The 57,154-nt window shown below is 73.8% G+C and carries 47 protein-coding genes and 3 pseudogenes (2 of these 50 cut by a window edge); 31 read left to right on the top strand and 19 right to left on the bottom strand.

From position 1 onward, the window contains the following. The 3 genes from O7633_RS14475 to O7633_RS14465 all read right to left on the bottom strand — a co-directional run. Positions 1–110, bottom strand: partial view of a substrate-binding domain-containing protein gene (locus O7633_RS14475; protein ID WP_282328564.1) — the start only. The gene continues 991 nt to the left of window position 1, outside the view; only the first 110 of its 1,101 coding nucleotides appear in the window; the start codon lies at positions 108–110; its stop codon lies beyond the left edge, outside the window. Between the two features lie 221 nt (positions 111–331). Beyond that, entirely contained in the window at positions 332–811 is a 480-nt protein-coding gene (gene ybaK, locus O7633_RS14470) for a Cys-tRNA(Pro) deacylase (protein WP_282328182.1), read from the bottom strand. A gap of 9 nt (positions 812–820) precedes the next feature. Continuing rightward, on the bottom strand, positions 821–2,092 hold the full coding sequence (locus O7633_RS14465; protein ID WP_282328181.1) for a methyltransferase domain-containing protein: 1,272 nt from the start codon (positions 2,090–2,092) through the stop codon (positions 821–823). A 343-nt stretch (positions 2,093–2,435) separates the two neighbouring features. Here O7633_RS14465 and groES point away from each other — a divergent pair, with 343 nt between their 5' ends. The 3 genes from groES (at position 2,436) to O7633_RS14450 (ending at position 6,278) form a co-directional block, all read left to right on the top strand. Further along, positions 2,436–2,750: a co-chaperone GroES gene (gene groES, locus O7633_RS14460; protein ID WP_018222648.1), complete on the top strand. Its 315-nt coding sequence runs from the start codon at positions 2,436–2,438 to the stop codon at positions 2,748–2,750. A 70-nt stretch (positions 2,751–2,820) separates the two neighbouring features. Next, the gene (gene groL / locus O7633_RS14455) at positions 2,821–4,467 is read left to right on the top strand and encodes a chaperonin GroEL (RefSeq protein WP_278129369.1); all 1,647 of its coding nucleotides are present in this window, start codon (positions 2,821–2,823) and stop codon (positions 4,465–4,467) included. A gap of 179 nt (positions 4,468–4,646) precedes the next feature. Continuing rightward, positions 4,647–6,278, top strand: a complete 1,632-nt coding sequence (locus O7633_RS14450) for a molybdopterin-dependent oxidoreductase (RefSeq protein ID WP_282328180.1) — start codon at positions 4,647–4,649, stop codon at positions 6,276–6,278. A 108-nt stretch (positions 6,279–6,386) separates the two neighbouring features. On the opposite strand, the gene O7633_RS14445 is transcribed toward O7633_RS14450, so the two are convergent. Both O7633_RS14445 and O7633_RS14440 read right to left on the bottom strand, forming a co-directional pair. Beyond that, complete coding sequence (locus O7633_RS14445) at positions 6,387–7,625, bottom strand: hypothetical protein (RefSeq protein WP_282328179.1); 1,239 nt, start codon at positions 7,623–7,625, stop codon at positions 6,387–6,389. Positions 7,626–7,711: 86 nt separating this feature from the next. Then, entirely contained in the window at positions 7,712–8,095 is a 384-nt protein-coding gene (locus O7633_RS14440; protein WP_074472848.1) for a WhiB family transcriptional regulator, read from the bottom strand. A gap of 254 nt (positions 8,096–8,349) precedes the next feature. Between O7633_RS14440 and O7633_RS14435 the strand changes: the two genes are divergently transcribed. Beyond that, positions 8,350–9,171 carry a response regulator transcription factor gene (locus O7633_RS14435; RefSeq protein ID WP_282328178.1) on the top strand — a complete coding sequence of 274 codons (822 nt, stop codon included), beginning with the start codon at positions 8,350–8,352 and terminating at the stop codon, positions 9,169–9,171. Between the two features lie 293 nt (positions 9,172–9,464). Here O7633_RS14435 and O7633_RS14430 read toward each other — a convergent pair whose 3' ends face one another. Further along, complete coding sequence (locus O7633_RS14430) at positions 9,465–9,869, bottom strand: DUF5319 domain-containing protein (RefSeq protein WP_043965658.1); 405 nt, start codon at positions 9,867–9,869, stop codon at positions 9,465–9,467. 233 nt (positions 9,870–10,102) lie between these two features. On the opposite strand from O7633_RS14430, the gene guaB reads away from it, so the two are divergent. The 4 genes from guaB (at position 10,103) to O7633_RS14410 (ending at position 16,029) form a co-directional block, all read left to right on the top strand. Further along, the gene (gene guaB / locus O7633_RS14425; protein WP_178066402.1) at positions 10,103–11,665 is read left to right on the top strand and encodes an IMP dehydrogenase; all 1,563 of its coding nucleotides are present in this window, start codon (positions 10,103–10,105) and stop codon (positions 11,663–11,665) included. Positions 11,666–11,699: 34 nt separating this feature from the next. Further along, complete coding sequence (locus O7633_RS14420; protein ID WP_074472577.1) at positions 11,700–12,818, top strand: GuaB3 family IMP dehydrogenase-related protein; 1,119 nt, start codon at positions 11,700–11,702, stop codon at positions 12,816–12,818. A gap of 165 nt (positions 12,819–12,983) precedes the next feature. Further along, on the top strand, positions 12,984–14,399 hold the full coding sequence (locus tag O7633_RS14415) for a M1 family metallopeptidase (protein ID WP_282328177.1): 1,416 nt from the start codon (positions 12,984–12,986) through the stop codon (positions 14,397–14,399). Between the two features lie 184 nt (positions 14,400–14,583). Beyond that, positions 14,584–16,029, top strand: coding sequence for a M1 family metallopeptidase (locus tag O7633_RS14410; RefSeq protein WP_178067822.1), 1,446 nt, complete (start codon positions 14,584–14,586; stop codon positions 16,027–16,029). Between the two features lie 42 nt (positions 16,030–16,071). Here O7633_RS14410 and O7633_RS14405 read toward each other — a convergent pair whose 3' ends face one another. Further along, a complete protein-coding gene (locus O7633_RS14405; RefSeq protein WP_282328176.1) occupies positions 16,072–17,196 on the bottom strand; it encodes an LCP family protein in 1,125 nt (374 codons plus the stop codon). Between the two features lie 138 nt (positions 17,197–17,334). On the opposite strand from O7633_RS14405, the gene O7633_RS14400 reads away from it, so the two are divergent. Together O7633_RS14400 and guaA are read left to right on the top strand one after the other, a co-directional pair. After that, the gene (locus O7633_RS14400) at positions 17,335–19,032 is read left to right on the top strand and encodes a GMC family oxidoreductase (protein ID WP_282328175.1); all 1,698 of its coding nucleotides are present in this window, start codon (positions 17,335–17,337) and stop codon (positions 19,030–19,032) included. Positions 19,033–19,168: 136 nt separating this feature from the next. Next, a complete protein-coding gene (guaA, locus tag O7633_RS14395) occupies positions 19,169–20,725 on the top strand; it encodes a glutamine-hydrolyzing GMP synthase (protein ID WP_282328174.1) in 1,557 nt (518 codons plus the stop codon). Between the two features lie 15 nt (positions 20,726–20,740). Here the strand turns inward: guaA and O7633_RS14390 are convergent, their stop codons facing one another. Further along, positions 20,741–21,007, bottom strand: a complete 267-nt coding sequence (locus O7633_RS14390; RefSeq protein WP_074472850.1) for a PspC domain-containing protein — start codon at positions 21,005–21,007, stop codon at positions 20,741–20,743. Between the two features lie 144 nt (positions 21,008–21,151). Here O7633_RS14390 and O7633_RS14385 point away from each other — a divergent pair, with 144 nt between their 5' ends. From O7633_RS14385 to O7633_RS14375, 3 genes are all read left to right on the top strand, one after another. Further along, positions 21,152–22,099, top strand: a complete 948-nt coding sequence (locus O7633_RS14385; RefSeq protein WP_278129360.1) for an NUDIX hydrolase — start codon at positions 21,152–21,154, stop codon at positions 22,097–22,099. A 185-nt stretch (positions 22,100–22,284) separates the two neighbouring features. After that, positions 22,285–23,190: an NUDIX domain-containing protein gene (locus tag O7633_RS14380; protein WP_282328562.1), complete on the top strand. Its 906-nt coding sequence runs from the start codon at positions 22,285–22,287 to the stop codon at positions 23,188–23,190. Positions 23,191–23,535: 345 nt separating this feature from the next. Next, entirely contained in the window at positions 23,536–24,456 is a 921-nt protein-coding gene (locus tag O7633_RS14375; RefSeq protein WP_278129359.1) for a CDP-alcohol phosphatidyltransferase family protein, read from the top strand. 60 nt (positions 24,457–24,516) lie between these two features. Here O7633_RS14375 and O7633_RS14370 read toward each other — a convergent pair whose 3' ends face one another. The 3 genes and pseudogenes from O7633_RS14370 to O7633_RS14360 all read right to left on the bottom strand — a co-directional run bounded on the left by O7633_RS14370 (position 24,517) and on the right by O7633_RS14360 (position 28,197). After that, entirely contained in the window at positions 24,517–25,770 is a 1,254-nt protein-coding gene (locus O7633_RS14370; protein ID WP_282328173.1) for a phosphatidylserine decarboxylase, read from the bottom strand. A 412-nt stretch (positions 25,771–26,182) separates the two neighbouring features. Beyond that, positions 26,183–26,395 (bottom strand): annotated as a pseudogene (locus O7633_RS14365) (hypothetical protein); the annotation flags it as partial. Further along, positions 26,392–28,197 carry a PspC domain-containing protein gene (locus O7633_RS14360; protein ID WP_282328172.1) on the bottom strand — a complete coding sequence of 602 codons (1,806 nt, stop codon included), beginning with the start codon at positions 28,195–28,197 and terminating at the stop codon, positions 26,392–26,394. The pseudogene O7633_RS14365 and the gene O7633_RS14360, both read right to left, overlap by 4 nt. A 216-nt stretch (positions 28,198–28,413) precedes the next feature. On the opposite strand from O7633_RS14360, the gene O7633_RS14355 reads away from it, so the two are divergent. The 7 genes from O7633_RS14355 (at position 28,414) to O7633_RS14325 (ending at position 36,818) form a co-directional block, all read left to right on the top strand. Next, positions 28,414–29,652: an ATP-binding protein gene (locus tag O7633_RS14355; RefSeq protein WP_074472589.1), complete on the top strand. Its 1,239-nt coding sequence runs from the start codon at positions 28,414–28,416 to the stop codon at positions 29,650–29,652. Between the two features lie 2 nt (positions 29,653–29,654). After that, on the top strand, positions 29,655–30,341 hold the full coding sequence (locus O7633_RS14350) for a response regulator transcription factor (RefSeq protein WP_178066390.1): 687 nt from the start codon (positions 29,655–29,657) through the stop codon (positions 30,339–30,341). Between the two features lie 641 nt (positions 30,342–30,982). Beyond that, positions 30,983–32,623, top strand: a complete 1,641-nt coding sequence (locus O7633_RS14345) for an ABC transporter substrate-binding protein (RefSeq protein WP_282328171.1) — start codon at positions 30,983–30,985, stop codon at positions 32,621–32,623. A 148-nt stretch (positions 32,624–32,771) separates the two neighbouring features. Further along, positions 32,772–33,698, top strand: a complete 927-nt coding sequence (locus tag O7633_RS14340; protein ID WP_282328170.1) for an ABC transporter permease — start codon at positions 32,772–32,774, stop codon at positions 33,696–33,698. A gap of 75 nt (positions 33,699–33,773) precedes the next feature. Further along, positions 33,774–34,757, top strand: a complete 984-nt coding sequence (locus O7633_RS14335; protein ID WP_282328169.1) for an ABC transporter permease — start codon at positions 33,774–33,776, stop codon at positions 34,755–34,757. Positions 34,758–34,783: 26 nt separating this feature from the next. Beyond that, positions 34,784–35,812: an ABC transporter ATP-binding protein gene (locus O7633_RS14330; protein WP_282328561.1), complete on the top strand. Its 1,029-nt coding sequence runs from the start codon at positions 34,784–34,786 to the stop codon at positions 35,810–35,812. Then, positions 35,805–36,818 (top strand): dipeptide ABC transporter ATP-binding protein, encoded by a 1,014-nt coding sequence (locus O7633_RS14325; protein WP_178066387.1) that lies wholly within the window; start codon positions 35,805–35,807, stop codon positions 36,816–36,818. Before O7633_RS14330 ends, O7633_RS14325 begins: the two co-directional genes overlap by 8 nt. A gap of 287 nt (positions 36,819–37,105) precedes the next feature. Here O7633_RS14325 and O7633_RS14320 read toward each other — a convergent pair. Both O7633_RS14320 and O7633_RS14315 read right to left on the bottom strand, forming a co-directional pair. After that, positions 37,106–37,372 (bottom strand): annotated as a pseudogene (locus O7633_RS14320) (chorismate mutase); the annotation flags it as partial. A 601-nt stretch (positions 37,373–37,973) separates the two neighbouring features. Beyond that, on the bottom strand, positions 37,974–39,824 hold the full coding sequence (locus tag O7633_RS14315; protein ID WP_282328168.1) for a bifunctional metallophosphatase/5'-nucleotidase: 1,851 nt from the start codon (positions 39,822–39,824) through the stop codon (positions 37,974–37,976). Between the two features lie 203 nt (positions 39,825–40,027). Here O7633_RS14315 and pcrA point away from each other — a divergent pair, with 203 nt between their 5' ends. Further along, positions 40,028–42,427, top strand: a complete 2,400-nt coding sequence (pcrA, locus tag O7633_RS14310; protein WP_282328167.1) for a DNA helicase PcrA — start codon at positions 40,028–40,030, stop codon at positions 42,425–42,427. A gap of 14 nt (positions 42,428–42,441) precedes the next feature. Then, positions 42,442–42,891 carry a tetratricopeptide repeat protein gene (locus O7633_RS14305; protein ID WP_282328166.1) on the top strand — a complete coding sequence of 150 codons (450 nt, stop codon included), beginning with the start codon at positions 42,442–42,444 and terminating at the stop codon, positions 42,889–42,891. Between the two features lie 55 nt (positions 42,892–42,946). Here the strand turns inward: O7633_RS14305 and O7633_RS14300 are convergent, their stop codons facing one another. Both O7633_RS14300 and O7633_RS14295 read right to left on the bottom strand, forming a co-directional pair. Next, positions 42,947–43,681, bottom strand: coding sequence for a M23 family metallopeptidase (locus O7633_RS14300; RefSeq protein WP_282328560.1), 735 nt, complete (start codon positions 43,679–43,681; stop codon positions 42,947–42,949). Positions 43,682–44,011: 330 nt separating this feature from the next. Further along, positions 44,012–44,725: a M23 family metallopeptidase gene (locus tag O7633_RS14295; RefSeq protein WP_074472855.1), complete on the bottom strand. Its 714-nt coding sequence runs from the start codon at positions 44,723–44,725 to the stop codon at positions 44,012–44,014. A 392-nt stretch (positions 44,726–45,117) separates the two neighbouring features. On the opposite strand from O7633_RS14295, the gene O7633_RS14290 reads away from it, so the two are divergent. The 3 genes from O7633_RS14290 (at position 45,118) to sucD (ending at position 48,014) form a co-directional block, all read left to right on the top strand. Continuing rightward, entirely contained in the window at positions 45,118–45,522 is a 405-nt protein-coding gene (locus O7633_RS14290; RefSeq protein WP_043965699.1) for a cobalamin B12-binding domain-containing protein, read from the top strand. Positions 45,523–45,945: 423 nt separating this feature from the next. Continuing rightward, a complete protein-coding gene (gene sucC / locus O7633_RS14285) occupies positions 45,946–47,124 on the top strand; it encodes an ADP-forming succinate--CoA ligase subunit beta (RefSeq protein ID WP_282328165.1) in 1,179 nt (392 codons plus the stop codon). Positions 47,125–47,126: 2 nt separating this feature from the next. Next, positions 47,127–48,014 carry a succinate--CoA ligase subunit alpha gene (sucD, locus tag O7633_RS14280; RefSeq protein ID WP_178066383.1) on the top strand — a complete coding sequence of 296 codons (888 nt, stop codon included), beginning with the start codon at positions 47,127–47,129 and terminating at the stop codon, positions 48,012–48,014. Positions 48,015–48,090: 76 nt separating this feature from the next. On the opposite strand, the gene O7633_RS14275 is transcribed toward sucD, so the two are convergent. Continuing rightward, positions 48,091–48,354: a DUF4190 domain-containing protein gene (locus O7633_RS14275; RefSeq protein WP_282328164.1), complete on the bottom strand. Its 264-nt coding sequence runs from the start codon at positions 48,352–48,354 to the stop codon at positions 48,091–48,093. Positions 48,355–48,513: 159 nt separating this feature from the next. Between O7633_RS14275 and O7633_RS14270 the strand changes: the two genes are divergently transcribed. Then, positions 48,514–49,794: a DUF6350 family protein gene (locus O7633_RS14270; RefSeq protein WP_282328163.1), complete on the top strand. Its 1,281-nt coding sequence runs from the start codon at positions 48,514–48,516 to the stop codon at positions 49,792–49,794. Positions 49,795–49,920: 126 nt separating this feature from the next. Here the strand turns inward: O7633_RS14270 and O7633_RS14265 are convergent, their stop codons facing one another. After that, a complete protein-coding gene (locus tag O7633_RS14265) occupies positions 49,921–50,520 on the bottom strand; it encodes a DUF4190 domain-containing protein (RefSeq protein WP_282328162.1) in 600 nt (199 codons plus the stop codon). 28 nt (positions 50,521–50,548) lie between these two features. Next, on the bottom strand, positions 50,549–50,803 hold the full coding sequence (locus O7633_RS14260) for a CD225/dispanin family protein (RefSeq protein WP_228986539.1): 255 nt from the start codon (positions 50,801–50,803) through the stop codon (positions 50,549–50,551). A gap of 304 nt (positions 50,804–51,107) precedes the next feature. On the opposite strand from O7633_RS14260, the pseudogene purN reads away from it, so the two are divergent. From purN to mdh, 4 genes and pseudogenes are all read left to right on the top strand, one after another. Continuing rightward, positions 51,108–51,722, top strand: a pseudogene (gene purN, locus O7633_RS14255) (phosphoribosylglycinamide formyltransferase); the annotation flags it as partial. Between the two features lie 3 nt (positions 51,723–51,725). Continuing rightward, complete coding sequence (gene purH, locus O7633_RS14250; RefSeq protein WP_282328559.1) at positions 51,726–53,297, top strand: bifunctional phosphoribosylaminoimidazolecarboxamide formyltransferase/IMP cyclohydrolase; 1,572 nt, start codon at positions 51,726–51,728, stop codon at positions 53,295–53,297. Positions 53,298–53,397: 100 nt separating this feature from the next. After that, entirely contained in the window at positions 53,398–54,258 is an 861-nt protein-coding gene (locus O7633_RS14245) for a bifunctional methylenetetrahydrofolate dehydrogenase/methenyltetrahydrofolate cyclohydrolase (RefSeq protein ID WP_043965711.1), read from the top strand. 172 nt (positions 54,259–54,430) lie between these two features. Next, positions 54,431–55,381 carry a malate dehydrogenase gene (gene mdh / locus O7633_RS14240; RefSeq protein WP_282328161.1) on the top strand — a complete coding sequence of 317 codons (951 nt, stop codon included), beginning with the start codon at positions 54,431–54,433 and terminating at the stop codon, positions 55,379–55,381. Positions 55,382–55,496: 115 nt separating this feature from the next. On the opposite strand, the gene O7633_RS14235 is transcribed toward mdh, so the two are convergent. Beyond that, positions 55,497–56,294: an MBL fold metallo-hydrolase gene (locus O7633_RS14235; RefSeq protein ID WP_282328160.1), complete on the bottom strand. Its 798-nt coding sequence runs from the start codon at positions 56,292–56,294 to the stop codon at positions 55,497–55,499. A gap of 136 nt (positions 56,295–56,430) precedes the next feature. Between O7633_RS14235 and O7633_RS14230 the strand changes: the two genes are divergently transcribed. Beyond that, positions 56,431–57,154, top strand: partial view of an NADP-dependent isocitrate dehydrogenase gene (locus O7633_RS14230; RefSeq protein ID WP_043965715.1) — the 5' portion only. It continues 494 nt past the right edge of the window; 724 of the gene's 1,218 nt are visible here — the first part of the coding sequence; it begins with the start codon at positions 56,431–56,433; the stop codon falls past the right edge of the window.

Raw genomic sequence — 57,154 nt, 5'->3', positions numbered from 1 at the left:
TTGGCGGAGGAGCCGGCCTGGTCGCCGTTGTCGGAGTTCTCGCCGCAGGCGGCCATGCTGCCGGCGGCCAGCAGGCCCACGGCGGCGAAGGTGAGGAAGCCCTTGCGCATCTGCACGGGTCCTTTCGGGGTGGGGGAGCGGGAGTGGTGCGGTGTTTTGTTGTGTCCGGCAACGTATTGCGCACCGCGCCGCCGCCACAAGACCACCGAGGTCAGAAGTTTGTTGGCGGCGGTAACAATTCAGCAACGTGAACGACACTCCGCCCTAACCGCCCCGAAAGCGGGCAGACCGAGGAGCCGCGCGCGGGCGCGGCGATCGCAGGGTGCCCGGGTCAGCCGGCGGCGATGGGTGCGGCGGTGGCGTCGGTGAGGGCGACCAGGTCGGCCGGGGCGAGCTGGAGCTGGAGGCCGCGCCGGCCCGCCGAGACGTACACGGTGTCGTGGTCCAGCGCGGAGGCGTCCAGCACCGTGGGCAGCCGCTTGCGCTGGCCGAGCGGGCTGATCCCGCCGCGCACGTATCCCGTGGCCCGCTCCGCGACCGCCCGGTCGGCCATCGTCGCCCGCTTGCCGCCGAGCGCGGCGGCGAGCGCCTTGAGGTCCAGCTCGCCGGTCACCGGCACCACCGCCACCGCGAGCGCGCCGTCGACCTCGGCGACGAGGGACTTGAACACCCGGTCCGGCGGCACGCCCAGGGCCGCCGCGACGAGCGCGCCGTAGTTCGGCGCGTCCGGCGACACGTCGTACGGGTGGGTGCTGTGCCGGATCTTCCGCTTCGTCAGCAGCGCCGTCGCCGGAGTCCCCCGTCCCGCCATGCCGACAAGCTAGCCGGCCGCCGCCCCGTGATCCAGCGGATCCGGCACCGGGCGGCAGACCAGCACGGTGGGGGCGCCGGCCACCCGGGTCAGCACCAGGCTCGCCGCCTGCGGGCCGGCCAGCCGCAGGTCGCGCCGCAGCCGCTCCGGCTCCAGCGCCGAGCCGCGCTTGAGGATCTCGACCCGGCCCACCCCGCGCCCGCGCAGCAGGGCGCGCAGCCGCTTCAGCGAGAACGGCAGCACGTCGGTGACCTCCAGGCAGCGGGCGAAGGGCGTCGCGCCGGGCGCGTCGGCGTACAGGTAGGCGATGCTCGGGTCGGCGAGCGTGGCGTCCAGCTCGCCGGCCAGCTCCGCCACGAGGTGCGCGCGGACGACGGCCGGGTCGGGGTCGTGGACGTAGCGCCGGACCGGGCCGACGGCGGCCTCTTCCGTGCCGGAGCCGGTGAGCTGGTGATGGCAGGCGGGTTGGGGGTGACTGCAGGGGGCCCTTCCTATACAGAAAGCGTTAACAGGGGGCCCCTCCTTCAGCACGGTGGCGCGGCGGGGGACCTCGGCGAGGCGGCCGCACCACAGGGCGGCCTCGACCAGGTCGCCGCCGACGCTCACCCACTCCGCCTCCGCGCCCGCCGGGATCAGCGCGTGGTCGAGCCCCGGGGCCACCTTCACCACCGTGTGCGGCACCCGCTCGGCCAGCGCGGTGACGAAGTCCCACGGCGGCGAGTAGGCGTTCGGGTCGAAGATCCGCCGGCCGGTGCCGGCCCTGCGCCGCGCCGGGTCGCAGAACGCCGCGTCGACGGCGGACACGTCGAACGCCGTGGCGTCGCCGCACTCCACCGTGAAGCGGTCGGCCAGCCCGGCGGCCTCGGCGTTCGCGGCGGCCATCGCGGCGGTGACCGGGTCGGCCTCCACCCCGTACACCCGGATGCCGGCGCGGGCGGCGGCGAGCGCGTCGGCACCGAGGCCGCAGCCCAGGTCGGCCAGGGTGCGCACCCCGGCGGCGCGCAGCCGGTCGGCCCGCCGGGCCGCGACGACCCCCCGGGTCGCCTGCTCCAGGCCGGCGCGGGTGAGGAACATGCCGGCCGCCGCCGGCCCGAACTTGCCGACCGCCCGGCGGCGCAGCTCGGCCTGGGTGAGCGCGGCGGCGGCCAGCCCGGCGGGCACCCCGGCCGAGCGGAGCGCGGCCGCCGCGGCCAGCGGGTCGCCGCCGGCCACCTCGGTCGCCGCGGCGAGCGCGGCCGACCCCTCGGGGGTACGCAGGGCGGCGAGCTGATCGAGATCCACGCGCCCATTGTCGGGCCCGGGCGGCGGCCGGCCGGCGGCGGTGGCGGCGGTGCCGGAGGTTGGCGGGGTCCGGGGCCCGTGCCGGCGGCGTGTCGAGGTGACGGGTGGCGGAACTGTGGCGACACGACGGGCGACGCGTTGGCACTCTCCTTGACGGAGTGCTAGCCACGGCCTAACCTGCGATTAGCACTCTCCCATCGAGGGTGCCAGCTTCCGGGCCCCGCGCCCGGGGGTGACGCCAGGCGGACCGGCACCCGCGACGACGGCCCCGCCCGGTGGCATGTGGCAGATTGACGCTGGTCGGCCCCGCCGTCCGGCAACGAAACCAGTACCCCAGGAGGGTATGCCCGTGACTACCGCGACCAAGGTTGCGATCAAGCCGCTCGAGGACCGCATCGTGGTCCAGGCGAACGAGGCTGAGACCACCACGGCGTCGGGCATCGTGATCCCCGACACCGCCAAGGAGAAGCCGCAGGAGGGCACCGTCCTCGCTGTCGGCCCGGGCCGGATCGACGACAAGGGCAACCGCGTGCCGATCGACGTCAAGGTCGGCGACACCGTCCTCTACTCGAAGTACGGCGGCACCGAGGTCAAGTACGCCGGCGAGGAGTACCTGGTGCTCTCCGCCCGCGACGTCCTCGCGGTCATCGAGAAGTAAGCAACCGATCCGCGTCACTGCCCCGGTCCGGCTCGCCGGGCCGGGGCAGTGACGCTTCGAAGGGATACAGATGGCGAAGATCCTGAGCTTCTCGGACGACGCCCGGCACCTGCTGGAGCACGGTGTCAACGCCCTCGCGGACGCGGTCAAGGTCACTCTCGGCCCGCGCGGGCGCAACGTCGTCCTGGACAAGAAATTCGGTGCGCCCACGATCACCAACGACGGCGTGACCATCGCCAAGGAGATCGAGCTCACCAACCCGTACGAGAACCTCGGCGCGCAGCTGGTCAAGGAGGTGGCGACCAAGACCAACGACGTCGCCGGCGACGGGACCACCACCGCGACCGTGCTGGCCCAGGCGATGGTCCGCGAGGGCCTGCGCAACGTGGCCGCCGGCGCCAACCCGGCCGGCCTCAAGCGGGGCGTCGACGCGGCGGCGACGAAGGTCTCCGAGGCGCTGCTCGACCGGGCCGTCGAGGTCGCCGGCAAGGAGTCGATCGCGCACGTGGCGACGATCTCCGCGCAGGACGCCACCATCGGCGACCTGATCGCCGAGGCGATGGAGCGGGTCGGTCGCGACGGCGTCATCACCGTCGAGGAGGGCTCGGCGCTCACCACCGAGCTCAACGTGACCGAGGGCCTCCAGTTCGACAAGGGCTTCATCTCCCCCAACTTCGTCACCGACGCGGAGGGCCAGGAGGCGGTCCTGGAGGACCCGTACATCCTGATCACCACGCAGAAGATCTCGGCGATCGAGGAGCTGCTGCCGCTGCTGGAGAAGGTCCTCCAGAACAACAAGCCGCTGCTGATCGTCGCCGAGGACGTCGAGGGCCAGGCCCTGTCCACCCTCATGGTCAACGCGATCCGCAAGACCATCAAGGTCTGCGCGGTCAAGGCCCCGGGCTTCGGCGACCGCCGCAAGGCGATGCTCCAGGACATGGCGATCCTCACCGGCTCCGAGCTGGTCGCCCCGGAGCTGGGCTACAAGCTCGACCAGGTCGGCCTGGAGGTGCTCGGCACCGCCCGGCGCGTCGTGGTCGACAAGGAGACCACGACGATCGTCGACGGCGGCGGCAAGGCCAACGAGGTCGCCGACCGGGTCGCCCAGATCCGCAAGGAGATCGAGGCCTCGGACTCCGACTGGGACCGGGAGAAGCTGGCCGAGCGGCTGGCGAAGCTCTCCGGCGGCGTCGCGGTCATCAAGGTGGGCGCGGCGACCGAGGTCGAGATGAAGGAGCGCAAGCACCGCATCGAGGACGCCATCGCCGCGACGAAGGCCGCCGTCGAGGAGGGCACGGTCCCGGGCGGCGGCGCCGCCCTGGCGCAGATCCTGTCGGTGCTCGACGACGACCTCGGCTTCACCGGTGACGAGAAGACCGGCGTCTCGATCGTGCGCAAGTCGCTCGTCGAGCCGCTGCGCTGGATCGCCCAGAACGCCGGCCACGACGGCTACGTGGTGGTGCAGAAGGTCGCCGGCAGCCAGTGGGGCCACGGCCTCGACGCCGCCGTCGGTGACTACGTCGACCTGGTCAAGTCCGGCATCATCGACCCGGTGAAGGTGACCCGCAACGCCGTCACCAACGCCGCCTCGATCGCCGGCCTGCTGCTCACCACCGAGAGCCTGGTGGTGGAGAAGCCGGAGAAGGCCGAGCCGGCCGCCGCCGGTGGCCACGGCCACTCGCACGGCCACGGCCACCAGCACGGCCCCGGTTTCTGACCGACCCGGGTCCGACCCAGCCGCACCACGGTCAAGGCACGCCGGCTCCCCACGGCGTGCCTTGACGCTTGTCCGCCCCGTGTCCCGGCCCGCCCGTCCCGGGTCCGGAGCACGGGGCGGTTGCTTACGGAACGCTGACGTGCCTGTCGCGTTCCCGGCCGATCGGAAACACTGGGCGGATGGGCACCATCTCGCGCGGGTACGCCGCGCTGGCCGGGATCACCGCCGCCGCCGTGGCGATCGGCGCCGCCGAACCGGTGGCGGTGCTGACCGGCCCCCGGTCGGCCCCGCTGGTCGCGGTCGGCGGGCTGGTCGTCGACACCGTCCCCGAACCGGTCAAGCAGTTCGGCATCGCGGTCTTCGGCACGTACGACAAGATCGCCCTGCTGGTCGGGACGGCGCTGCTGCTGGCCGGCTTCGCGGCGCTGCTCGGCGTCCTCGCCGCGCGCCGGCTGTGGTTCGGCCTGGCGGGCATCGGGGCGTTCGCGGCCCTCGGGGTGGCCGCCGCGCTGACCCGGGCCGGCGCGGACGCCACGGACGCGCTGCCGGCGCTGGCCGGGGCGGCCCTCGGCGCGCTGACGCTCTGGCTCCTGCTGGCCGGCCCCCTGCACCCCGACCCCTGGCCGTGGACCCCGCCCACCGCCGCCGCCGGCAAGGAAGGGCCCCTTGTTAACACCCCCTTGTTAACAAGGGGCCCTTCCTTGCACCCCGAGTGCCCCGAGCGCCCCGAGCATCCCGGGCGCGCGGAGGGGCGGCGGCGGTTCCTGACCGGCGTCGGCGCGCTGGCCGGCGCGGCCGTCGTGAGCGGGCTGGGCGGGCACTGGCTGGCCGGGCGGCGCGGGGTGGCGGAGGCCCGGCAGGCGGTCGCCCTGCCCGCGCCGGCCTCGCCCGCGCCGCCGGTGCCCGCCGGTGCGGATCTCTCCCTCACCCAGCTCGCCCCCTACGTCAGTTCGACGTCCGGGTTCTACCGCATCGACACCGCGCTGGTGGTGCCCCAGGTCGACCCGGACACCTGGCGGTTGCGCATCCACGGCCGGGTGCGCAACCCGATCGAGCTGACCTTCGCCGACCTGCTGGCCCGCCCCATGGTCGAGCGGTACGTCACCCTGGCCTGCGTGTCGAACGAGGTCGGCGGGGACCTGATCGGCAACGCCCGCTGGCTGGGCGTGCCGATCCGGGAGCTGCTCGACGAGGCGCAGCCGGAGGAGGGCGCGGACCAGGTCGTCGGGCGCTCGGTCGACGGTTGGACCTGCGGCACCCCGACGGCGGCGCTGCGCGACGGCCGCGACGCCCTGCTCGCGGTGGGGATGAACGGCGAGCCGCTGCCGGTGGAGCACGGCTTCCCCGTCCGCATGGTGGTGCCCGGCCTCTACGGCTACGTCTCCGCCTGCAAGTGGGTGACCGAGCTGGAGCTGACCAGCTTCGCCGACTTCGACGCGTACTGGGTGCCCCGGGGCTGGTCGGCACAGGGGCCGATCAAGACGCAGTCACGGATCGACACGCCCCGCCCGCGCAACCGGCTCACCGCCGGCCCGGTCATGGTCGCCGGGGTGGCCTGGGCGCAGCACCGGGGCATCCGCCGGGTCGAGGTACGCGTCGACGACGGCCCGTGGCGGGAGGCGACGCTCGCCCCGACGGTGTCGGTGGACACCTGGGTGCAGTGGTCCTGGCAGTGGACGGCCACCCTCGGCGAGCACACCCTCCAGGTGCGGGCCACCGACGCCGACGGCGAGACGCAGACCGAGCGGCGGCAGCGGGTCGACCCGGACGGCGCGACGGGCTGGCACACCGTCCGGGTCACCGTGCGCTGACCGCCGGGCGGAGCCGCGCCGGTAGGCGGGTCACCCGGCCGTGGGCGTGGCGGGTGGCGCGCCGGTGGCCCGGTCACCCGACGGTGGGCGTGGCGGGCGGCGCGCCGGTCACCCGGCGGTGGGCGTGGCGAAGGACGGCGGCGGCCCGAGGCGGGCGACCTCCGGGGCCAGCAGCACCGACCAGGGCGGCCGGAACTCCGGCGACCGGCGGTCCAGCTCCGCCTGGAGTTCGCCGCGCCACGGCCCGCCCCGGCCGTGGTGCGGCAGCCATTCCGGCCACGAGTCGTAGCACCGGTCGACGGTGAAGCCGTCGGCCGTGGTCCGGAGGCGGAGGAAGAGCCAGTGGCCGTGGGCCGGGTCGGCCTCGGCGGCCCGGAGCCGCCGGACCAGCTCGCCGGCCTCCCGGAAGGCCGTCCAGTCGTCCTCGCCGGGCCGTGGGGCGGGTGCCGGGTCGCCGTCGTGCTGGCTGAGGGCGCTGTCGGTGACCTGGACGACCAGCGCGCAGCGGCCGTCCCCGGCCGGGGCCCGGCGGCGCGCCCAGTCGACGAGGGCCGCCAGCTCCGCGGTGGGCGTCGGGGCCGGGCGGGGCGTCTCGGCAGCCGCGCGCATGGCGGCCCAGACCAGCTCGTCGTGCTGGTCGTCGCTGAGCACCCGGACGCGCCGCGGCGGGGCCTCGACCGACGCGGGGACCTCCGGCCGGGCGGTGCCCGGGGTCAGCCCGGCGCGCGCGGCCATCGCCAGGCCGGCGGCCACGTCGACCAGGTCGGGCCGGAGCCGGCCGAGCAGCCCGTCCAGCGCCGCCGCGTCGACGAGCCCGGCGACCGCCGCGGCGAGCAGCCGGTCGGCCGCCGCCGTCACGTCGGCCCGCTCCGCCTCGTCCGCGGCGTCGTGCCCGCCCCACTCGAAGACCACGTCGAGCAGTTCCCGCCGGGCCCGGTCGCCGTCGAGCACCGGCCCGGCCGTGGCCGACAGGCCGTCTCCCAGGTTCGGTTCCGGGTACGCGACCCGGGCCCAGCCGCCGGCGTCGTACCAGTGGACGTAGCCGAGCTGGTCCTCCTCGGCGCGCCGGGTCAGCTCCGGCCAGGGCAGCCAGGCGGGTGCCCCGGCGAGCAGGTCGAGCGGCGGGCTGGCCCAGGTCGTGTCGCTGTATTCGTGGTCGTACCCGAAGAGCACCGCCCGGCCGCCCTCGACCAGCACGAGCCGGGCCCAGTTGCCCCCGTGGTCGTCGTGGTGGGCCCCGTCGGCGTCGCACCACCAGACGTCGTGGTGACCGAGCGCGGCGAGGGCGGCGGCGTGCGCGCCCCACCGGGCCCAGAGCGTGTCGGGGTCCGCGATGTCGATCAGCATCCCGGGATCCTGGCAGACCGGTGGGACAACGCACCGCGCGATGGTCGCCGGGGCGGAGGTGTTCGGGCCGGCGTCCGCCGGCGCCGTCAGGCGACGCTGCGCTGCGCCGGGACGGTGGACTTGTGCGGACGGCCCAGGCGGGCCTCCAGCCGGGCCACGTCGACGCGGGACTGCCGGCGGTCGGCCAGGTCCTCCCAGCCCACCGCGAGCAGCCGCAGCCGCTCCGCCTCGCTGAAGCCGCCCCACACCCCGTAGGGCTCACGGACGGCGAGGGCGTGCGCGGCGCACTCGGCACGTACGGGGCAGGCCCGGCAGACCGTCTTGGCGCCGGACTCCCGGCGCAGCCGGGAGGAGCCGCGCTCGCCGTCCGGGTGGAAGAACTGGGCGCTGTCGCGGCCCCGGCAGGCACCGAGCCGCTGCCAGTCCCAGAGGTCGACGATGGGTCCGGGCAGCCTGCGTACGTTCGACATCAGCACCCCTCCTCCCGCGCGGCACCGCGGAGATCCTCAGTTGTCCGGTGTCCGGGCGGCGGCCGCGCTGGCGCACCGTTTCCGGCTCGGGCTCCCCGGTACCCAGCCCCGCTCCCGCTCACACGTGTGTGATCGAAAAGGTCGGACAACTTGCCTGATATGACCTAACTGTCGGAAAAGTTCGAAGGATTGCCGGGAACGCCCACCCGACGCCACCTCCCCATGGTCTGCTCGGGGTCGGAGAGGAGACCACAGTGCGTACCGTCCTCGTGTGCGTTCGGACACCGCTCGCCGCGCAGCAACTGAACTCCGCGGCGGCGCGGCTCGGACTGTCCGCCGCCGTCCGTACCGCCGTCTCCGATCCCGAGGTGATGCTGCGCCTGGCGGAGGGCCCGGCAGACGTCGTGCTCGCCGACACCGCCCTCACCCGGCCGGACAGCGCCGGCTTCGTCCGGCGGGTGCTGGCCCGCGCCCCGCAGGCCGCGGTGCTGCTGCTCGGCGCGGAGGAGTCCGAGGCCGCCGCCGCGACCATCGGCGCCGGCGCCCGGGGGCTGATCCAGGGCACCGACCACGACCTGACCAGCGCGGTGGCGAAGGCGCTGCTGCTGCTCTCGGCACCGGGCCGCGCGACCCGCAGCCGGGTGACCGATCCGGCCCGCGACGCGGCCTCCGTCGGCGGGCCCGCCCGACCCGCCCCGGCCGGCCGGCCCCCGGCCAAGTCCGGCCCGGCCTGGCCGGCGGGGCCCGAGGAGCCGCCCGGCGGCGCGCCGCCGGTGGTGCCGGTGCAGCGCGGCGACGACGAGGTGGAGGCGGGCGGCGAGGGGGAGGCCCCGGCGTCGGCGGGGCAGCGCCCCGCCCCGGCCCGGGGCGGCCGCAGCGCGATCGGCCTGACCGAGCGGGAACTCCAGGTGCTGCTCGGCATGGCCGAGGGCAAGAGCAACGCCGAGATCGGCCGCGAGCTGTTCGTCTCGGAGGACACCGTCAAGACGCACGCCCGCCGGCTGTTCCGCAAGCTCGGCGCCCGGGACCGCGCGCACGCGGTGGCCGCCGGCTTCCGCGCCGGCCTGGTCACCTGACCCGCGACGCAGCGTGATCTCGCTGCCCGGTGACACCGACCCTCTCCGTTCCCTTTGCTCTGCACCCGGATACGCAGCGGCTCACGTAGCGCAACCGGCCGTCGTGGGTGCCCGCCGTGCAGGGGTCGCGCAGGCGCAGCTCGGAGCCGGTGTTGCGTGGGCGGGTGCAGAGCAAAGGGGGTGGGAGATGTCCGGAGAGGTCGGCGGGGCCTTGCGCAGAGTCAGACCGGCCGGCTGTCGTGAGCGAGCCTGCCAGTCGTGACGGAACGTGGTGTGCGGGGCTGCGGCGGACCCTAGGGGGTCGGGTCGTCGTCGGTGCCCTCGGTGAGGGTGTCGTGCACGCCGTCGGCGTAGCCGCGGGCGTAGTCCCACGTCACGTAGTGGTCGGGATCCGGGTCGTAGGCCGGCTCGTGCACCCGGGGGCGGCCGGAGCTGAGCAGGTGGCGCAGGTTGCCCCGGAGCAGGTCCCAGTCGAAGTAGTGCGGCTCGCGGCAGTCCTCGCACTCGATGACCAGCCCGCGCACGCCGACGGGGGCCAGCAGGGCCTGGTAGATCTCCAGGTCGGCCAGATCCTCCAGCACGTCCTGCCGCTCGACCTCGGTCAGCGGGTCGAGCGTGTCGTCGTCCGCCGGGTCGTGCAGCTCCGCCGCCGGATCGGCCGGGTCGCCGTTGAACGGGTCGATGGGCTCGTCGTGCACCCCCTCACCGTAGACCCCGCGCCCGCCGGACGCCCGCCCCCGTCCGGCCGGTCACCCCGCGTCGGCCTCGGCGGGCGTGAGCGTCACGCAGCGTCGTCCGCCGGCCCGGCTCGGGCGGGGCCGGGCTGGGCCGATGGGTACGATGGCACTGACGCGTCCTCACCCGGCGTGCGCCGGACGTCCGCGCGCGCCGCCTCGCCGAAGCCCGCCCGACCCAGCTCAGGAGAGCAATCGTGGACAATTCGCCCAGCATCGATCTTCCGGCCGGCGCCGACACCGGCGAGCTGGGCGGCCACCTGCCGGAGCTGCCCGCCGGCTCGGCCCGGGTGGTCCCGCTCGGCCTCACCTTCGACGACGTGCTCCTCCAGCCCGGCGAGTCGGACGTCGTGCCCAGCCGGGTCAACACCCGCACCCGGCTCACCCGCAACGTCGAGCTGACCGTCCCGCTGCTGTCCAGCGCGATGGACACGGTCACCGAGGCGCGGATGGCGATCGCCATGGCCCGCCAGGGCGGCATCGGCGTGCTGCACCGCAACCTGTCCCTGGAGGACCAGGCGCTCCAGGTCGACCTGGTCAAGCGCTCCGAGTCCGGCATGATCACCAACCCGGTGACGGCCAGCCCCGACGACACCCTGCGCGACGTCGACGCGCTCTGCGGGCGCTACCGCATCTCCGGCGTCCCCGTGGTCGACGGCGAGGGCCAGCTCGTCGGCATCGTCACCAACCGCGACATGCGCTTCGTCTCCGAGCCGGCCACCCCGGTCCGCGAGATCATGACCCGCACGCCGCTGGTCACCGCCCCGGTCGGGGTCAGCAAGGACGAGGCGCTGGCCCTGCTGCGTCAGCACAAGGTCGAGAAGCTGCCGATCGTCGACGGCGCGGGCCGGCTGCGCGGGCTGATCACCGTGAAGGACTTCACCAAGAGCGAGCAGTACCCGAACGCCACCAAGGACGACGTGGGCCGGCTCCGGGTGGCCGCCGCCGTCGGCGTGGGCGAGGACGCGTACAAGCGGGCCCGGGCGCTGGTCGACGCGGGCGTCGACGTGATCATCGTGGACACCGCCCACGGCCACCAGCGGGCGGTGCTGGACATGGTCCGCCAGCTCAAGAAGGACGTCACGATCGACATCGTCGGCGGCAACGTGGCCACCTACGCCGGGGCGAAGGCCCTGGTCGAGGCCGGCGCGGACGGCGTGAAGGTCGGGGTGGGCCCGGGCGCGATCTGCACCACCCGGATCGTCGCCGGCGTCGGCGTGCCGCAGATCACCGCGATCATGGAGGCGGCGCGGGCCGCCCGTCCGGCCGGCGTGCCGGTCATCGGCGACGGCGGCATCCAATACTCGGGCGACATCGCCAAGGCCCTCGTGGCCGGGGCCGACACCGTGATGCTCGGCAGCCTGCTGGCCGGCTGCGAGGAGAGCCCCGGCGAGCTGATCTTCATCAACGGCAAGCAGTACAAGGCGTACCGGGGGATGGGCTCGCTCGGCGCGATGCAGTCGCGGGGGCAGGCCAAGTCGTACTCGAAGGACCGCTACTTCCAGCAGGACGTGCTCGCCGAGGACAAGCTGGTCCCGGAGGGCGTCGAGGGCCAGGTGCCCTACCGGGGGCCGCTCGCCGCCGTCGCCCACCAGCTCACCGGCGGGCTGCGGGCCGCGATGGGGTACGTCGGCGCGGAGAGCATCCCCGAGCTGCACCGGCGCGGCCAGCTCATCCGGATCACCGCGGCCGGGCTCAAGGAGAGCCACCCGCACGACATCCAGATGACCGTCGAGGCGCCGAACTACCACTCCCGCTGACCCCACCACCACCCCGACACCACCTGGAGCCACCATGCGTGACGTGGTCGAGATCGGCCTGGGCAAGACCGCGCAACGCGGTTACCACCTGGACGACATCGCCATCGTGCCGAGCCGCCGCACCCGGGACGTCGACGACGTCTCCACCACCTGGCAGCTCGACGCGTACCAGTTCGGCATCCCCTGCGTGGGGCACCCCTCGGACGCGACGATGAGCCCGGCGTCCGCCGTGCGGCTCGGCCAGCTCGGCGGCCTCGGGGTGCTCAACGTCGAGGGCCTGTGGACCCGGTACGAGAACCCGACCAAGATCCTGGAGGAGCTGTCGGGCCTCGGCGAGGACGCCCGCGCCACCAAGCGGCTCCAGGAGGTCTACGCCGAGCCGATCCGCCCGGACCTCATCGCCGAGCGGGTCCGCGAGCTGCGGGCCGGCGGCGGCACGGTGGCCGTGCGGGTCTCCCCGCAGCACACCCTGGCGCTGGCCCCGGTGATCCTCGACGCGGGCGTGGACATCCTGGTCATCCAGGGCACCATCGTCTCGGCGGAGCACGTCTCCACCACCGACGAGCCGCTCAACCTCAAGGAGTTCATCGCCGACCTCGACCTGCCGGTCATCGTCGGCGGCTGCACCGACTACAAGACGGCGCTGCACCTGATGCGCACCGGCGCGGCCGGGGTGATCGTCGGCATCGGCGGCGACGGCTGGTCGACCACCGAGTCGGTGCTCGGCATCCGGGTGCCGATGGCCACCGCGATCGCCGACGCCGCCGCGGCCCGCCGCGACTACCTCGACGAGACCGGCGGCCGGTACGTGCACCTGATCGCCGACGGCGACATCCAGACCTCCGGCGACATCGCCAAGGCGCTGGGCTGCGGCGCGGACGCGGTGATGCTCGGGGAGCCGCTGTCGCTGTGCGCGGAGGCCCCGGCCGGCGGCGCGTGGTGGCACTCGGCGGCCAGCCACCCGTCGCTGCCGCGCGGCGCGTTCGAGGTGGCCGGCGAGCCGCTCGGGGAGATGGAGCGGCTGCTGTTCGGCCCGGCCGACGAGCCGGACGGCCAGCTCAACCTGTTCGGCGGGCTGCGCCGGGCGATGGCCAAGTGCGGCTACCGCGACCTCAAGGAGTTCCAGAAGGTCGGCCTGGTCCTCGACCGCTGACCCGCCGTCCCGGGGCGACCCGGAGAGCACGTGGAACGGCCCCTCCGCTGTCCAGCGGCGGGGCCGTTCGCGTCGGGTGGGGTCGATTGTGGGCGTATTGCCGGTTATGGACGCTTCTGCCGGCCGGCGTGGGCTAGGCTCGCCCCCGACAGCCGAGGGAGAGCGATGGTCCGAACAGGAAGCCGACCGGTCGGCCGCGTCGTCCTGACCGCCTGCCTCGTCGCGGCCGCCCTCGCCGCCTGCACCGGGCCGCCGCCCGACGCCGACCGCGCCCGCCGCGGGGCGGCCGACGCGGGCGACCCGTACGTCCCCGGGCGCGGCAACGGCGGCTACGACGTGGCCGCGTACCGGCTGCGGATCCGCTACGACCCCGGCGACGACCGGCTGACCGGCCACGCCACCATCACGGCCACCGCGACGGCCGGGCTGTCCCGGTTCAACCTGGACCTGTCCGGCCTGACCGTCGGCGCGGTCCGCGTCGACGGCGCGCCGGCCCGGCACGCCCGCGAGGGCGACGAGCTGGTGGTCACCCCGGCGCGCGGCCTGGACCGGGGCGCCCGGTTCGCCGTCGACGTGGAGTACGCGGGGGTGCCGCAACCGGTCGAGAGCACCACGCTGGGCGTCGGCGGCTTCCTCGCCACCGCCGACGGCGCGGTCGCGCTCGGCCAGCCCGACTCGGCGAGCACCTGGTTCCCGGTCAACGACCACCCGTCCGACAAGGCCACCTACGACGTCGAGGTCACCGTCCCCGACGGGCTGGCCGCGCTCGGCAACGGCGTGCCGGCGGGACGCGCCAGCGCCGGCGGCTGGACCACCTGGCGCTGGGTCGAGCGGTCCCCGATGGCCAGCTACCTGAGCACGCTGGTGATCGGCGACTACCGGGTCGCCACCGGCACCCACCGGGGCAGGCCGATGGTCACGGCCGTCGCGGCGAGCCTGCCAGCCGACGGTCCGGCCGCCGCCTCGCTGGCCCGCACCGGCGAGATCGCCGACTTCCTCGCCGACCGCTTCGGGCCGTACCCGTTCGAGTCGTACGGCGGGATCGCGCTCGCCGAGCGCCGCATCTCGTACGCCCTGGAGACCCAGTCGCGCCCGGTCTACGGGCCGGGCTTCTTCCGCTCCGGCCGCCCCGACACCGGGGTGGTCGCGCACGAGCTGGCCCACCAGTGGTTCGGCGACAGCGTCTCGCTGGCCCGGTGGAGCGACATCTGGCTCAACGAGGGCTTCGCCACGTACGCCGAATGGCTCTGGCTGGAGCACGACGGCGGCCGGACCGTCGCGCAGACCGTCGCGGCCCGCCACGCCGCGACGGACTGGTCGCAGCCGTCGGTCGACCCGGGCCGGGCGAACATGTTCGGCGACGCCGTCTACCAGCGGGGCGCGCTCGCGGTGCACGCGCTGCGGCGGACCGTCGGCGACGACGCCTTCTTCCGGATCCTGCGTGCCTGGACCACCGAGCGGCGCGGCGGCAACGCCACCACGGCGGACTTCGTCGCCCTCGCCGAGCGGGTCTCCGGCCGGCGACTGGCCGCGCTGCTCGACGCCTGGCTCGTCGGCGGCACCGCGCCCGCGCTGCCCTGAGCGGCGTCGGCACCCGGAGCTGCCGGCCGGTGACCCGCCGTGCCCGCGCCGCCGTGCGCCGTGCCCGCGCTCGGTAGGCTGCCGCGGGTGGGGCGGTCCGGACGAGCCGGGCCGGCCGGGTGGGCCGAGGGCCGTCGCCGGGCCGGGGGCCTCCGCCGGGAGGGACGACGCGATGACGCTGCGCCTGCGGGGCCTGCGCCTGCGCACCGGGCTGCTGCTGGCCGGCGTGCTCGGGCTGGCCGCCTGCTCCTCGACGCCCGAGCCGGCGGCCCGGGAGGCCACCCCGTCGCCGACGGCGGCGCGGCAGTTCAAGCCCGGCGCGGCCGGGGTGGGCGACGACTACTTCCCCCGGTACGGCAACGGCGGGTACGACGTGACCCGGTACGTGGTGAAGGTCCGCTACGACCCCGCGACGGACCGCCTCACCGGCACCACCACCGTGCAGGCCACGGCCACCGCGAGCCTGTCCGCGTTCCACCTGGACCTGGCCGGGCTCACCGTGCGCGGGGTGACGGTCGACGGCGTCGCGGCCCGGCACGCCCGCGCCGGCGACGAGCTGGTCGTCACCCCCGCCGCCGGCCTGACCTCGGGCAACGGCTTCACCGCCGAGATCCGGTACGAGGGCACGCCGAAGCCGCTGACCAACGAGACCCTCGGCGAGGGCGGTTTCCGGCACACCTCCGACGGCGCGGTGGCCCTCGGCCAGCCCGAGTCGGCGAGCACCTGGTTCCCGGTCAACGACCACCCGTCCGACAAGGCCACCTACGACTTCGAGATCACCGTCCCGGAGGGGCTGACCGCCGTCAGCAACGGGGTGCCGGTGGGCAAGGCCACCCGCGCCGGCTGGACCACCTGGAAGTGGGCCGAGCGGTCCCCGATGGCCAGCTACCTGAGCATGGTGGCCATCGGGAACTTCCGGGTGACCCGCGCCGAGCACAAGGGACGGCCGGTGTTCAGCGCGGTCACCACGAAGCTGCCCGAGGGCGCGGCGGACGCCTCGATCGCCCGCACCGTCGAGGTGGCCGACTACCTGGAGGGCGTGTTCGGGCCGTACCCGTTCGGGTCGTACGGCGGGGTGGTCGTCGACGATCCGGGCATCAGGTTCGCCCTGGAGACGCAGAGCCGCCCGGTCTACTCGGCCACCTTCTTCAGCCGCGGCGCGAACAGCGGGGTGGTCGCGCACGAGCTGGCCCACCAGTGGTTCGGCGACAGCGTCTCGCTGGCCCGGTGGAGCGACATCTGGCTCAACGAGGGCTTCGCCACGTACGCCGAATGGCTCTGGCTGGAGCACGACGGCGGCCGGACGGTGCAGCAGTCGTTCGACGGGGAGTACCTCGGCGCGTCGGCGTCGCTGTGGCGGACGCCGCCCGGCCGACCGGGGGCGGCGAACCTGTTCAGCGACTCCGTCTACCAGCGGGGCGCGATGACCGTGCACGCGCTGCGCGTCACCGTCGGCGACGAGGCGTTCTTCCGGATCGTCCGGGGCTGGGCGGCCGACCGGCGCGACGGCAACGTCACCACCGCCGACTTCGTCGCCCACGCCGAGCAGGTCTCCGGCCGGCAGCTCGACGCGCTCTTCGACGCCTGGCTCCACGGCACCGAGCGGCCGGAGCGCCCGACGGCCCGCTGACCCCCGGGCGTTCCGCCCGCCGTCACCCGGACGGCGCCCGGCCTAGTTCTTCACCACCAGCTCCGGGTGGTCGGCGAGGTACTGCTCGGCCCGGCCCTCCTTGAGCGCGGTGAGAAACTGCCGGCCGACCGGCTTGAGCTGCTCGCCGCGGTAGCCGCTGCCCCTGCCCACCCCCTCGCCGGGCAGGCCGACGAGGACGAGCCGGTCGGCGGGCAGCCCGCCGAGGGCGTACGCGAGGTCGACGATCCGTGGCCCGCCCGCGTAGACGAGGGTGTCGCCGAGCGCCGCGACGACCTGCTCGACCCGGTCGGGCTGCCGGGGCAGGCTCTCGGACTGCATCTTCGCCACGATGGCCCGGATGAGCTGCCGCTGGTGCCGCTGCCGGTCGTAGTCGCCGTTCTTCAGGCCGTAGCGCTGCCGGGCGTAGTCCAGCGCCTGCCAGCCGTTGAGGTGCCGCTCGCCCTTGGCGTAGACCATCTGCGGGCCGACGTAGCCGCCGCCGCCCGGGGCGGCCTCGCGGTGCCGGCCGTCCGGCCGCCGGTGCAGCGAGACGGTCCGCTGGTCGACGTAGAGGTCGACCCCGCCGACGGCGTCCACCAGCTTCTCGAAGCCGGTGAAGGTGACCACGGCGCCGGCGTCGAAGCGCAGCCCGGTGTAGCCGCTGACGGTGCTGCGCAGCAGCTCGTAGCCCTGGGCGGCGCTCGGCTTCTTGGGCTTGCCCGGCACCCGGCTGCCGTAGCTCATCGCGTGGGTGAGCTTGGTCTTCCCGCCGGAGTAGCCGGCCTTCGGGTAGGCCGGGATGTCGACCAACAGGTCCCGGGGCAGCGAGAAGAGGTACGCCCGGTCCAGCCCCGCCGGCACGTGCGCCACCAGCACCGCGTCGCCGTGCGGCTCCCAGCCGGGCACGCTGACCCGGGTGTCCACGCCGACGAGCAGCAGGTTGAGCGGCCCGGTGACGTCGGCCCCGGGCGGCGGCGTCGGGCTCGGCGTCGGCGACGGCGTGGGGGTGGGCGCGGCCGTGACCCGTCCCGCCCCGCGCTCGGTCTGCCGGTCGGCGACCAGCCGGGCCGCCACCGTGCCCCCGAGCGCCAGCACGACGGCCGCCACGACGACGGCCAGCCCCGCCCGCCACCGCCGCCGCCGTCCGGTCCCCGCCTGTCCGGCCATCTCGCACCCCCGCACCTACAACGCTGGAAGGGCCGCGCCGGGTTGCGGCCGCTGAGCCGCGGATCACCTGCGGCGGGGTGCATGGTCGCGCGAAAACCGGCTATGGCGCGAGAGCTACCCGTCGGTAATGATGCGTTCATGCGGTACGACGTGCTCGTCATCGGGTCCGGCTTCGGCGGCAGCGTCACCGCGCTCCGGCTGGCCGAGAAGGGCTACTCGGTCGGCGTCCTGGAGGCCGGGCGGCGCTTCGCCGACGACGAGTTCCCCGAGACGTCGTGGCGGCTGCGGCGCTTCCTGTGGGCCCCGCGGCTCGGCTGCTTCGGTCTGCAACGCCTCACCCTGCTCCGCCCCGCCGACCGGCGGGCCGGCGGCGGGGTGCTGGTGCTCTCCGGCGCGGGGGTGGGCGGCGGCTCGCTGGTCTACGCGAACACCCTCTACGAGCCCCTCGACGCGTTCTACGCCGACCCGCAGTGGCGGGACGTCACCGACTGGCGGGCCGAGCTGGCCCCGCACTACGACCAGGCGAAGCGGATGCTCGGCGTCACCACCTACCCGCGGCACACCCGCGCGGACTCCGCTATGCGGGCGGTCGCCGACCGGATGGGGGCCGGGCACACCTTCCACCCCACCCCCGTCGGCGTGCACATCGGCCGGCCGGGGGAGCGGGCCGCCGACCCGTACTTCGGCGGCGTCGGCCCGGAGCGCACCGGCTGCACCCACTGCGGGGCGTGCATGACGGGCTGCCGGCAGGGGGCGAAGAACACCCTGGTCAAGAACTATCTCTGGCTGGCCGAGCGGCTCGGCGCGCAGGTGCACCCGCTGACCACCGTCACCGCCGTGCGCCCCGCCGCCGGCGGCGGCTACCGGGTCGAGACCGTCCGCACCGGGTCCTGGCTGCGCAGGCGTCGCCGGGTGTGGCACGCCGACCAGGTGGTCCTCGCCGCCGGGGCGCTCGGCACCCAACGGCTGCTGCACGAGATGAAGGCCACCGGCGCGCTGCCGCACCTGTCCGACCGCCTCGGCGAGCTGACCCGGACCAACTCCGAGGCGATCCTCGGCGCGTCCGTGCCCCTCGGGCCGGCGCGCGCGCAGGGGCTGGACTTCACCGACGGGGTGGCGATCACCAGCTCGTTCCACCCCGACCCGCAGACCCACATCGAGCCGGTCCGCTACGGGCGGGGCTCCAACGCGATGGGGCTGCTCCAGTCGCTGCTGGTCGACGGCGGGCCGCACCGGGTCCGCCGCTGGCTGGTCGGCCTGCTCACCCAGCCGCGCCTCGCCGTGCGGATGCTCACCGTCCGCGACTGGTCGCGGCGCACCGTCATCGCGCTGGTCATGCAGTCGGCTGACAACTCGCTGACGACCCGCTGGCGGCGCGGCCCGCTCGGGCGGCGGCTGGTCGCCGGGCCCGGCCACGGCGCGCCCAACCCGACGTGGATCCCCGCCGGCAACGCCGCCGCGCGGCTGCTCGCCGAGGAGATCGGCGGCACGCCGGGCGGGTCGCTCACCGAGCCGTTCGACATCCCGATCACCGCGCACATCCTCGGCGGGGCGGTGATCGGGGCCACCGCCGCCGACGGGGTGGTCGACCCGTACCACCGGGTGCACGGGCACCCGGGGCTGCACGTGGTGGACGGGGCGGCCGTGTCGGCGAACCTGGGCGTGAACCCGTCGCTGACCATCACCGCGCAGGCGGAACGGGCGATGTCGTTCTGGCCCAACCGGGGCGGGGCGGACCCCCGGCCGCCGCTGGGCCAGGCGTACCGGCGGGTGGCGGCGGTGCCGCCGGTGCGCCCCGCCGTGCCGGCGGACGCCCCCGGCGCGCTCCGCTGGTAAGGAAGGGCCCCTTGTTAACGCATACGGTAGAGAAGGGTCCCCTTCTCACCGCTGGCCCGCAGGCGCGCGCGGCCGGGGCGGACGCGCGCCGGGGTCCGCGCCGGGGCGGGGGTGACTGTCGGTAGGCTTCGTGCCCATGAGCACGCCTCGCCCCGTCCTCGTGGTGGACTTCGGAGCCCAGTACGCCCAGCTCATCGCGCGCCGGGTGCGCGAGGCGCGGGTCTACTCGGAGATCGTGCCGCACTCGATGCCGGTGGCGGAGATGCTGGCGAAGGACCCCGCCGCGATCATCCTGTCCGGCGGCCCGGCCAGCGTCTACGCGCCCGACGCCCCGCAGGTCGACGCGGGGGTGTTCGAGGCGGGCGTGCCGGTCTTCGGCATCTGCTACGGCTTCCAGGCGATGGCCCAGGCCCTCGGCGGCACGGTCGCGCGCACCGGCAACCGCGAGTACGGCGGCACCCCGCTGCGCCCCCGCCTCACCGGGCCCGGGGTGCTGCTGCGCGACCTGCCGGCCGACCTGCCGGTCTGGATGAGCCACGGCGACTGCGTGACCGAGGCCCCGGCGGGCTTCGCGGTGACGGCCGAGTCGGCCGGCGCCCCGGTCGCCGCGTTCGAGGACCTGGCCGGTCGCCGCGCGGGCGTGCAGTTCCACCCGGAGGTGGGGCACACCGCGCACGGCCAGGAGATGCTCACCCGGTTCCTCTACGACATCGCCGGCATCGAGCCGACCTGGACGCCCGAGAACATCATCGACGAGCAGGTGGCCCGCATCCGCGCGCAGGTGGGCGACAAGGAGGTCATCTGCGGCCTGTCCGGCGGGGTCGACTCGGCCGTCGCCGCCGCGCTGGTGCACCGGGCCGTCGGCGACCAGCTCACCTGCGTCTTCGTCGACCACGGCCTGCTGCGGGCGGGCGAGGCCGAGCAGGTGGAGAAGGACTACGTCGCCGCCACCGGGATCAAGCTGAAGGTGGTCGACGCGGCCGACCGGTTCCTCGGCGCGCTGGCCGGGGTGACCGATCCGGAGCAGAAGCGCAAGATCATCGGTCGGGAGTTCATCCGGGTCTTCGAGGCCGCCGCCCGGGAGGTCGCCGCGCACGGCGACGTCGAGTTCCTGGTGCAGGGCACCCTCTACCCGGACGTGGTGGAGTCCGGCGGCGGCACCGGCACCGCCAACATCAAGAGCCACCACAACGTCGGCGGCCTGCCGGAGGACCTGAAGTTCGCCCTGGTCGAGCCGCTGCGCACGCTGTTCAAGGACGAGGTGCGCACGCTGGGCCTCCAGCTGGGCCTGCCCGAGGCGATGGTCTGGCGGCACCCGTTCCCGGGGCCGGGCCTGGCCATCCGGATCATCGGGGCGGTCGACCGGGAGCGGCTGGACCTGCTGCGCCAGGCCGACCTGATCGCCCGCGAGGAGCTGACCGCCGCCGGCCTGGACCGGGGCGTGTGGCAGTTCCCCGTGGTGCTCCTGGCCGACGTGCGCAGCGTCGGCGTGCAGGGCGACGGGCGCAGCTACGGGCATCCCGTGGTGCTGCGCCCGGTCTCCAGCGAGGATGCGATGACCGCCGACTGGTCCCGGCTGCCCTACGAGGTGGTGGCCAGGATCTCCACCCGGATCACCAACGAGGTGGCCGAGGTGAACCGGGTGGTCCTGGACGTGACCAGCAAGCCGCCGGGCACCATCGAGTGGGAGTGACCCCCGTCCGCCGGCTCAGCCGCCGGTGGGTGACGCGGGGTCCGTCGGGTGCGGCCACGCCGGGGCGTCGGCCGGCTCCTCCGGCATGAGGAACCACATGACCGGGTACGCGAGCGCGGCCACCCCGGCGGTGGCGAGCGTCGCGACCGCGAAGAGCACCCGGACTAGGGTGGGGTCGACGGCGAAGTAGCGGCCGAGGCCGCTGGCCACCCCGGCGACCATCCGGTCCGTGGTGGGTCGGCGGAGTTGCTTGTACGGGGCCTGGTGCGGTGTCGAGGTCATGCCTCCACGTTCCGCGCCGGAGGGCCCGCCGGCCTCGGTGACGGCCCGGATCATTACCCTGACCGATCCCTGATGATCAAGTATTCAGTCAGGAATCTGACTCTTTTCAATGCAGGTAACGAGGGGCGGGGAGAATTTGGCCCCGTGACCACCATGCTGGAGCCGCTCCGCAGGATCGCGGCATACGCAGTCTGTGCTGACTCAGTCGGCCGAGTGTTGCTGGTCCGCGCATCGGAGCGCTCCGGCACCCCCGGCACGTGGTCCCTCCCCGGCGGGGCGGTCGACCACGGCGAGGATCCGAACCACACCGTCGTCCGCGAGACCGCCGCCGAGACCGGGCTCTCGGTCGCCGTCTCCGGCCTCGACGACGTGCTGGCCGACATGCGGGCCCTGCCCGAGCGCGGCATCACCATCCACACCGACCGGCTCATCTACCGGGTGTCGGTGCGGGGCGGCACGCTCACCGACCGGGTCGACCGCCCCACCGACCTGGCCCGCTGGGTCACCCCCACCGAGGCGCGCGAGCTGCCGCTGCGCTCGTTCACCGCGCGGGCCCTCGGGCTGCCCGCCTCCTCGGCCGACGTGGTGCCCGACGAGCCGCCGGAGTTCCCCTCCTTCTACGCGGTGCCCGGCCCCGACGGGCTGCACCGCGCCCAGCGCTTCGCCGCGTACGCGGTGGCCACCGACCCCGACGGCCGGGTGCTGCTCACCCGGGTCTCCGACGGCTACCCGGGGGCCGGCTGCTGGCACCTGCCCGGCGGCGGCACCGACTACGGCGAGCAGCCGGGCGCGGCGCTCATCCGCGAGCTGGTCGAGGAGACCGGCCAGCAGGGCCGTCTCGTCGAGCTGCTCGGGGTGGCCAGCCACCGTGACGCCGCCTCCCTCGGCCCCGAGGGCTACCCGATCGACTGGCACGGCGTGCGCGCCTTCTACCGGGTGATGGTCGACCAGCCCGCGCCGCCCACGGTGACCGACGTCGGCGGCTCCACCTGCGAGGCCCGCTGGTTCGCCCGCGAGGAGCTGGGCGCGCTGCCCGCCGACCGCCTCACCGAGGTCACGGCGGAGGCCGTCCAGGCCGCCCGCCTCGGCTGACCGGCCGCGGGGCACCGGCCCACGCCTCACCGGGCGAGATGCCCGATCGGCGCCTGGCCGACCGCCGGCCCGACCCGCCCGGGTCGCGGCCCGACCGCCCCACGTCGTCGCCCGCGCGGCCGGCGTCCGCGATAGCTTCTTGACCGACCGGGCGTCCCGCCCGGGGGATCGGGAGGCGCGGCGTGCTGGAGCGGCGACGGCAGGTGGGGGTCCACGGGGTGTGCCGGGGGCGTGACGGGCGGGTGCTGCTCGTGCGCGGCTCCGCGTCGGCCGACCACCCGGGGGCGTGGCGGCTGCCCGGCGGCGGGCTGGCGCACGGGGAACACCCGGAGGCCGGCGTGGTCCGGGAGTTCGCCGCGCAGACCGGCCTCGCCGTGCAGGTGACGGGCCTGCTCGCCGCCGTCTCGGACGTCACCGGGCTGCCGGGCGTGGCGCTGCACACCGACCGGATCGTCTTCGCCGTCGAGGCGTCCGGCGGCACGCTGCGCGCCGCGCCCGACGGCGTCACCGACCTGGCGCGCTGGTCGACGCCCGAGGAGGCCGCCGGGCTGCCGCTGCTGCCGTTCACCGCCGAGGCGCTCGGCCTGCCGGTCATCCCGGTGCGGCCCGCGTCCGGGGCGTCCCCCGGCGGGGCGCAACCGCCGGTGCCGGCCGACCGGAGGCAGCGCTTCGCGGCGTACGGGCTGGTCACCGACCCGGACGGGCGGGTGCTGCTCACCCTGATCGCCGACGGCTACCCGGGGGCCGGGCTGTGGCACCTGCCCGGTGGCGGCACCGACCACGGCGAGCAGCCGGCCGCCGGCCTGCTCCGCGAGCTGGTCGAGGAGGCCGGCCAGCTCGGCCGGGTGGTCGAGCTGCTCACCGTCCACGACCGCCACGATCCGGGCGCGCTGGGCCCGGAGGGCCGGCCGCTGGACTGGCACGGGGTGCGGGTGGTCTACCGGGTGGTGGTCGACGACCCCACCGAGGCCCGGGTCACCGAGCTGGCCGGCGGTTCGACGGCCGCCGCCGCCTGGTTTCCGCCGGACACGCTCGGCGACCTGCCGTTGACCGAGGTGGCGGCCCTGGTAACCGGACATCGGGTCGCATAGCACCCGCCCGCCGAGCCGGTATCGACGCCCTCCGGTAGGCTGAAGGCGGGGTTGGTGGAGGATCGGGCGATCAGGCCCGAGATGGGAATAGAAGAGGCGATTCGCGCGGTTAACGGAGATATCAGGTCCGCCGGCAGCTATCGCCAAGCCCCCTACCCCTGTGCAATGGTGTACTCCGCTTTGACGGCTGCCGGGCCCGAAGCGGTCCGGCACGAGACAGCCGGACACCCGCCCTCGCGGCGGCCAGCCCGATCCGGTGATGGAGGAAACGTGCCGAGAGCCCCATGGCGCCGGCGTCGTACGACTGACAGTCCGCGCCCCGCAGGGCGTCGCTGGGCGGGCCCGTTGCGCCGCAGCAGCACGTTCGCCCGCCAGGTGCTGCTCGTCCGGGTGGGACGCCGCGACGGCGTCGCCGCCGCGGGCACCGACCTGACCTCGCCCGAGCACCGCTACCTCGACCGGCAGCGCCGCCGCTACGGCCTCGACCGCTACCAGCGCACCGAGGTCGAGGCGGTCGCGCCGGTCAGCCCGGCTGTGGGCCCCGCCGCCCCGGTCGACGACGCGGCGTCGATGTCGATCCCGCTGCTGCCCGGCGCGCGGACGACGGGCCGCCGGGTCAAGTTCGCGCTGGTCAACGCCTGCACCCTGGCCAGCCTCGTGCTCGGCATCAACGCCATCTTCGTGGCCATGCAGGGTCAGGTGCGCCTCGCCGCGCTCCTGCTGATCGCCTGCGTGGCGTTCGACGGGCTCGACGGCGCGCTCGCCCGCCGCTTCGGCGTGGCCAGCCCGTTCGGCGCGCAGATGGACTCGCTGGCCGACATGTGCTCCTTCGGCCTGGCCGCCCCCGTGGTGGTCTACGCCTCGCTCGCCGGCGAGGCGCCGCGCGCCGCCGCCGCGGTCGCCGCCGCGCTCGTCGCCGCCTGCGCGGCGATCCGGCTCGCCCGGTTCAACGTCTCGCCGAAGGACGGCCGCTTCTTCTGCGGCGTGCCGACCACGATGGCCGCGGCCGTGCTGGCGTTGACCGTCGCCCTCGGCCTGCCGCTGCCCGGCCTCGTGCAGATCGCCGGGGTGGCGCTGCTCGCGTTCGCGATGGTCTCCAGCTTCCCCTACGCGAAGCTGGCCCGGCTGGTGAAGCTGCCGCCGTGGCTCTGGCTGGCCCCGGTGGTCGGCGCGCTGGTCGACATCCGGCTCACCTTCGCCCTGATCGTGGTGGGCTACCTGGTCAGCGGCCCGGTGCTCTGGCTGCACCAGCGCCGCACCGCCTGATCCGACGCTCGACGACGAAGGGGGCGCCGCAGTCGCGGCGCCCCCTTCGTCGTGCCCGGCTCAGCGCCAGCGGGCGATGACCGTGGACCCGCCGACCACCCGGTCGCCCGGCCCGACCAGCGGGTCGGCGGCGTCGGCCGGCAGGTAGACGTCGGTGCGCGAGCCGAACCGGATCAGGCCGAACCGCTCGCCCCGGGCCAGCAGCGAGCCGACCGGGGCCCGCTGCACGATGCGCCGGGCGATCAGCCCGGTGCGCTGCGCCACGACGACCGTCCCGTGGTCGGTGTCGAGCACCGTGTACGCCGCCACGTTGTGCTCGGCGTCCGGCTTCATGGCGTTGACGAACCCGCCGTCGGCGACGAAGTAGTCGACCACCTTGCCGGCCACCGGAGAGCGGTTGACGTGCACGTCCAGCACCGACAGGAACACCGCGACCCGCAGCCACTCGCCGTCGCCGAACCGCTCGTCGTACAGCCGCTGCACCGACAGCACCTGACCGTCGGCAGCGGCCACGACGGCCGACTGGTCCTCGGGGACGTCCCGCTGCGGGTCCCGGAAGAACGCGGCCACCGGGACGGCGGCGAGGGCCGGCACCAGCCACAGCTTCGACTTGGGCCGGGCGAGGCGGGTCAGCGCGGCCAGGCCGAGGGTGATGCCGGCCGCCGCGACCCCGTTGGAGTCGATGTGCATGCCCCGGGTCAGCGGGACGCTCGACGGCCGGTGGGCCGGGGCGAGGCGGGCGGCGACCGCCGCGTCGGCCGGGGTGAACCGGAGCCGGTGCACCCGCACCGGCGGGGGGTTGCGCAGCACCAGGTCGCTCCCGACGCCGTGCAGGGCGGCCTGCCGCTCCAGCTCGGCCGCCGCGCCGGCCGTCCGGGCCGGGGCCGCCGGCACCGCCACGGCGAGCACCGCGCCGTCGGCGAGGTATTTCGCCAGGCCGTCGACGGTCGTGCGGGTCTCGTCGGCGGTGCCGGTGAGCGGCTCGGCGGCGATCACCACCTCGACGGCGTCGGCCTCGGCGAGGGAGTCCACCACGCGTACCCGGTCGGCGACCCAACTGCCCTGGGCGCTCACGTGCTCGCGCAGCGCGGCCGGCGTCGCCGATCCGGCGGGCACGACGGTGAGGACGTCGCCGGGCAGCAGGGCGTCGATCGCCGCGGCCAGGACCGCGGAGTCCGGGGTCGCGCCGACCACCAGGGCGGCCTTCGGGTCGTTGCGCCGGGCGAGCTCGGTGACGAGGGTACGGGCGGCACGCTCGCCGATGCGGACCGGACCGGGCCGGCCGGAGGTGCGCACGGCGGGGGACTGGGTCATGTCGGACGGGCTCCTGACGGGGTAGAGACGGCAATCGCGGCGGGATCGCCACGGCGAACCGGTCGGGGTCGACCGCGGACGGGCCCGACGACCGGGCGGCGGGCCGGGGCGGGGCCCCGCGACGCGGCCCGGTCGTCGACGGCCCGGCGGCTCGTCGCGGGCGAGGCCCGCGGCGTGGACCGGCCGGCGGAGGCGAGATCTCCACGGCCAGCATATGCGTCCCCCGCCGGGAGCCGCACCGCAGCGGTCAACCGCCGGCCCGCTCGTCCCCACGGGGTGTCCCGCCGCCGCTGACCGGCCGGTCCTCGACCGCCTCGGGCAGGTCGTCGGTGACGGCGGCGGTCAGCCACTCGTCGGTCCGCCCGACGCCCGGCTCCTCGGCCCCGGCCCCGACATCGGTCTGCTGCGGGTCGGCCTGCGGCTGGTCGGCCGCCCGGTTGCCCCGGCCGGAGCGCAGCGCGCCGACCAGCCCCAGCACGCCGATCAGGAGCAGCCCGCCGGCCAGGAACCAGCCGACCGGGGGGAGGGCCAGGCCGAGCAGCTGGGCGAGCAGCCACCAGGCTGCCAGCGCGACGAAGAACAGCCCGAAGCCGAGCGATACGACGTCGGTGCGGTGCGCCTTCACCGGGTCACCTCCAGGTCTCCGGCGTTGACGTGGACGTAGAGGCGCAGCTTCCCGCCGCCGGGGCCGTCCGCGCCGAGGTCGGTGACCTCCCGGAGCCGGCCGTCCAGCGCGCCGGAACGGTTGCCGAAGATGGTCGCGTCCCCGGCGTTGACGTCGGCGGTCGTGGTGACGTCGACGTCGGGCGGCACCACGACGGTCGCCTTGCCGAAGTTGATCGCCACGGTGATCTGGGTCTCCTGCTTGTCGAAGTCGATGGCGCGCAGGTCCAGCACGGCGTCGCCGAAGTTGTTCTCGTAGCGGTCGGCCAGGTCGCGGCGGTCCGTGGGGGCCCAGGTGACGTCCCCGTCCACGCCCCGGACCCGGTCGTAGGACTCGGCGACGGTGGCGACGCCGAGCGCCGCCGCGGTGACCAGCCCGAGCGCGATCAGCCACCGCGCCCGGCCGAACCAGGCGCCGACGAGCAGCCCGAGCCCGATGGTCGCCAGGGCCGCGGCGAAGTACGCCGCCGCACCCACCTCGACCACGTCCAGCAGGTCGAGCACGGCCACCACGCCCAGCGCCAGGAAGATCAGCGAGAACGTCACGGCACCCAGCGGGGACCTTTCCCGGGGCCGCTTCGGCGGCTTGGCCGGCGGGTACGGCGCGGCCGGGGCCGGTTGCGGCCCCTGGGCGTACGGGCCGTGCGGGGCGAACGGCGGCCGGTAGCCGGACGGCGCGGGCGGGGTGACCGGCGGGTAGGCGACCGGACCGGGTGGGCCGGCCGACGGGGCGGGCGTGGGCGGCCAGGCCGGCAGCTCGGCGGTGGTCCCGCCCCGGGGCGGGGGCGGCGCGACCCACCGGGGGCCGGGCTGCCCGGGGACGGCCGCCCCGAACGGCTGCCCCGGGGCGACCCCGGCCGGCTGCCCCCCGAGCGGCGCCGTGGCCGGCTGACCGGGGGCGCCGGGGCCGGCCGGCGGCGTGCCGGGGGCGGCCTGCGGGCCGGTGGGCGGGGTGAACAGGCCCGGCGCGGGCGGGACGACCGGGCCCCGCGTGGGCCAGGCGACCGGCGGGGCCGACCCCGGCCCGCCGGCGGGCGTCGGAGCGTGGCCCGCGCCCCGGCCCGCTGTGGCGTGGTCGCGGTTGAGCAGCAGCGCGCCGCCGATCAGGATGGCCGCGCCGAGCAGCACCGCCCGGAACGCGTCGGTGACGATGTAGCCGAAGCTCACCGCGACCAGGATGCTCAGCACGATCACGGTGACCGGGGACATGCTGGACCGGCCCCGGCCGAGCATCGACTCGACCGGGGAGGCGGTGTCGCCCTCGCCGGGGATGATCAGCCAGGCCGTGACGTACACCAGGATGCCGATGCCGCCGAAGAAGCCCAGCACCGCCAGCAGCACCCGCCAGAGCACCGGGTCGGTGTTGGTGGCCCGGCCGATCGCCGCGCAGACACCGGCCAGGTAGCGACCCTCGCGCGGCCGGATGAGCCCGTACCGGGAGGTGAAGCCGGCGCCCTCGGGCGGCGGGGGCGGCGGGGCCGCGTACCCCCCGGGTGGTGGGCCGCCCGCCCCCGGACCGTCGCCCCCGGGCGGTGGCGGTGGGGGTGGCGCGGCCGGGCCCGGCGTCTGCGGCGGCCCGCCCCCGGCGTCCCGGCCGGCCTGCCCGGGTGTGCCCGGCGCGTCGGGCGTCGCCGGGCCGAAGGCGGCCGGCGCGGCCCAGGCGGCGGGGGTGGTGGGGGCCGCCGGGGCCGGCGGCGGGGGCGGTGGTGGCCCGCCCGGCGCTGCCGTCCCGGGGCGGGGCGGCGGGGCAGCTTCCTCGGTCATGCCTCGATCCTGCTGCGCGGGCCGGCGAGAGACCTCCGGAACCGACCCTGACCCCACCCTGAGATCCGGCGGGCCGGGATGTCCGGGCGTTCCCCGTGGTCTGCGGCCGGCGTGGCGTGTGACGATCGGATCGGCGACGTCGACCCGGCGTACGCCCGCGCCCGCGCCGCACACCCGGGGCGCGCCCGCCCGAGCAGGGAGCCTCCGATCAGCGCCATGACCCAGCCGCCCCGCCTCTACCGGGCGCCCGAGCACCGGATGGCCGCCGGCGTCGCCGCCGGCATCGCCGACCACCTCGGCATCTCGGTGGTCCGGGTGCGGATCGCGTTCATGGTGCTGCTCGGCCTCAGCGGGCTCGGGCTGCTGCTCTACGCCGCGTTCTGGGCGGTGGTCCCGCTGCGGCCCGGTGACGCGGCCGTCCCGGCCCGCCGTGATCTCGGCCAGCTCCTGCCGTTCGTGGCGATCGGGCTGGTGGTGCTGGTGCTCCAGACGGTGCTCTTCGGCTCCGTCGGGGCGGCGGGCACCGCCGGCTGGCTGGTCGCGATCATCGCGGTGGGGGCCGGGGTGATCTGGCACCAGTCCGCGCCGGAGCGGCGTCGGCAGTGGGGCGAGCGGATGCCGGTGCCCTGGCTCGGCGCGGTGATCGAGGAGAACGACCGGCGCGCGTTCGTGCTGCGGTTCATCGGCGGCGGGGTGCTGGTCGCGGTCGGCATCATCGGCGTCGCGGCGGTCTACTCGCCCGCGCAGAACTTCGACGCGGTGGTCAACGGCGTCATCTTCGCGCTGGTGGGGCTGGCCGGGGTGGGGGTGGTGGCGGCCCCGGTGCTCTGGCGGACGTACAACCAGCTCCGTTCGGAGCGCGAGGGGCGCATCCGCGAGCAGGAGCGGGCGGAGCTGGCCGCCATGGTGCACGATCAGGTGCTGCACACCCTCGCGTTGATCCAGCGCAACGCCGCCGACACCACGACCGTGCAGCGGCTCGCGCGCGGGCAGGAGCGGTCGCTGCGCAACTGGCTCTACAAGCCGACCGCCTCGCCGACGGAGCGGTTCGCCGCGGCCCTGGAACAGGCGGCGGCCGAGGTCGAGGACACCTTCGCCATCACCGTGGAGACGGTGGTGGTGGGCGACCGGGGCACCGACGAGCGGGTCGGCGCGCTGGTGGCGGCGGCCCGCGAGGCGCTGGTGAACGCGGCCCGGCACGCCGGGGTGCGGACGGTCTCGCTGTACGCCGAGGTCGAACCGGAGCAGGTGAGCGTCTTCGTCCGGGACCGGGGCAAGGGCTTCGACCCGGATACGGTGGAGGACCACCGGCACGGGGTCCGGGGGTCGATCGTCGGGCGGATGAGGCGGCACGGCGGCCGGGCGGAGATCCGCTCCGAGCCGGGCGAGGGGACGGAGGTCCGGTTGATCCTGCCGATCTCCCGCGACCAGTCCACGGCGGAAAGGGACAGATGACCATGGCCGAGCAGCCGACCGGACCGGTCGAGGGCGGGGCGGGCGCGCCCGCGCGCCTGCGCGTCTTCCTCGTCGACGACCACGCCATGTTCCGTGCCGGGGTCCGCGCCGAGTTGGGCGTCCACGTCGACGTGGTGGGCGAGGCCGGCACGGTGGCCGAGGCGGTCGCCCGGATCGCCGCCAGCACGCCCGACGTGGTGCTGCTGGACGTGCACATGCCCGACGGCGGCGGCCGGGCGGTGCTGGAGGCGATGCGCCGCAGCCACCCGCAGGTGCGCTTCCTGGCGCTGAGCGTGTCCGACGCCGCCGAGGACGTGATCGGCCTGATCCGGGCCGGCGCCCGGGGCTACGTCACCAAGACGATCTCCCCGGACGAGCTGGCCGGGGCGATCCGCCGGGTGGCCGACGGGGACGCCGTGTTCAGCCCCCGGCTGGCCGGGTTCGTGCTGGACGCGTTCGCCGCCCGGCCGGACGCCCCGGTGGCCGATCCGGAGCTGGACCAGCTCACCAACCGGGAGCGCGAGGTGCTCCGCCTGCTCGCCCGGGGGTACGCGTACAAGGAGATCGCCAAGGAGCTCTACATCTCGATCAAGACGGTCGAGACGCATGTGTCGAACGTCCTGCGTAAGCTCCAGATGTCCAATAGATACGAATTGTCGCGCTGGGCTGCGGACCGCCGACTGGTGTGATCGACTCCTTGTCCCGGCCGGCCCCGACGGTGATCCCGGGTGCCGGTCGATGTGACGCAGCGTAACTGTGAGTCTGGTCATTCCCGCCGCATCCCCCGCTCGGTCCGTGCTGCTCACCGGGTGGCCGAAGGCCGCCTCGCCCGGACGGGCAGACCGTGTCGCTGCCCGTCCTGATCCCCCGCGCCCGCGGCGCGGGCGCGGGGAAGCTCACAGGCCGGTCACGGGCGTTGGGCGGAGCGCAAAAAGGGGTTGTATGTTGGCTGTTCAGCGGGGCGCGGCCGACTTGTTTCAAGATCATTTCTCAAGTATCGGCCGCACTGCGGGCAACTAACGGCTTGATAACGGCACCTTCACGTAACGGGCCGGTAGGTGTCACAGTTGCAGCACCTCACCCCCGGTGTGAGGCACCCAGGCACGGTCGCGCGGCCACGGATGCGGTGAGAAGTCACGGTTCGTGGTCGTCGATTCCTGCGCGGGGGCCGAATCCGGTACGGTGCGGCAGCCCGGCGGATCGGTACATCAGGGGTGTCCCGATTTCCTGCGGTAACCGGCGGTCGGTGGTTGTGACCGCCGGCGGTGTCACCCCCCATGCGTGCGTGAAACCCACGACGGAACAGGTTAGAAAGAGGAGGCCCCTCGGAATGAGAGTCTCGAAGCGGGCGAGTGGCGCGATCGCGCTGGGCGCGGCTTTCGCGCTCGTCGCGTCCGGCTGCTCCAGCAGCGACGGAGAGGGTGGCGACGCCACCAGCGCGGACGGCGCGATCACGGTCGACGGCACCGAGCCGGAGAACCCGCTGGTTCCGTCGAACACCACCGAGACCGGTGGCGGCAAGATCATCGACTGGATGTGGACCGGTCTGGTCGAGTACCCCAACAACGGTGGCGCCCCGCAGAACGCCCTGGCCGAGTCGATCGAGACGACCGACTCCAAGGTCTACAAGATCAAGATCAAGCAGGACACGAAGTTCCACGACGGCACCGTCGTGAAGGCCAAGAACTTCGTGGACGCCTGGAACTGGGGCGCCTACTCGCCGAACGGCGCGCAGAACTCCAGCTTCTTCGCCGACATCGAGGGCTTCGCCGACGTCAACACGGCGGACCCGGACGGCCCCGAGGGCCCGCAGAAGGCCCCGGAGCCGAAGGCCAAGGAGATGTCCGGCCTCAAGGTCGTCGACGACTGGAACTTCGAGGTCACGCTCGCCGCGCCGACCGCCGTGTTCCCGACCAAGCTCGGCTACAGCACCTTCATGCCGCTGCCGGACGCGTTCTTCTCGGGCAGCGCCGAGGAGTTCGGCAAGAAGCCGATCGGCAACGGGCCGGTCAAGTTCGTGTCCTGGGAGAACAACGTCCAGATCAAGCTGACGCGGTTCGACGACTACCAGCTGCGCGACAAGATGAAGATCAAGGACGTCACCATCAAGATGTACCAGGACGACACGGCCGCGTACAGCGACCTGGTCTCCGGGAACCTCGACTTCATGCAGCAGGTGCCGGTCTCTGCCCTCGCGGGCGACAAGTGGAAGTCGGACCTGACCGACCGCGCCATCGCGTCGACCACCCCGTCGACCGGCATCATCGCCTTCCCGATCTACGACAAGCGCTTCCAGAACCCGAAGCTGCGTCGCGCCATCTCCCTGTCGATCAACCGGCAGGAGATCACCGACAAGATCTTCTTCGGTAACCGGAAGCCGGCCGACAGCTGGGCCAACCCGCTGACCCCGGGCGCGCAGCCGGGCAACTGCACCGCGTGCCAGTTCAACGTGGACGAGGCCAAGAAGCTCCTCGCCGAGGCCGGCGGCTTCTCGGGCGAGCTGGTCATGTACTACAACGCCGACGCCAGCCACAAGGAGTGGATGGAGGCCGTCGCGCAGCAGGTCAAGACCAACCTCGGTATCAACGCCCGCGCCGAGGGCGTGCCGACCTTCGCGGTGTTCCGCCAGAACATCAACGCCCACAAGATGAAGGGCGCCTACCGCGCGGGCTGGCAGCAGGACTACCCGGACGTGGAGAACTGGGTCAACCCGCTCTACGTGACCGGTGGCTCCTCCAACGACGGTCTGTACAGCAACCCGCAGGTCGACGCCCTGGCCAAGGAGGCCAGCTCCGCGCCGAGCCTCGACGCCTCGCACGCCAAGTTCGCCGAGGCCGTCAAGCTCATCGACCAGGACGTTCCGTCGATGCCGATCTACTTCGGTGGCCAGCAGTCCGGCCACTCGGAGAAGGTCAAGAAGATGGAGCTGAGCAACGTCGGCGAACTCGACATCACCTCGGTCGAGCTCTGATCCGTTCGGTCTGACCCCGGGTCGGGCTCACCTACCGGTGGGTCCGGCCCGGGGCCGTTCCGCGAGGAGTGCACAACACTCCCCGCCACGTTGACGTCACCCCGTGTCGGCGGTCGTCCGACGCGCCCCCTGTCAGGAGGACCCCCCCATGGGCCGTTATCTGTTGAGACGGCTACTGCAACTCGTCCCGGTCTTCATCGGTACGACGTTCCTGATCTACTGGCTCGTCTGGTCCGTGCCGGGCGACCCGTTCGCCGGCAAGTGCGGCGACCGCCGGTGCCCGGACTCGTACATCAACTTCATGACCGAGAAGTACCAGCTCGACGAGTCGATCTGGGTGCAGTACGCCACCTACATGAAGAACCTGTTCCAGGGGGACTTCGGCGTCACGTACAACAACCGCGCGGTCGGCGACATCATCGCCACCGCGTACCCGAACACCCTGAAGCTCGCCGTGGTGGCCCTGGCGATCGAGGCGATCATCGGGTTGAGCGCCGGCGTCCTGACCGGTCTGCGGCGCAACGGCTTCCTCGACAACCTGGTCCTCGTCTCCACGCTCTTCCTGATCGCGCTGCCGGTCTTCGTCGTCGGCTTCGTCCTCCAGTGGCTGCTCGGCGTGAAGTGGGGCATCGTCCACCCGACCGTCTCCAGCGAGATGCGGCTGTCCGAGCTGCTCCTGCCGGGCTTCGTGCTCGGCAGCGCCTCGATGGCGTACGTCGCCCGGGTGGCCCGCACCAGCATCGCGGAGAACCGGCGGGCCGACTACGTCCGCACCGCCATCGCCAAGGGCCTGCCGATGCGGCGCGTCGTCGGCGTGCACCTGCTGCGCAACTCGCTGATCCCGGTCGTCACCCTGCTCGGCACCGACCTCGGCGCGCTCATGGGCGGCGCCATCGTCACCGAGGGCATCTTCGGCATCAACGGCATCGGCCGCGCCGTGCTCCGGGCGATCGTCACGAAGGAGAGCGCTACCGTTGTCTCCATCGTGGTGGTCCTGGTGCTCGTCTACCTTTTGATGAACCTGCTGGTGGACCTGCTCTACGCCGCTCTCGACCCGAGGATCCGCTATGAGTGAGCAGCGTCGCGAACGAGTCAGGAACGCAGCGTGCCGGGGCCACCGTCCCGGCACCGAGCGCAGCGAGGTGGCGGCATGAGTGACCCCAGCACCGCATCGATCGTCTCGACCCCGCCGGCGACCATGCCCACCGAGGCTGGCTCCGGCGCGCCCGTCAACGCCGGCCTGCCCGGGAACGCCCGCAAGGAGAAGCCGCGCGGCCTGCTCGGCGACGCCTGGCGCGACCTGCGCCGCAAGCCGCTGTTCTGGATCTCCGCGGCCCTCATCGTGATCTTCGTGCTGATGGCGGCCTTCCCGTCGCTGTTCAGCTCCGGCGACCCGGTCAACGGAGCCCTGGCCAACAGCCAGGTCAAGCCGTCGGCCGACGCCTGGTTCGGCTACGACGTGCAGGGCCGCGACGTGTACGCCCGGACGATCTACGGCGCGCGCGCCTCGATCGTGGTGGCCCTGATCTCCACCATCGGCACGCTGCTGATCGGCGGCGCGATCGGCATGATCGCCGGCTACGCCGGCGGCTGGGTCGACGCCCTGCTCTCCCGCTTCGCCGACATCTTCTTCGGCCTGCCGTTCGTGCTCGGCGCGATCGTCATCCTGACCACCTTCAACGGCGCCGAGTCGAGCAACGGCGAGTGGCAGATCATGGGGCTGGTCATCATGTCCCTGGTCGTGCTGAGCTGGCCGGTCGTGATGCGGCTGATGCGCTCCTCGGTGCTGGCCACCAAGGAGGCCGACTACATCGTCGCGGCCCGGGCGCTGGGCGCCGGCCACGGCCGGATCATCCTCAAGCACCTGCTGCCGAACTGCCTCGCCCCGCTGCTGGTCTACGGCACGATCATGGTCGGGTCGTTCATCGGCGCGGAGGCCACGCTGTCGTTCCTGGGCATCGGCCTGAAGACCCCGGTGGTCTCCTGGGGCATCATGATCAGTGAGGCGCAGAACTACATCCGGGTCTCGCCCTTCCTGCTCTTCTTCCCCTCCGCGTTCCTCGTCACCGCCGTGCTCAGCTTCGTGATGCTCGGCGAGGCGGTCCGCGAGGCCCTCGATCCGAAACTGCGCTAGGGGAGATTGAGTTGTCCGACATTCTCGTGTCCGAGCAGTCCAAGCCCGGTGCCGCCGGATCCGGCCGCCCCTCGGGCCGCCTCCTGGAGGTCGAGGACCTGCGGGTCGAGTTCCGCACCCGCGACGGCGTCGCCAAGGTCATCAACGGCGTCACCTACCACGTCGACGCGGGGGAGACCCTCGCCGTGCTCGGCGAGTCCGGCTCCGGCAAGAGCGTCACGGCGCAGACCATCATGGGCATCCTCGACACGCCGCCCGGCTTCGTCACCGGCGGCCAGGTGCGCTTCCACGGCAAGGACATGCTCACCATGTCCGCCGAGGAGCGCCGCCGCATCCGCGGCGAGGGCATCGCGATGATCTTCCAGGACGCGCTCTCCGCCCTGAACCCCGTCTTCACCGTCGGATTCCAGATCGCCGAGCAGTTCCGCGTCCGGCGCGGCCTCAGCCGCGCCGACGCCAAGAAGCGCGCGATCGAGATGCTCGACCAGGTCAAGATCCCGAACGCCAAGGGCCGGTTCAGCAACTACCCGCACCAGTTCTCCGGCGGCATGCGGCAGCGCGCGATGATCGCGATGTCGCTGGCGCTCGACCCCGAGGTGCTGATCGCCGACGAGCCCACCACCGCGCTCGACGTCACCGTGCAGGCCCAGATCATGGACCTGCTCGCCGAGCTCCAGCGCGAGCGGCAGATGGGCATGATCCTGATCACCCACGACCTCGGCGTGGTCGCCGACGTCGCGGACCGGATCGCCGTCATGTACGCGGGCCGGATCGTCGAGGAAGCCAACGTCTACGACCTGTACGCCAAGCCGGCACACCCGTACACGATGGGTCTGATCGACTCGATCCCGCGGATGGACGAGCGGGGGCAGCAGCTCCGCACCATCAAGGGCCTGCCGCCGAACCTGATGAACATCCCGCCGGGCTGCCCGTTCAACCCGCGCTGCCCCATGGCGCAGCCGGTCTGCCGGGAGAAGCTGCCGCCGCTGCTGCAGATCGGCGCCGGCCGGGCCAGCGCCTGCCACTTCGCTGAGGATCTGGTGAACCGTGACTGAGAACATCCTCGAAGTCCGTGACCTGGTCAAGCACTACCCCGTCACCCGCGGCGTGGTGTTCAAGAAGACCATCGGGCACGTCAAGGCCGTCGACGGGGTGTCGCTGGAGCTCAAGGCCGGCGAGACGCTCGGTGTGGTCGGCGAGTCCGGCTGCGGCAAGTCGACGCTGGCCCGGGTGCTGATGAACCTGGAGCGGCCGACCGCAGGCAGCGTCAACTACAAGGGCCAGGACATCTCCAAGCTCTCCGGCGGCGCCCTGCGCCGGCTGCGCCGCCAGATCCAGCTGGTCATGCAGGACCCGTACACCTCGCTGAACCCGCGGATGACGGTCGGCGACCTGATCGGCGAGCCGTTCGAGATCCACCCCGAGGTGGCCCCGAAGGGCAGCCGGCGGGACAAGGTCAAGGAACTGCTCGACCTCGTCGGCCTGAACCCGGAGCACATCAACCGGTACCCGCACCAGTTCTCCGGCGGCCAGCGGCAGCGCATCGGCATCGCCCGGGCGCTGGCCCTGCGGCCCGAGATCATCATCTGCGACGAGCCGGTGTCGGCCCTGGACGTGTCCATCCAGGCCCAGGTGATGAACCTGCTGGAGAAGCTCCAGGCCGAGCTCGGCCTCTCGTACGTCTTCATCGCCCACGACCTGTCGGTGGTCCGGCACCTGTCGGACCGGGTCGCGGTCATGTATCTCGGCAAGATCGTCGAGATCGGCACCGAGGACGAGATCTACGAGCGCCCCACCCACCCGTACACGCAGGCGCTGCTGTCGGCGGTGCCGGTGCCGGACCCGACGCTGCGCGACCAGAAGGCGATCATCCGGCTCACCGGCGACGTGCCGTCGCCCGTCAGCCCGCCCTCGGGCTGCCGGTTCCGCACCCGGTGCTGGAAGGCGCAGGACGTCTGCGCCGAGCAGGTCCCGCTGCTGGAGATCCGCTCCGGCTCGGACCACCCGAGCGCCTGCCACTTCGCCGAGAAGCGCGAGATCGTGGCCAGCCACGAGGCGTGAGCCTCCCCGGCTGACCGACCGGTCCTGGCCGGCCTGCCGGATCACCGGGCTGGCCTGCGACATCCGACCGCCTGCCGGCGTCCCCGCGACGCCGGCAGGCGGTTCTGCACATGGGCCCGTCGTGCCCCCCGTCGTGCGCCCCGCAAGATCGCGCTCGATCCGGGAAACAGTGCCCCCGCCCTCGTGCGGAGGCCACTGCTTCCGTGTTTCTGCGCATCCCGGCCGAGGGCTCCCGGCGCAGGCGGCGTCGGCGAGGGGCGCGGCGGCGCGGGGCGGGACGAGGGCTGCTACAGCGGGCCGCGGCCGGCGCGGAGCAGCAGCAGGGCCAACTGGGTGCCGTCGGCCCCCAGGGCCTGCCGGAACCGCTCCAGGATCTCGCGCTCCCGCGACAGCACCAGCCGGGTGCCCCCGGAGGCCATCCGGGTCGCGCCGACCTCCTGCGACAGGGCGGCCCGTTCCTGCCACAGCGCGATCAACGTGCTGTCGATCTCGTCGATCCGCTCCCGGATGGCGACGATCCGCTCCGCCGCCACCGAGTCGTCGGTGCCGGTGCGGGTCGACCCGGCAGCCGACGACGCCGGCTCGCCCCGCCCGCCGCCCGTGTTGCCCGCCTTGCCGGCGGAAACCGGGCCGCCGCTGCCGCCGCCCACGTTGCCGGCCTTGCCGGCGCTGGCCGGGTTTCCGCCGCCGGCGGCACCCGTGTTCGGGTTGCCGGGGCCGGTGCCACCGCCGGGGAGGCCGCCGCCCGCGTTCCCGCTGCCCGTGCCGCCGCTGCCGGCGTTGGCCTGGACGCCGCCGCCCTGGTCACTCTGCGGGCGGGACCGCGCCAAGCTGCCGTTCTGCTCCATCACGTCTGCCATCATCGCCGTACCCCTCGGACGTCGGGCCCGGTGCCCGGATCCCGGGACGGAAAAGCCCCGGGCTCTCCAGAGCCCGGGGCTTTCGTAGGTCTGATCTGATCAGGCGCGACCCACGGCTGCCGGACTCCCGGTGCCGTAGTAAAAGTAGAAGCGCTGACCGAACACGCCGTCGAGTATGCCGACTGCCCGGCCACCTGCGCAAGCACTGCCGCCGCCCACCACCCGGGCGGGCGGTGTGAGAAGGGGCCCCTTCTCGACCGTATGCGTTAACAAGGGGCCCCTCCTTACCACCAGCTCAGCCGAGGCGGGTGATGCGGTTCGCCGGGCCGGGGGCGACCGGGTCGCCCGCGCCCACGTACGCCACCAGCGCGTCGACGTCGAAGCCGGGGGCGGTGGTGCGGCCGGTGCCGCCCGTGAGCTCGGTGAAGCCGTCGCCGCCGTTGGCCAGGAAGTCGTTCGTGGTGACCTGGTAGCTGGCCGCCGGGTCGATCGGGGTCCCGTTCAGCGCCAGGGCGCTCACCCGGGAGCCCACCGGGGCGGTGCTGTCGTACGAGTAGGTCAGCCCGGCCGACACCTGGAGGATCCGCTGGGTGGTCTGCCCCTTGAAGCCCACGAACTGCTGCTCCAGCACGTTCTTGAGCTGCGCCCCGGTGAAGGTCTGGGTGACCACGAGGTTGTTGAACGGCTGCACCGCGAACGCCTCGCCGTAGGTCACCTCGCCCGGCGCCTCGCCGCCGGCCGACGCCCCGTACGACATGGAGGCCCGCACGCCGCCCGGGTTCATCAGCGCGATCTGCGCCCCGTTGCTCTTCGTGTACGCGAGCTGCGCGTCGGCGATCACGTCGCCGAGCGGGCTCTCGCCGTTGGGCAGGGCGTCGCGGACGATGTCGGCGCTGATCCTGCCGACCACCTTGTTGGCGATCGGGGCGACGGCCGTGCGGTACTTGTCGGCCAGCGCCTTCGCGCCCGCGTCCACCAGGTCGGGGTTGCGGGCGTACACGCCGGGGCTGGTCTGCTGCCAGGTGCCGTCGGCGTTGCGGACGCCGTTCTCGACGATGACGTTGCGGGCCGAGATCCCGGTGAACCGGCCGGTGCGCCGGTTGAGGGAGTAGTCGACGTCGGTGATCAGCTGGCCGTTGTTGCCGGCGCTGGTGACCACGCTGGGCTGGCCGGAGGAGTTCGGCAGCGAGCAGGAGTAGAACCGGTGGGTGTGGCCGGAGACGACCAGGCCGAACTCGGGCCGCAGGCCCTTGACGATGTCGACGATCGGGCCGGAGAAGTTGGCGCAGTCGGAGACGCCGGGGGTGCTCGGCGGCGGGGACTGCGCGCCGCCCTCGTGCACCAGCAGCACCATGGCCTTCACGCCGAACAGCTTGAGCAGGCCGCCCCACTTGTTGGCGGTCTCCACCTCGTCCTTGAACGTCACACCGGTGATGCCGGCCGGGTTGACGATGCCGGGGGTGCCCTCCAGGGTGACCCCGACGAAGCCGACCGGTACGCCGCCGACGAACTTGACGTCGACCGGGGGCAGGATCGGCAGCTTGGTCTTCTTGCTGATGGTGTTGGCGGCGAGGTAGGTGAACTTCGCGCCTTTGAAGCCGTCGCCGTCCTGGCAGCCGTCGACCGGGTGGCAGCCGCCCTTGTTGAGCCGGATCAGCTCGTCGACGCCCTCGTCGAACTCGTGGTTGCCGACGGAGCTGATCTCCAGGCCGATCTGGTCCATCAGCTCGATGGTCGGCTCGTCGTGGAACGCGGCGCTGACCAGCGGGGTCGCCCCGACCAGGTCGCCGGCGCCGACCGTGGTGGTGACCCGCCCCTCGGCCTTGGCCTCGGCGCGCAGCTTCTTGAGCCAGGTGGCGAGGTATTCCACGCCGCCGGCCGGGGTGCCGTTGACCACGGCGCCGCTGCCCGCCGGCGGGTCGATCGCGCCGTGGAAGTCGTTGTAGCTGAGGAAGTTGCCCTTGACCTCGCCGCCGGTGGGCTTGGCGTAGGAGACCGAGACCGGGGCGAGCGCCGCCCAGGGGTCGGCGGCCGGGGCCGGCGCGGGCCGCGTGGCGGCCGGCAGCGTGGCGACGACAGCCAGTGCGAGGGCCGGCGCGGCGAGGTGACGCAGCACCGCCCGACCGCGCGAGCGCGGTTGACTCATGGTTTTTCTCCCAAAATCGTGTACGGGGGAGGAAGTGGGGGTTCACCAGCCATCGTTGTGGATCGGGGACGGCCGCGCCAGAGCCGGACGGGTGACGGGTTGGTCTCTTCCTGCTGTCGCCCGGTGTCCCCGCCGTCCTGATCGGTCGCGTCGGGGCCGCGCTGTCGGGAAGTGTCCGGCCGGCGGCATAGACTCGCCGTGCGATGCAGCCTCTCTTCGACATCCCCGCGCCCCCGCCCGAGCCCGAGCCCGCGTCGGCCCCGCCGCCCCGGCCCGGCCCGGCCGTCCGCCTCGACCCGCAGGCCCTGGTGGAGGGCCTCAACGGCCCCCAGCGCGACGCCGTCGTGCACGCCGGCTCGCCGCTGCTGATCGTGGCCGGCGCCGGCTCCGGCAAGACCCGGGTGCTCACCCACCGGATCGCCTACCTGCTCGCGGCCCGCGACGTCCACCCCGGCGAGATCATCGCGATCACCTTCACCAACAAGGCCGCCGGCGAGATGAAGGAGCGGGTGACCCAGCTCGTCGGCCCGCGCGCCCGGCTGATGTGGGTGTCGACGTTCCACTCGGCGTGCGTGCGCATCCTGCGGGCCGAGCACGAGCACGCCGGCCTGAAGTCGAGCTTCTCGATCTACGACGCCGACGACTCCCGCCGCCTGATGCAGCTCGTCGCCCGCGAGCTGGACCTGGACCCGAAGCGCTACCCGGCGCGGGGGCTGGCCGCCCAGGTGTCCAACCTGAAGAACGAGCTGGTCGACCCGGAGGAGTTCGCCGGCCGGGCCAAGGGGCCCAACGAGCGGGCCCTCGCCGAGGCGTACACGCTCTACCAGCGGCGGCTGCGCGAGGCGCACGCGCTGGACTTCGACGACCTGATCATGACGACGGTGCACCTGTTCCAGTCGCACCCGCACGTCGCGGAGGGCTACCGCCGCCGGTTCCGGCACGTGCTGGTCGACGAATACCAGGACACCAACCACGCGCAGTACACGTTGATCAAGGAGCTGGTCTCCGGCACCGAGGGGATCGCGCCGGCGGAGCTGTGCGTGGTCGGCGACGCCGACCAGTCGATCTACGCGTTCCGGGGCGCGACGATCCGCAACATCCTGGAGTTCGAGCGGGACTTCACCGACGCCCGGACGATCCTGCTGGAGCAGAACTACCGCTCCACCCAGACCATCCTCAACGCCGCCAACGCGGTGATCGACCGCAACACCTCCCGCAAGCCCAAGCGGCTGTGGAGCGACGCCGGGGCCGGCGAGCAGATCGTCGGATACGTGGCCGACACCGAGCACGCCGAGGCCGACTGGGTGGGCCGGGAGGTCGACCGGCTGGTCGACGACGACGAGGCCCGCCCCGGCGACGTGGCGGTGTTCTACCGCACCAACGCCCAGTCCCGGGTGTTCGAGGAGGTGTTCATCCGGGTCGGCCTGCCCTACAAGGTGGTCGGCGGGGTGCGTTTCTACGAGCGCAAGGAGGTCCGCGACGCGTTGGCCTACCTGCGGGCGGTGGTCAACGACGACGACACGGTCAGCCTGCGCCGCATCCTCAACACCCCCCGCCGGGGCATCGGCGAGCGCGCGGAGGCGTGCGTGGAGGCCCTGTCCAGCCGGGACCGCATCTCCTTCGGGGCGGCCCTGCGCCGGGCGGGCGACGCGCCGGGCATCTCCACCCGGGCGGCCAACGGCATCGGCGACTTCGTGGCGCTGCTCGACGGGGCCCGGGAGCTGGCCGAGACCGGCACCCCAGAGGAGGTGCTGGAGGCGCTGCTGACCCGCTCGGGCTACCTGACCGAGCTGGAGGAGAGCCTCGACCCGCAGGACGCCGGCCGCGTCGACAACCTCCAGGAGCTGGTGAGCGTCGCCCGGGAGTACACGGAGCGGGTCGAGGCGCTGGGCGCCGAGGGGGAGCGGGCCACCCTCGCCGGCTTCCTGGAGCAGGTGGCGCTGGTCGCCGACGCCGACCAGATCCCCTCCGACGACCCCGACCACCAGGGCGTGGTCACCCTGATGACCCTGCACACCGCCAAGGGGCTGGAGTTCCCGGTGGTGTTCCTGACCGGGCTGGAGGACGGCGTCTTCCCGCACCTGCGCGCGCTGGGCGACACCCGGGAGCTGGAGGAGGAGCGGCGGCTGGCCTACGTGGGGATCACCCGCGCGCGGCAGCGCCTCTACCTGTCCCGGGCGGTGACCCGCTCGGCGTGGGGGCAGCCGGCCTACAACCCGCCGTCGCGGTTCCTGGAGGAGCTGCCGCCGGAGCTCGTCCGCTGGGAGCGCACCGAGGGGACGTACACCTCGTGGGGCGGCGGTGGCGGCGGCGTCGGCGGGCGCGCGGACCGCGCGCCGCGCGGCGGCGGCTTCACCGGGGGCACCCCGAAGGCCGCGCAGCTCGCCAAGCGGCTCGGCGTCGACGGCAGCCGGCTGGCCACGGCCAGCGAGCTGCCCCAGGGCCCGAAGGTCGCGGCCGGGGACCGGGTCAACCACCAGCGGTACGGCCTGGGTCGGGTGCTCGCCGTGGAGGGCCACGGCCCGGGGGCGCGGGCGCAGATCGACTTCGGCGACCAGACGATGTGGCTGGTGCTGCGGCACGCCCCGATCGACAAGCTCTGATCCGGCCGACGACCATGGACGAGACGCTCACCCGGATCAACGAGGGCGTGCAGCTGCACCACCAGCAGGGTCGGCGCGAGGCGGCCCGCGACCTGTTCGCCCAGCTCTGGGCCGAGATCGGCGGGGAGCAGGGCGATCCGCTGCACGTGTGCGTCCTCGCGCACTCGATGGCCGACGTGCAGGACGACGTCCACGAGGAGCTGCGCTGGGACCAGCGGGCCCTGGCGGCGGCCGACCTGCTCACCGACGACCGGGTGGCGCGGGCCGGGGTGCCGATGTCGGTGGCCGCCCTCTATCCGTCGCTGCACCTCAACCTCGGTGAGTGCTACCGCCGGCTCGGCGACCTCGACCGGGCCCGCGAGTGCCTCCGGCAGGCGCGGGCGGGCATCGGCGCGCTCGGCGACGACGCCTACGGGGAGCTGATCCGGGGCGGCCTGGACACGCTGGCGCAGCAACTGGGCTGACCGGTGGGCGCCGGCCGCCGGTGGTTCCTCCAGCGGCCGGCGCGTCGCCGGGTGATCAGCAGGCGACGTCGATGCCCCGGGCCCGCAGGAACGGCGCGGGGTCGATCTGGTTCCACATCTGGCCCTGGTGCACCTCGAAGTGCAGGTGCGGGCCGGTGGAGTCGCCGGTGGAGCCCTCGTAGCCGATGACCTGGCCCGCCGTGACCTTGTCGCCGACGCCGACGGCGGTGCGACTCTGGTGGGCGTAGTGGGTCAGGTAGCCGTTGCCGTGGTCGACGAAGACGGAGATGCCGTAGCCGTCGCCGACGTCGCCGGCCTTCACGACCGTGCCCGCGGCGGCGGCGTGGATCGGGGTGCCGGCGGGCAGGGCGAAGTCGATGCCGGCGTGCAGGGCGCCTCCGCGCGGGCCGTAGCAGGAGGTGATCGTCGCCCCCGCCATCGGGATGACCCAGGCCGGCGCGGGCTTGCTGGTCTTCTTCGGCGCGGGCTTCGGGGTCGGCTTGGGCTTGGGCTTCGGCTTGGCGGTGGCCTTCGTCGCCGTCGGGCTGGGGCTGGCGCTCGACGGGCTCGGCGAGACGGTGCTGGGGCTGGCGGCGGGGCTGGCCGATTCGCGGTCGGCCCGGTCGGCCCGGTCGGCGGCCTCGGCGCGGGCCGGTGCGTCGACCGCCACGGCGGCGGGGGCCGGGTCTTCGTCGCCGGCGGTGGTGGCGACGGCGGCACCGGCGAGACCGAGCCCGACCAGGGCGACCGCGCCGACGACCAGGGCCCGGGTGCCGGGCCGGGGACGCATCCGGTGGCGGGCCGGCGCGTCGGGGGTGCTGCTGTCGCGGATGTTCTCTTCGTGCACGGCGGACCTACACCTTCGAGGGGACGTGGACCTCGAAATACTGGTGTTCGCGCTGGTGAGGAGGCGGGCAGGGGGACGGGTGGGGCGACGTGGACCGGGAGGGACGGTGTCCGCGGCGTCCCGTGCCGGACCTCCATGTCCGGATAATTGATCATTGGCGATGTGCGGCTGGTCACATCATCGGCTGTGACGCAGCAGACATTGGTGTGCGGGCGGCGCACGAAGAACCGCCCGGATCAGTCGATCCGGGCGGTCAACGGTCGATGCGTAGCGTCAGGAGGCGGCTACGTCGCTGTAGTACAGCTCGATTTGCATCTTGATGTCCACTCCGCGCTCCTGGAGCCACGGCACCGGGTCCAGCGGGTCCCCGTTGACATGGATCTCCAGGTGCAGGTGGGAGCCGTAGGAGTGGCCGGTGTTGCCGACCAGGCCGAGCTGGTCGCCGGCCTTGACCTGCTGCCCCTCCTTGACGCTCACGGCGGAGGAGTGGCCGTAGATGGCCTCGCTGCCGTCGGCGTGCTTGACGATCACCGCGTAGCCGTAGCCGCCGAACCAGCCGGCCTTCGTGACGGTGCCCTCGTGGATGGCGACGTAGGGGGTGCCCTCGGGGGCCACCAGGTCGATCCCGGTGTGCAGCTTGCCCCAGCGCATGCCGTAGGGGGAGTTGAAGTCGTAGCCCTGCAACGGCAGGAGCCAGGCCTCCTGCTCGCCGGCCGCCTTCGTCTCGACCCGGCTGTCGCGGGAGGCCCGGTCGGCGGAGTCCGCGCGGGCCGCCGCGTCCTGGCTGGTGATGGAGGCCTGCTTGAGCTCGTCGAGGACCGACGGGCTGACGCTCTTGGCGTCCGGCAGTGCTCCCGCGCCGATCGCGACGATGCCGGCCCCGACGAACGCGGTGGTGACGACGGCGGCGTAACGGCTACGCGGCGGGGTGGGTACGCGGCGGCGACCGCGATATCGATCGGGCTCAGACGACAGGCGCTGGCGCACGCACACCCTCCGTTGTCGGGGATCCGATGCGGTCGACCGGCGCTCGTGAAGCGGTGGTGAACGTCGGCTGGCCGCGTCGTCACCCGTCCGTGGACCTGATGACAACCGTGGACACGGTAGCCAACCGCCACGCCCGTCACAAGCCAGACGGGGTAATTGGCGTGTCGATCTGTCCGTTTACGTCCTTTATTGTCATGCCTCGTCACTTGGTCATACGTGCCCTCACCTGCCCGTTCGTCGCGCACCGTGACCGCTGTCGCCCGAATGTCCGACCCCCTGCCCCGGCCCCCTAGGCTCTGCCCTCGGAGCGCAGGTCGGATTCCCTGCCGGCGACCCGCCGGGTTACCGTTCGTTCAGGTGACAGTCGTAGCGCCCTCGAAAGGTGTCCGCTGATGAGCTCTCGTATCCGGGTCGTCGTCGCGAAGCCGGGCCTCGACGGCCACGACCGGGGGGCCAAGGTCGTCGCCCGCGCCCTCCGCGACGCCGGCATGGAGGTCATCTACACCGGCCTGCACCAGACCCCGGAGCAGATCGTCGAGACGGCCATCCAGGAGGACGCCGACGCGGTCGGGCTCTCGGTGCTCTCGGGCGCGCACATGACCCTGTTCCGGCGGGTCGTCGAGCTGCTGGGTGAGCGGGACGCGCAGGACATCGTCGTCTTCGGCGGCGGCATCGTCCCCGACGCCGACATCCCCGAGCTGGAGCAGCTCGGTGTCAAGAAGATCTTCACCCCGGGCGCGACCACGCAGTCGATCGTCGAGTGGGTGCGGGCCAACGTGGCCCAGCCGGTCGCCTGACCCGCGCCCCTGCGCCCTGCGGCGGGCAGGGTGAGGGGCCGGACGCACCCCTCACACGTCCGGCCCCTCTATGCACGATGCCCCGCCGCCACCCCTCGACCGACAGGGCATCGGCCGTCTTTGTCCTCGCGCCTCGGCAGCGCTCCGACACCTGACTCAACGACGCCCTGACCAGGGGGTTACGCGGAGCTGGGAACATCCCCCGCGGAATTCCCACGCGCACTGTTGCGCGCCCCGCCGACGACCGGGATCCGGCTGGTTGTGGAGTAGGGCACACCGCGCACCCGCTCGGTTGCCGCCGGTGCCGACCTCGCTAGGCTGCGCCCAATGGCCTGTTTCAACTGATGACAGGCGTCAAACTGATTCCACAACGCTGGCGGCGGCGCGACGGCGCGCCGCGGAGACGGGACGGGACGCGCAATCGTGGACCTGTACGAGTACCAGGGGCGGGACCTGTTCGAGCGGCACGGCTTGCCCGTGCTGGCCGGCGGCGTCGCCAACACCCCGGAGGAGGCCCGCGCGATCGCCGAACGCCTCGGCGGCCGGGTGGTCGTCAAGGCACAGGTGAAGGTCGGCGGCCGTGGCAAGGCCGGCGGCGTGAAGCTGGCCGAGGGCACGGATGAGACGGTGGCCCGCGCCACCGACATCCTCGGCATGGACATCAAGGGTCACACGGTCCACAAGGTCATGATCACCGTGACGGCGGACGTGGCCGAGGAGTACTACTTCTCCTACCTGCTCGACCGGGCGAACCGCACCTTCCTCTGCATCGCCAGCGTCGCCGGCGGCATGGACATCGAGCAGGTCGCCGCCGAGACCCCGGACAAGGTCGTCAAGGCCCCGATCGACGCGGTCGCGGGCGTCGACGAGGCGAAGGCCCGCGAGATCGTCACCGCCGCCGGCTTCCCGGCCGACGTCGCCGACCAGGTCGTCGAGGTCGCCGTGGGCCTGTGGCAGGCATTCGTCGCCGAGGACGCCACGCTGGTCGAGGTGAACCCGCTGGCCAAGACCGGCGACGGCGAGCTGCTGCTGCTCGACGCGAAGGTCACCCTGGACGAGAACGCCGGGTTCCGGCACCCGGACCACGAGGCGCTCGTCGACCAGGCCGCCGTGGACCCGCTGGAGCAGGCCGCCAAGGAGAAGGACCTCAACTACGTCAAGCTCGACGGTGAGGTCGGCATCATCGGCAACGGCGCGGGCCTGGTCATGTCGACCCTCGACGTCGTGGCCTACGCGGGCGAGCGGCACGGCAACGTCAAGCCGGCCAACTTCCTCGACATCGGCGGCGGCGCGAGCGCCGCGGTGATGGCCAACGGGCTGGAGATCGTCCTGTCCGACCCGTCGGTGCGCAGCGTCTTCGTCAACGTCTTCGGCGGCATCACCGCCTGCGACGAGGTCGCCAACGGCATCGTGCAGGCGCTGGCCCTGCTGGAGCAGCGCGGCGAGAAGGTCACCAAGCCGCTCGTCGTCCGGCTGGACGGCAACAACGCCGAGGCCGGTCGGGCGATCCTCGACGGCGCGAACAACCCGCTGGTGCAGCGGGTCGACACCATGGACGGCGCGGCCGAGCGGGCCGCCGAGCTGGCGGCTGCGGGGGTCTGACAATGGCTATCTGGCTGACCAAGGACTCGAAGGTCATCGTGCAGGGGATGACCGGATCCGAGGGTTCCAAGCACACCCGGCGGATGCTCGCCGCGGGCACGAACGTCGTCGGCGGCACCAACCCGCGCAAGGCGGGCCAGAGCGTCGACTTCGACGGCACCGCGCTGCCGGTCTTCGCGACCGTCGCCGACGCGATGGCCGAGACCGGGGCCGACGTGACGGTCATCTTCGTCCCGCCGCAGTTCACCAAGGCCGCCGTGATCGAGGCGATCGACGCGGAGATCCCGCTGGCCGTGGTCATCACCGAGGGCGTGCCGGTGCACGACACCGCCGCCTTCTGGGCGTACAACGTGGCCAAGGGCGAGCGCACCCGGATCATCGGGCCCAACTGCCCCGGCATCGCCTCGCCGGGCGCGTCGAACGCCGGCATCATCCCGGCCGACATCACCGGCTCCGGCCGGATCGGCCTGGTCAGCAAGAGCGGCACCCTGACCTACCAGATGATGTACGAGCTGCGCGACATCGGCTTCTCGACCTGCGTCGGCATCGGCGGCGACCCGATCATCGGGACCACCCACATCGACGCCCTCGCCGCGTTCGAGGCCGACCCCGACACCGACGCCATCGTGATGATCGGCGAGATCGGCGGCGACGCCGAGGAGCGGGCCGCCGAGTTCATCAAGTCGCACGTCACCAAGCCGGTGGTCGGCTACATCGCCGGCTTCACCGCGCCCCCCGGCAAGACCATGGGCCACGCCGGCGCGATCATCTCCGGCTCGGCGGGCACCGCCGAGGCGAAGAAGGAGGCGCTGGAGGCCGTCGGCGTGAAGGTCGGCAAGACCCCGACCGAGACCGCCAAGCTCATGCGGGAGATCATGTCGGCCGGCTGACCGCCGCGCGACGCGCCGAGGGGGTCGACCGAGCCGGTCGGCCCCCTCGCGTCGTCACGTCGGCCCGCCGCAGCGGTCAGTCGTTGTTCCAGAACGGGTAGTTGCCGCTCGCCCGCAGGATCGCGCTGCCGATGATGTTGATCACGCCGAAGGCGATGGCGAGGTAACCCAGCACCGGCGACTGGCCGTAGCGTCTGGCGTCCCGGATCGACAGGTACCCGAAGATGATCCCCAGGATGCCGCAGCAGAGCAGGCCCAGGATGATGCCGAGCACGCCCCACAACGTGGTGCGGTCCCGGCCCCCGGCCTGCGCGGGGGGCGGTGGATACGGAGCGTTCACGGCTTCCTCCGAGCGGTCCGCGGCCGCGACAGGAATTCGCGTCCTGGGGCCGAGGCTAGACCGGATCGGGGGTGCCGGGTCGGTGGATCACCGAACTTCCGGCCGGTCGGGGGCGGTATCGGACTGCCCACGACGGCGCGACATGCCAGAGTAGAGCCGATGTCCTCCGTCACCCCTGACCAGCCCCGTCGTCCGGCCGCCAGGGTCGGCGCCGACGCCCGGCCCGCCGGCCGCGTCCCGGGTCCCCGGGGGCCCGCGCCCCGGCCCGGGGAGCCCACCCGCGGCCGGGCCCCCCTCGTGGTGGCCGCCGGGGTCGCCGCCGCCTGGGCCGCGCTCACGTCCTACCTCCCGGTCGCCCTCGTGCTCGGGCTCGCCCAGCTCACCGAGGACGCCGGCTCCGTCACCGGCGCGCTGCGCGCCGGGCTCGCCGGCTGGCTGCTCGGCCACGGCGTCCCGCTCGCCACCGATGCCGGCCCGCTCGGCCTGACCCCGCTCGCGCTGACCGCGCTGGCCGTCTGGCGGCTCACCCGCGCCGGGGTGCACGCCAGCCGGGCCATCGGGGCGCGGGGCGGGCGCTCCCCGCGCCAGGCGCTCACCGCCGCCGGCGCGGTCGGCGTCGGGTACGCGCTGCTCGGCGCGCTCGCCGCCGTGCCGACCGGCACCGCCCCGGCCCGCGCCGGGGCGACGTTCGCCCTTGTCGGCACGCTCGCCGCGCTGGCCGGGGCGCTCCGGACCACCGCGGTGGCCCGCCTGCTCGCCGCCCGGGCCCCCACCCCGCTTCGGGACGGGGTGCGCACCGGCCTCGTCGCCGGGCTGCTGCTGCTCGGCGCGGGGGCCGGAGCAGCGGGGCTCGCCGTGGCCACCGGGGGCGGCGACGCCGCCGACATGATCGGCGCCTACCGCACCGGGGTGGCCGGGCAGGCCGGGATCACCCTGGTCAGCCTCGCCTACGCGCCGAACGCGACGATCTGGTCGGCCAGCTACCTGCTCGGCCCCGGGTTCGCCGTCGGAGTCGACACCGCCGTCCGCACCAGCGAGGTCTCCGTCGGCGCGCTCCCGGCGGTGCCGCTGCTGGCGGGGCTGCCCAGCGGGCCCGTCGACGGCTACGGCGCGGGCCTGCTCGCCGTGCCCGTGCTGGCCGGCATGGCCGCCGGGTGGCTGCTCGCCCGCCGGCTGCTGCGGATCGCCGCCGAGGACCGCGCCGAGCTGGCCTGGCCGGCGCTGCTCGTCCCGGCGGCGCTGGCCGGACCGGTCGCCGGGCTGCTGCTCGGCGTGCTCGCGGCGGTCTCCGGCGGCCCGCTCGGCGGCGGCCGGCTGGCCGACATCGGCCCGGTCGGCTGGCAGGTGGCGGGGGCGGCCACCGCCGTGGTCGCGGCCGGCGCCCTGCTCGGCGCCGCCGCCACCCGCGCGCTGCGGGTGAAAGGAAGGGTCCCCTCCTAACGCATCCGGTAGAGAGGGGCGCCCCGCTCACACCTGAGCGCGGCGGGCGGGACACGGCGAGGGGCGCCCCGGGAATCTCCGGAGCGCCCCTCGCGTCGGTGCGCGACCAGGTGGTCTGGGCCCGCCTCAGGTGGTGGGCAGGGTCACGTTGCCCACGACCCCGAGGATGAACAGCAGGACGCCGAGCCCGGCACCGACCGCACCGCAGATCAGACCGGCCTTGGCCTGACCGTCGTTGCTGGCCAGCCCCTGCGCCGCCTTCTGCCGGCCGAGGTAGCCGGTGACCACGGCGGCGATGCCGACCGGGATGCCCAGGTACAGGCAGCAGACCAGCGGGATCGACGCGATGCCGAGGATCATCGACACCAGGCCGAGGGTGTTGTTCTGCCCCTGCGGGTGGGGGTAGCCGGCGTTCGGGTAGCCCGGCGCGGCCCCGTAGGGCGGCGGCTGCTGGGCGTACGGGTCCTGCCCGTAGGGCTGGCCCGAGGTGGGCTGCTGCCCGTACGGCGGCGGGGGCTGCTGGGCGTACGGGTCCTGACCGTAGGGCTGGCCCGACGTCGGCTGCTGCCCGTACGGCTGCTGGGCGTACGGATCCTGCCCGTAGGGCTGGCCCGATGTCGGCTGCTGCCCGTACGGCGCCGCGGGCGGCGGGGCGTACGGGTCGTGGTACTGCGGCTGGTTCGGGTCGTGGGGCTGCTGGCCGTACGGGTCCTGACCGGGCTGCATGCGTCGGTGCTCCTTGCTTCGGGCTGAATCAGTAGCTGCTGGTGCTGCTGGCTCCACCCATGATCCCGGCAAGACCGCCCAGCGCGCAGCACACGAGGACGATCACGAGCCAGACGATGCCGACGATCAGGGCCCACTTGGACCACTTCTTCGACTCGGCCGCCGCCGCCTGGGCCCCGGCGTAGTCACCCTGCTGGATCAGCGGGTTGACCTTCGACGCGTTGATGATGGCGGGGATGGCCAGCGGCCAGAACAGGAAGATGGCCACGATGGACATCGTCATGTTGTTATTGATCTGTTGCGGTTGGGGGGACTGGTAACCGGGCTGCATCCTGGGTGCTCCTCATTCCGTCGACACACCGCGCGTGTCGCGTCACTGACAGGTGCGGGACCCGGCGTGCGCCGGGCACCGAGCGACCGGCAGCGTACAGGGTCCGGGCGACAGGAAGGGGCACCGAATTCCGGCCGGACCTGGACGCCCCGCGCGTCGCTGTACGGCCCCGGGCCGTCTGCCCGCGCGCTGCTGTGCGGCCCCGACCTGGATGCCCGCCCGGGAGCGGGCCCGACCTGCCCGATAGGGTGGCCGCGTGACCGAGCCCGCGTCCGTCGCCCGCATAGTCGTCCTCGTCTCCGGCTCCGGGAGCAACCTCCAGGCGCTGCTCGACGCCGCCGTCGACCCCGCGTACGGCGCCCGGGTCGTCGCCGTGGGCGCGGACCGCGCCGGGATCGCGGGCCTGGACCGGGCCGCCGCCGCCGGGGTGCCGACCTTCGTCGAGCGGGTCGCCGACCATCCGACCCGGGCGGACTGGGACGCCGCGCTGACCAGGCAGGTCGCCGCGCACCGCCCCGACCTGGTGGTCTCCGCCGGCTTCCTCAAGCTGGTCGGCCCGGAGTTCCTCGCCGCCTTCGGTGACCGCTACCTCAACACCCACAACACGCTGCTGCCGGCGTTCCCCGGCATCCACGGCCCCCGGGACGCCCTCGCCTACGGGGTGAAGATCACCGGGGCCACCCTCTTCTTCGTCGACGCCGGCATGGACACCGGGCCGATCGTGGCCCAGGTCGCCGTGCCCGTGTGCGACGACGACGACGAGGAGGCGCTCACCGAGCGCATCAAGTCCGCCGAGCGGCGTCAGCTCGTGGAGCAGGTCGGTCGGCTGGTCCGCGAAGGTTGGACGATCACCGGAAGAAAGGTCACGGTCGGAGTGAGTTCCAGTCAGGGCGAGCGCCGCCCCATCCGACGGGCGCTGGTCAGCGTCTACGACAAGAGCGGCCTGGTCGAGCTGGCCCAGGCCCTGCACGCGGCCGGCGTGGAGATCGTCTCGACCGGCAGCACCGCGTCGACCGTCGCCGCCGCCGGGGTGCCGGTGACCCCGGTGGAGTCGGTGACCGGCTTCCCCGAGATCCTCGACGGCCGGGTCAAGACCCTGCACCCGGCGATCCACGGCGGGCTCCTGGCCGACCTGCGCAAGCCCGCGCACGCCGCCCAGCTCGACGAGCACGGCATCGCCGGCGTCGACCTGCTGGTGTCGAACCTCTACCCGTTCCAGGACACGGTGGCCTCCGGCGCCGGCGTCGAGGAGTGCGTGGAGCAGATCGACATCGGCGGGCCGGCGATGGTGCGCGCCGCCGCCAAGAACCACGCGTCCGTCGCGGTGGTCACCGACCCGGCCGCGTACCCGGAGCTGGTGGCCGCCCTCGGCGCGGGCGGGTTCACCCTGGCCCAGCGCCGGGTGCTGGCGGCCCGCGCGTTCGCCGCCATCGCCGAGTACGACGTGGCCGTGGCGCAGTGGTGCGCGACCACGCTCGCCCCCGACGCCGCCGGCTGGCCGGAGTCCGCCGGGGTGTCGCTGCGCCGCTCGGCGGTGCTGCGCTACGGCGAGAACCCGCACCAGGCCGCCGCCCTCTACACCGACCCGGCCAGCCCCGCCGGCCTGGCGCAGGCGGAGCAGCTGCACGGCAAGGAGATGTCCTACAACAACTACGTCGACGCGGACGCCGCCTGGCGGGCGGCGAACGACTTCGCCGACCGGCCGGCCGTGGCGATCATCAAGCACGCCAACCCGTGCGGGATCGCCGTCGGGGCCGACGTCGCCGAGGCGCACCGCAAGGCGCACGCCTGCGACCCGGTGTCGGCGTACGGCGGCGTGATCGCCGTGAACCGCCAGGTCACCGCCGAGCTGGCCCGGCAGGTCGCCGACGTGTTCACCGAGGTGCTGGTGGCGCCGGGCTTCGACGAGGACGCGCTGGAGCTGCTGCGGGCGAAGAAGAACCTGCGGCTGCTGCGCGCCCCGGCGTACGCCCCGCTGCCGGCGGAGTGGCGGCAGGTCACCGGCGGCATGCTGGTGCAGACCCGCGACGCCGTGGACGCCGAGGGCGACGACCCGGCCAACTGGCGGCTCGCCACCGGCGAGGCGGCCGACGAGGCCACCCTGCGCGACCTGGCGTTCGCCTGGCGGGCGGTGCGCGCGGTGAAGAGCAACGCGATCCTGCTGGCCAAGGACGGGGCGACCGTCGGCGTCGGCATGGGCCAGGTCAACCGGGTCGACTCGGCGCAGCTCGCGGTCACCCGGGCCGGCGCGGAGCGGGCCGCCGGCTCGGTCTGCGCCTCGGACGCGTTCTTCCCGTTCGCCGACGGCCCGAAGGTACTCATCGCGGCCGGGGTGAAGGCGATCGTCCAGCCGGGCGGCTCGATCCGCGACGAGGAGGTCGCCACCGCCTGCAAGGAGGCCGGCGTCACGCTCTACCTCACCGGCACCCGCCACTTCTTCCACTGACCGCGCCGCGCCGTCCCGCCGCCCGCCCCGCCCCGCTGCCTCGACCGACCTGCACCGGGTCCGCAGGCAGCGGGGCGGGCCGGCGTGAGACGATCTGGGCGTGACGGCGACGATCCTGGACGGCAAGGCGACCGCGGCGGAGATCAAGGACGAGCTGCGGGCGCGGGTGAAGGCACTGGCGGAGCGGGGCGTCGTCCCCGGGCTGGGCACGGTCCTGGTCGGGGCGGACCCGGGCTCCCAGGCGTACGTCAACGGCAAGCACCGTGACTGCGCCGAGGTGGGGATCGCCTCGATCCGCCGCGAGCTGCCCGCCGACGCCACCCAGCAGCAGGTCGACGACGTCCTCGCCGAGCTGAACGCCGACCCGGCCTGCCACGGCTACATCGTCCAGCTCCCGCTGCCCGGTCACCTGGACACCCAGCGGGCGCTGGAGATGATCGACCCCGACAAGGACGCCGACGGCCTGCACCCGGTCAACCTCGGCCGGCTGGTCCTCGGCTACGACGGCCCGCTGCCGTGCACCCCGCGCGGCATCGTCGAGCTGCTCCGCCGGCACGACGTGCCGTTGCGCGGCGCGAACGTCGCCGTCGTGGGCCGGGGCAACACCGTCGGCCGTCCGCTGGGCCTGCTGTTGACCCGGCGCAGCGAGAACGCCACGGTCACCCTCTGCCACACCGGCACGCTCGACCTCGCCGGCCACACCCGCGCGGCCGAGATCGTGATCGTCGCGGCCGGGGTGCCGGGCCTGCTCACCGCCGACATGGTCACCCCCGGCGCGACGGTGGTCGACGTCGGCATCACCCGGGTGATCGGGGCGGACGGCAAGGGCCGCTACACCGGCGACGTCGATCCCGAGGTGGCCGAGGTGGCGGGCAAGGTGGTCCCGATGCCCGGCGGCGTCGGCCCGATGACGCGGGCGATGCTGCTGACCAACGTCGTCGAGCGGGCCGAGCGGGGCTGAGCCCCGGCCGCCCGGCCCGGAGCGGCCGGGCCGACTCCGGGGCGACCTCGGGGCGAACCCGGCGACGGTGACGTTCGCCCCATCCCGCCGATGGCCGCCGCCCCTGGCCGGTGGGCTGCCAGGATGACTGATACGGTCCGGAAAACGACTGGTAACAGGGAGTGGGACGACCATGGGTAAGAAGGTCACTGTCGTCGGGGCCGGCTTCTACGGCTCCACCACCGCGCAGCGCCTGGCCGAGTACGACGTCTTCGACACCGTCGTGATCACCGACATCGTGGAGGGCAAGCCCGCCGGCCTGGCCCTGGACCTCAACCAGTCGCGGGCCATCGAGGGCTTCGAGACCAAGGTCGTCGGCGTCACCACCGGCCCGAACGGCGAGGGCTACGAGGCCATCGAGGGCTCGGACGTCGTGGTGATCACCGCCGGCCTCCCGCGCAAGCCGGGCATGAGCCGGATGGACCTGCTGGAGACGAACGCCAAGATCGTCCGTCAGGTCTCCGAGAACGTCGCCAAGTACGCCCCGAACGCCGTCGTCATCGTCGTGTCGAACCCGCTCGACGAGATGACCGCGCTGGCCCAGCTCGCCACCCAGTTCCCCAAGAACCGGGTGCTCGGCCAGGCCGGCATGCTCGACACCGCCCGGTTCACCAACTTCGTCGCCGAGGCGCTCGGCGTGCCGGTGCGCTCGGTGAAGACGCTGACCCTGGGCTCGCACGGCGACACCATGGTCCCGGTGCCGTCGCAGAGCACCGTCGACGGCAAGCCGCTGCGCGAGGCCATGCCGGCCGAGCAGATCGAGGAGCTGGTCGTCAAGACCCGCAACGGCGGTGCCGAGGTGGTCGCGCTGCTGAAGACCGGCTCGGCCTACTACGCCCCGTCGGCCGCCGCCGCCCGGATGGCCAAGGCCGTCGCGGAGGACTCCGGCGAGGTCATGCCGGTCTGCGCCTGGGTCGACGGCGAGTACGGCATCTCCGGCGTCTACCTGGGCGTCGAGGCCCAGATCGGCGCCGAGGGGATCAAGCGGGTCGTCGAGACCGACCTCGACGCCGACGAACTGGCCAGCCTCAAGGAGGCCGCCGAGGCCGTTCGCGCGAAGCAGGCCGACGTCGCCAGCATGTGAGCCACGCGGAAGGGGCGGGCCGGCCGACGCCGGACCCGCCCCTTCGCCGTTTCCGCCGCCCCCGTCCGAGCGGCCCGGGGACCGGCGCGCCGGGTGCGTGGAGTCCCGCCGGCGCTCAGAGCGCCACGAACGGCTCGCCCAGGTGCGGGGTGGCCAGGGCCGCCGGGCCCCGCGCGGCCAGGTCGCGCAGCAGCGTCGCCCGCGAGGCGCGCGCCGTCTCCGGCTGCTCCTCGTGGGCGTACGCCAGGTCGGGGTCGACGAGCTGGACCGTGTGCACCAGCAGGTCGCCCGTGACCAGCAGCCGCTCGTCGCCGGAGTCCACCAGCACCGACTGGTGGCCGGGGGTGTGCCCGGAGGTGCTCAGCACGCGTACCCCCGGGGTGAGCGGGGTGTCGCCGTCGAGGACCCGGAGCTGGCCGGCGGCGCGCAACGGCGCGACCAGGCCGGCCTCCAGCCCGGGGTTGACCGCGGCGAGGGCGGCCAGCTCGGCGCGCTGGACGAGGTAGTCGGCGTTGCGGAACCAGGGGGTGCCGACGACGGCCCAGCCGACATGGTCGGTGTGCAGGTGGGTCAGCACCACCGTGCGGACGTCGGCCGGGTCGATCCCGGCGGCGGCCAGCTCGGCGGGCAGCCGGCCGGGCACCGGGGCCCAGCCCGCGGCGGGCGCGTCGGCCGGGCCGATGCCGGCGTCGACCAGGGTGACCGGGCCGTCCCCGGCGCGCAGGGCGAAGCAGCGGAACGGCAGCCACCAGCGGCCGTCGCCGGTGACCGTGGCCGGGTCGCGCCGGTCGGCGGCGGCCCACTGCCCGGCCGTGGCGCCCGGGAACGCCTCCTCGCGCGGCTGGAAGAACGGCCCCTCCCCGTCGGTCAGGGCGGTGACCGTGATAGACCCGAGGGTGCGGCGCGGCGGCATCCGGCGATCGTGTCAGCCGTCGGCTGTGCCGTGCATCCCGTTTTCCCCGGTCGGCGCGGGCCGGCTGGGGGCTGCGAGCCGGTTTCCAGTACGCTCGTACTGTTGAGCACGTGTCCCCCGAGAGGAGCGCCGGTCGATGGCGAAGATCAAGGTAAACAACCCGGTCGTTGAGCTCGACGGCGACGAGATGACCCGGATCATCTGGAAGCAGATCCGGGAGCAGCTGATCCTGCCCTACCTCGACGTCGACCTGCACTACTACGACCTCTCGATCCAGTACCGCGACTCCACCGACGACCAGGTGACCATCGACGCCGCCAACGCGATCAAGGAGCACGGCGTCGGCGTCAAGTGCGCCACCATCACCCCGGACGAGGCGCGGGTGGAGGAGTTCGGCCTGAAGAAGATGTGGCGGTCGCCGAACGGCACCATCCGCAACATCCTCGGCGGCGTCGTCTTCCGCGAGCCGATCATCATGTCGAACGTGCCGCGCCTGGTCCCCGGCTGGACCAAGCCGATCATCATCGGCCGGCACGCCCACGGCGACCAGTACAAGGCCACCGACTTCGTCGTCCCCGGCCCGGGCACGGTGACCATCACCTACACCCCGGCCGACGGCTCCGCCCCGGTCGAGATGGAGGTCGCCAACTTCCCCGGCGGCGGCGTCACCATGGGCATGTACAACTTCGACGACTCGATCCGGGACTTCGCCCGCGCCTCCATGCGCTACGGCCTGGACCGCGGCTACCCGGTCTACCTGTCGACGAAGAACACCATCCTCAAGGCGTACGACGGCCGGTTCAAGGACATCTTCGCCGAGGTGTTCGAGAACGAGTTCAAGGCCGAGTTCGAGGCCGCCG

It is taken from the genome of Micromonospora sp. WMMD712 (assembly GCF_029581295.1).
Taxonomy (GTDB): domain Bacteria; phylum Actinomycetota; class Actinomycetes; order Mycobacteriales; family Micromonosporaceae; genus Micromonospora; species Micromonospora carbonacea.
This window is presented reverse-complemented; position numbering and strand designations above follow the sequence as displayed.

What these genes read in the sequence shown, in the direction of transcription:
- O7633_RS14355 (WP_074472589.1), top strand. Translation starts at nt 28,414, where the DNA reads ATGACCCAGCCGCCCCGCCTCTACCGGGCGCCCGAGCACCGGATGGCC.
- groES (WP_018222648.1), top strand. Translation starts at nt 2,436, where the DNA reads ATGCCCGTGACTACCGCGACCAAGGTTGCGATCAAGCCGCTCGAGGAC.
- O7633_RS14420 (WP_074472577.1), top strand. Translation starts at nt 11,700, where the DNA reads ATGCGTGACGTGGTCGAGATCGGCCTGGGCAAGACCGCGCAACGCGGT.
- O7633_RS14315 (WP_282328168.1), bottom strand. Translation starts at nt 39,824, where the DNA reads ATGAGTCAACCGCGCTCGCGCGGTCGGGCGGTGCTGCGTCACCTCGCC.
- mdh (WP_282328161.1), top strand. Translation starts at nt 54,431, where the DNA reads ATGGGTAAGAAGGTCACTGTCGTCGGGGCCGGCTTCTACGGCTCCACC.
- sucD (WP_178066383.1), top strand. Translation starts at nt 47,127, where the DNA reads ATGGCTATCTGGCTGACCAAGGACTCGAAGGTCATCGTGCAGGGGATG.
- O7633_RS14270 (WP_282328163.1), top strand. Translation starts at nt 48,514, where the DNA reads ATGTCCTCCGTCACCCCTGACCAGCCCCGTCGTCCGGCCGCCAGGGTC.
- pcrA (WP_282328167.1), top strand. Translation starts at nt 40,028, where the DNA reads ATGCAGCCTCTCTTCGACATCCCCGCGCCCCCGCCCGAGCCCGAGCCC.
- O7633_RS14305 (WP_282328166.1), top strand. Translation starts at nt 42,442, where the DNA reads ATGGACGAGACGCTCACCCGGATCAACGAGGGCGTGCAGCTGCACCAC.
- O7633_RS14450 (WP_282328180.1), top strand. Translation starts at nt 4,647, where the DNA reads ATGGGCACCATCTCGCGCGGGTACGCCGCGCTGGCCGGGATCACCGCC.
- O7633_RS14300 (WP_282328560.1), bottom strand. Translation starts at nt 43,681, where the DNA reads ATGCGTCCCCGGCCCGGCACCCGGGCCCTGGTCGTCGGCGCGGTCGCC.
- O7633_RS14335 (WP_282328169.1), top strand. Translation starts at nt 33,774, where the DNA reads ATGAGTGACCCCAGCACCGCATCGATCGTCTCGACCCCGCCGGCGACC.
- O7633_RS14340 (WP_282328170.1), top strand. Translation starts at nt 32,772, where the DNA reads ATGGGCCGTTATCTGTTGAGACGGCTACTGCAACTCGTCCCGGTCTTC.
- O7633_RS14235 (WP_282328160.1), bottom strand. Translation starts at nt 56,294, where the DNA reads ATGCCGCCGCGCCGCACCCTCGGGTCTATCACGGTCACCGCCCTGACC.
- O7633_RS14415 (WP_282328177.1), top strand. Translation starts at nt 12,984, where the DNA reads ATGGTCCGAACAGGAAGCCGACCGGTCGGCCGCGTCGTCCTGACCGCC.
- O7633_RS14345 (WP_282328171.1), top strand. Translation starts at nt 30,983, where the DNA reads ATGAGAGTCTCGAAGCGGGCGAGTGGCGCGATCGCGCTGGGCGCGGCT.
- O7633_RS14350 (WP_178066390.1), top strand. Translation starts at nt 29,655, where the DNA reads ATGGCCGAGCAGCCGACCGGACCGGTCGAGGGCGGGGCGGGCGCGCCC.
- O7633_RS14265 (WP_282328162.1), bottom strand. Translation starts at nt 50,520, where the DNA reads ATGCAGCCCGGTCAGGACCCGTACGGCCAGCAGCCCCACGACCCGAAC.
- ybaK (WP_282328182.1), bottom strand. Translation starts at nt 811, where the DNA reads ATGGCGGGACGGGGGACTCCGGCGACGGCGCTGCTGACGAAGCGGAAG.
- guaA (WP_282328174.1), top strand. Translation starts at nt 19,169, where the DNA reads ATGAGCACGCCTCGCCCCGTCCTCGTGGTGGACTTCGGAGCCCAGTAC.
- groL (WP_278129369.1), top strand. Translation starts at nt 2,821, where the DNA reads ATGGCGAAGATCCTGAGCTTCTCGGACGACGCCCGGCACCTGCTGGAG.
- O7633_RS14290 (WP_043965699.1), top strand. Translation starts at nt 45,118, where the DNA reads ATGAGCTCTCGTATCCGGGTCGTCGTCGCGAAGCCGGGCCTCGACGGC.
- O7633_RS14360 (WP_282328172.1), bottom strand. Translation starts at nt 28,197, where the DNA reads ATGACCGAGGAAGCTGCCCCGCCGCCCCGCCCCGGGACGGCAGCGCCG.
- O7633_RS14445 (WP_282328179.1), bottom strand. Translation starts at nt 7,625, where the DNA reads ATGCTGATCGACATCGCGGACCCCGACACGCTCTGGGCCCGGTGGGGC.
- O7633_RS14260 (WP_228986539.1), bottom strand. Translation starts at nt 50,803, where the DNA reads ATGACGATGTCCATCGTGGCCATCTTCCTGTTCTGGCCGCTGGCCATC.
- O7633_RS14405 (WP_282328176.1), bottom strand. Translation starts at nt 17,196, where the DNA reads ATGGCCGGACAGGCGGGGACCGGACGGCGGCGGCGGTGGCGGGCGGGG.
- O7633_RS14400 (WP_282328175.1), top strand. Translation starts at nt 17,335, where the DNA reads ATGCGGTACGACGTGCTCGTCATCGGGTCCGGCTTCGGCGGCAGCGTC.
- O7633_RS14370 (WP_282328173.1), bottom strand. Translation starts at nt 25,770, where the DNA reads ATGACCCAGTCCCCCGCCGTGCGCACCTCCGGCCGGCCCGGTCCGGTC.
- O7633_RS14390 (WP_074472850.1), bottom strand. Translation starts at nt 21,007, where the DNA reads ATGACCTCGACACCGCACCAGGCCCCGTACAAGCAACTCCGCCGACCC.
- O7633_RS14440 (WP_074472848.1), bottom strand. Translation starts at nt 8,095, where the DNA reads ATGTCGAACGTACGCAGGCTGCCCGGACCCATCGTCGACCTCTGGGAC.